Here is a 57671-nt window from a genome sequence, read left to right as displayed (position 1 = left end):
CTTCTTTTGGAGCCATTCTACCTGCATGGAAAATTTGCAAAATCGCTCTTGCTCCCTCTCCCTTAATCGTATCTGCCAATCGCTTCAGGCTAGGAATCATCTCATCTGAATCGGCACTTATTTCATTTTGAAACCCTTTTCCGTCTCGAGTAACATACGCAACGGCTGTAATAACCGCCCCTACTCCACCGGAACGAACTTTGTAATAGACAAGCTCATCATCTGTCACCTTACCTTCTTCATCAGACGCAAAATTGGTCATCGGTGCCATCATCACTCTGTTTTTCAATGTTACCCCTCGTTTAAATGTGTAATCCTTGAAAATAGAAGTATATTGGTTGTTCATTTCTAGTTCCTCCTCTAATCATCTACAACGTTTGTTCTATCATAGGAGGTTTATATCTTCATTTCAAATAGTTTGCTTACCGAAATAAAATAGTCATTTTACAATTAATATACAAAAAATTCTAAAAAATTAGTGTAAAATGATCTGACATGGTTTATAATAGGCAATACATCATTAATTCAACGCTTTTAAGCACTAAAGATTCAGTAGGGGGAGAGAAGATGAAAAAGAGAAAAATCTTATCAATCGCATCAACAACTGCTTGTTTACTATGGTTAACAGCCTGTGGGGGCTCAGATGAAGTCTCATCCGAAGCGGAAGCGGCCGAGGCCCCTGCATCAGATGAGGTGATTACCTTGAAGGTCGGTCATATCGCACCGCCTGAGGAAGCATACGCATTAGGCTTTGATGCTTACGCTGAGGCTGTAGAAGAAGCAACGGACGGCCGTGTACAATTTGAAATATTCGGCAACGGTGCTTTAGGCGGAGAACGCGAACTATTAGAAGGTGTTCAATTGGCAAATTTGGATATGAGTGTGATCACAACGGGGGTTGTCACTAACTTTGTCCCAGAAGTAACGGCTATTGAATTTCCATTCTTATTCAGAGACCTTGATCATGCATACCAAACATTAGATAGCGACATTGGCCAGGAATTATTAGATACAATGAGCAATGCCGGCCTAAAAGGAATTTCGTTCTGGGAAAATGGACAGCGCCATTTTGCGAATAACCAGCAGCCTGTTAAAACGCCTGATGATTTAAAAGGCTTAAAAATGCGTACAATCGAAAGCGACCTATTACTAGATACATATAGTGCGCTAGGAACGAATGCGACACCAATGGCCTTCCCGGAAGTGTACGGCGGCCTTCAGCAAGGTGTTATTGATGGATCTGACTTCTCATACGGTGTCATCTCAAGTACGAATGTCTATGAGCAAGTTGATCACTTTACAGAAGCAGGGCTTTACTATGCTTCTGCTACATTACTGATGAATGATGACTTATATGAGTCATTACCAGCAGACATTCAAGAAACCTTGGTTACTCTTGGAAAAGAATTCGCTGCGACTCAAAGAGAGATTTCACAAACTCTCGAAGAAGAACAGAAGCAGCAATTGCTAGACAACGGGGTTGAAATTATTTCAGCAGAAGAACTAGACCTAGACGCCTTCCGCGAGCAGGTTCAGCCAGTATACGAAAAATACGAAGAACAATACGGAGATATTTTAGAGCGAATCGCCAACGTAGAATAAGAGAAACGCCTCACCGGCTTGGTGAGGCGTTTTTTGTTGGGCGGGGATGCTGTATTGAAGCTGAGTGCTGAGGCGAAGCTGTGTAGCGAAGCGGCGCAATTATTGACAGTACTAGAAGATTACAATTGTGCTCAATATGAACGCAAATCGTCTGTACAATGACGCAATTACCTGACATCAGCGCAATTATCCTCTCAACTGACGCATATAACAGCAGAAGCCACGTATATCCGTTGGGAAAAGATATAATAAAGACAGAGAAAAATACAATTAAAAAACTCCTCGCCTGCCTAGCGAGGAGTTTTGCTCATTAAATCTAATCTTCTATCACTCTTGCCACATCTGCACCGCACTTTTTACACTTGCCAGTGAGCACGATGCCGAATTTATCAGTTTCTATTCCGTAATCTACAATTCTTGTGACACCACAATTTCGGCAAAATACATTTTCTAACAACTGTTGTTGAAAGTCTTTAGGAATCTTTGCCCACTTTTGTGCCGCTTTAAAGTCAACGATTGTCATTTAATCACCTTACCCTCTACATAACAGAGATTCGTTTACCCAAAAATATTCTGCATAAACTGGCGTACAACGTCAGCTCCGCCAATTACTGTGCCTAACGTACTTCCAAGATTAGTAAGGACAACGACTAACAGAATACGAGTCACATTATTGCTCCAGAATCCTTTTACCGAATAGACATCATCCGATAGACTCTCAAAGTCCGCTACTTTTGGCTTTCTGATATACGCCTCAACAAGGCCTGCAAACCAGCCAGCAGCTAGCAACGGATATAATGAGGTCAGTGGAGCTAGTATGAGTGCGGTTAAAATCGTTAACGGATGACCAAACGCAATCGCTGCTCCAATCGCTGCAAACGCACTATTCCACAGAACCCAGCTCAAGGTTAAATCTGCACCTACGGAAGGGTTTGTATAAAAAGCATACCCAATCATTCCAAGAATTAGAATTGGAATCATCCAGCCAATAATGGACGGGGCAATCGATTTTTTTGGACGTTCATTTAATCGATCTAAGTCATGATCTTGTTTAATTTGTTCTTTAATTCCAGGAACGTGAGCAGCCCCCAACACGGCTACCACCTTATCTCCCGGTGCTTCTTTAATTTTTTGTGCCAGATATTGGTCGCGCTCGTCAATTAATGGCTTCTTTAACCGCGGGAATGAGACCGTCAAATCATGAAGCATCGTATTTAACATATCTTCAGTCTTTAAACGTTCAAGCTCTTCTTCTGAAATCTCTTCATTATTAAATACGCTGTAAACAATAGACATCAGAAGTTTCGCACGTCCCCATAAACCGACTCCGTGCCAAATTCTAGAGAAGGTGATTTGGATGTTACGGTCAGCAAGTACGAGTTCTGCTCCAGTCTCTTTTGCTGATTCCATTCCTTGTATCATTTCTTGACCAGGCTTAATATCAAACTGCTTAGCCATACGTTTTTGAAAGGAGGAAATAAATAGGTTCATCAGTAAAAGAGTTGCTTTCTTTTCCTTAATAACCTTGAAAATGTCCATGTCCTTCCACTTGTTACCGGCAGTGATGGATTGATAGCGCTGCTCATCCAATTCTACACAAACTGAATCAGGCTGCTCCGCCTCAATCACTTGCTTCACTTCTTCTGCACTCTGCTTCGATACGTGAGCCGTTCCTATTAAAATAAGTTCTTTTCCATTTAAATGAATCCTTGTAATATTCTGATCGGACATATGTACCTTCCTTTATTAACATTTCTGCCAATGTACTATTCATTTATTATCTCAGATTCATGAGATAACTACAATAAGCGAGTGGTGAGAGTTCCTATGGTAAGCCACTTTCATATGAACATTTTAAGAATAATGACTAAAAAAACAAACTCTGTCCACAAATATTCCGATAGTATTATAAGATGACATCATGTAAATTAAGGATATAGTACTTAATTCATCCTATAAATGAGGTGGTTTTATTGCACAGACCTCGATTTCGCATAAATAACAATGGACTCACCTTAATAGAAGTGCTTGCATCCATGGTGATCCTTAGCATCGTCATTATTAGTTTTATGACCTTTTTCTCACAATCTATGATGTTTTCAAGCAAAGTTGAGGACAGGTTAACGGCCGTTAACCTGGCTGAGAAGGTGCTGGCTGAGGTTCGGACGGCAAAGTCTATTGAATTAGGAGAATATGATACATCAGACGAAGGAAATCACTATTTTCAAATAAACAATAAATATTATTACATTCAAGCTGAAGAAGTACCGGATCAAACTCATTTAAATTTAATCCCCTTCTATGTAGATGTGTCAATCTCAGAGGATTTTAATGAAAAAGACACCACCAGACTTTACGGCTATATTGAGAATAATTAAGGAGGATTTACAGGTGAATTATATAAAAAATCAACATGGCTATGCCTTGTTAGTCGTCCTGCTTATTATCACTGTCATCGGCATTTTTGCCCCCATTCTAGTGAACAATGTTTTATCTAGTTCCAAACAATTTAGTATCGTTGAAGAACAAATGCAGCATGAGAAATTGGCGAATATGGCTTATATCTATATTGATAGAACGTTTGAAGAAACTGCAAAAGAGTACGTTGCTTATCTTTCATCCCTCGACGAAGGTGAAGACCCTCAATCCCCTGAATCGTTTTTCACTTCACGAGTTCAGGTAGAGTATTCAAACCAATATGATAAACAAGCATACAAAATAAATCTTGATAACGTGCTTAACACTCAATTTACTTTTAACATTATAACCCAAGTTAATTCTGAAGAAGCTGCCAGTGGTACCTATACCATCAACATTAACGACTACTTCAACTAACAAAGCAGGTGATTACATTGCTTTTTAAAATTATAAAAAACGATCGGGGAATCACCCTGCTCGAAGTGTTAGCTGTCCTCACTCTGCTAGGGATAGTTGGCGCAGTAACTTTTAATCTTCTTACAACATCAGTTACTCATACAAACAAAACACAGTCTCATATTGACCTCAGGCAAGAGGCTAATATCATCCTCTCTCACTTAAGACAGAAACATAGCAACGATACGCCTTATGAGTTAAATGCAGATGATCTAATAGGACGAAGTGATGTTCATTTTGAACAGGTCTACATCAATGGACAATCACTTTTTGACGGCCCGCTCTCCCCTAATATAGAGGAACATTTATATGTCGCGTTTACGTTAAATGACGAGCAAAACCAAACGTTTGAGGTCGATACCATTATTGAAAAAAGATATGCCAGTAATATAGATCCGATTGATCTGCCTCCTCCTAATGGGAAGACCTGTTCTATTTATTCAGGTTCGACTAATTATTGGGATACAATTCGAGCATCATTAGAACTGCCTGACCCCATTCCAGCTAATACAACGATTCTGATTGAAGGAAATTTAATCATTCCGAATGGAAAAGAATTAGTAGGAGTAAGCAAGGATAATGTCTCCATTTATATTACGGGTAATTTAACGGTACAACACGGCGGAAAAGTATCAGGTGCCACCTTACATGTTCAAGGTGACTTTGATCACCAATCTGGCGGTCATATTCGTGATACTTCCATCGTTCATGTCAGCGGTACACATCAACTAGCACCAGGAAACAGTTCACAAGGGGATATATTTGTTTTTACAGCTGGTGATGAGGGGTTTATTCCTTATCTAGATCCTGATTGTGGAGCACCTTCAAATCCAGATAATCCTAGCAATCCAGATTCCGAGGAACCTCCACCGCCTAACGATAGTGCTTTTACTGATAAGGAATCCTTTGATTCAATTTCATTTAACCCAGAGGATTATCCTGAGAAAAAGTTTTCGAAACAACAATGTGAGTACACCGGAAATGCAAAATTATCAAACTCTAATTTTGCAGGAAATTTCGATTGGGCTCCTTGTACACATACCTACATTAATGGCGGTGTGTTCTTCTCAAACGGACTAGGATACAATGGTGAGTATAAACTTACAGTAAACAATAACTTTTTCGTACAGCAAAACAGCTGGGGTCTTAACAGCGGCGGAGAGATTACGGTTAAAGGTAACGGTGTCTTCTTTAATAATCTTCCACAAAATGGAGCTAATGTTATTGTACAACAAAATTTCTTTGTCAAAGGAAGTACGCATTTAAACACTCAATCCAAACTTACAATTGGAGGAAGTGCTCGATTTGACGGAAATTTAGTATTGGACAATACAAGTCAATTGTCTGTATCTCACCACCTTTTTGGCCCGCCACGAGTCACTCTAAATGGTGGATCTTCTATTCTTGTGGAAGGTAACGCCTATTTTAATGAAAATACTGTTTTTACAACAAATAATGGTTCAACGATCAAAGTAAAAGGACATGTCCAAATTGGCAATAAAGTTTACACAAGCAACTTCACATACAGCAATGTTCATTTTATAGTAGGATAAATTAAATAAAAAGCGGAGCTCATAGGGAGATTTCACCTTATGCGCTCCGCTTTTTTCTACCCTCTATCCCCAAAATAACGTCCGTACACAAACGTCATTACAGCGAATAGTCCAAAGCTGATAATTAATACCGTTCCTCCGACAATATAGAAAATGAGGCTGAACGTTTCTGGTGCCCAGTCAGGCTTGAAGTAGTGCATCCACATGCCGAATGTTAAGCCAAAGCTGCCGATCAGTGCGGTCCATACATGGGCTTTCGCTAGTTTAGAATGCTTTGGAATAGCAAATACGGCATAGAAGATGGCAAAAGCAAATAGCGAAAGCCAGCCGACCAGCAAAATGTGGGCATGGATAGCTCTAAATAACATTGAACCTGCTCCTGCCATATGACTTCCTAAAAATGTTCCAATTAACGCATAAAGCGCTGAGAATCTTAATAATACTTTTGTTTTATTCATTTTGACACCTCTTTTGTTTGTTCTTTCTTAGCCTCAGCAGGCCACCAGTTCCATTGTTTTAGCAAGGTTACAGTCGATGGTACGAGCATACCTCGTACTAAAAAGGCATCAAGCAAGATTCCTATTGAGACAATAAATCCAAACATAAATAACTCTAAGATCGGCTGTGTCATTAATACACCGAACGTTGCTGCTAGTATTAATCCTGCTGATGAGATCACACCACCTGTTAATGCTACACCGCGTTTTGTCGCTTCTCTTATACCAAAACTTCGGTTTTCTTCTCGAATTCGTGAAATGAGCATGATGTTGTAATCAACCCCGAGAGCTACTAAGAAAACAAAAGCATAGAGCGGAATTCGGTAACTCATTCCTTCAAAACCAAACACATTCTCAAAGAAGAACCAGCTTAATCCTAAGGCAGAAGCATAGGAAAGCAGGATGGTTGCCATCATATAGATCGGTGCAACCAGCGATCTCGTGTGGAAGATAAGCATCACAAAAATAACGAGTGTGACAGTTACTACAATAACGAACGTATCCCAATTGCTCAGTGCACGAATGTCTGCAGATTTAGCTGTTTCGCCGCCGATATACAGTTCATACTCTGAACCAAGTCCGCTATCAGCCAACAGCTCCTCTTTCCTGTCGACTAGTTCATCTGCAATATCGAGTGATGCCTGATCGTAAGGATTCATGCTTAAAATTACATCAAACTTCAACGCTTCACCCGTTTCGTTTAACACATTTCCACCATGTTCACTACCTTCTCTAATCTGCTCTCTATCCGGAAGTGAGGTGGAATCTATTCCATCTAGACTGAGAAGTTGTTCGTTTAATATTTCAATAGAATCAAGCTCTGAATCTGTTAGTGTAAATCCATCCTCTGCCTCTATTAATATAGAGACCGGTGCCAACTCACCTGGAGGAAAGCTTTCTTCTAATTGTTCAAACCCTAAACGGGACTTCATATCCTCAGGAAAGGATTGAATAATGTTAAATGAATACTGAGTATTAAACACATTTGACGCATTTATTAGCAGAAAGATGAGCACTAGTCCACCTGCTATGACCGGTTTTTTAGTGACAAAAGATCCAATCGCAGACCAGAAACGATTTTTCTCCAATGTCTCCTCTCCCACTTTCGGAATAAACGGCCAGAACGAGCGGCGTCCGACAATCGTGAATAGAGCTGGAATTAGTGTTAATCCAGCAATCAGTACAATCGCAATTGTAATTGCAAAAACGAGCGCAAAGTTTTGATAGGGACCGTACTGAGCTAGTAATAACACCAGCATTGCAGCAAATACTGTTCCTCCGCTAAAGAAGATCGGCTCGGCCACTTCTCTAACTGCCGCATCCATGGCTTCATGTTTGTTTTCTCGCTTACGCAGCTCTTCTCGGAAACGTGAGAAGACAAATAAGCTGTAGTCTGTCGTAGCCCCAAATAAGAGGATCATCACAATGGATAATGATTGTGATTCAATCGTCAAGGCCCCAGAGGCAGCAAGTATACCGAGCACTCGGTCAACTACCTGATACACAAACGCAACTGCCACTAACGGAATAACAGCGAGCAACGGCGAGCGGTAGATAACAATAAGTAAAACGAGCACTAATGCAATCGTAGAAAATAATAAAACGAGATCAGCATTTGAGAAAATAGCAATCGTATCTGAAGCAATTCCCGCTGGTCCAGTGATCATCAATGTCCCATTTTCAAGAACCTTTGAGCTGTACTTTTCTATAGCTATGACAGTCTCACTGATTTCATCCATTGCAAGTTGGTCGGCAAGCATTAAAGGCAAGACAAGGGTTGTACCGTCTTCCGATAAAAACATTTCCTTTGCATGACTTGGAAACTGGTGAAATGGAATTAAAGACTCTAAACGTTCTTCTGGAATTTCTTCTCCTATCCATTCACTTACTTGATCCACCTCAGTTAAGGTTGATTCATCCCATCCGGCACCATTTTGAAATACGAGCAGTCCAAGCATTCCTGTATCTTCAGGGAAATAGTGGTTAATTTTTTCCTTAGCAATAACCGACTGTGCTTCTTTTGGCAGATCATTTTCCCCTGTATTTACCGTATAATCATTGGCAGAAGGGGCCATGCCGAGGGCTCCTGCTATGATGAACCAAGCTAGTAAAATGATCCATACCCCTTTACGGTTTGAGGCAAATGCAGCGATTGTTTTCATCTATACTCCTCTTTTCTATTAAACGTATTTGTCATAGGGTAATTTCTAAAAGAGAATAACATTTCTATATGAACACAATATGAACAAATGGGATCATAATGCGTTAACTTCTATTTATTCATAACCTTTAATGTAAAATAAAAATGCTCGGACCCATTTAATTGGATCCAAGCACGTATAAAGCCACATTAATATACTGCTGATTATCTGGCATTATTCTAATAACATTCGGGTATATGGGTGAAGAATGTTCTCCACCTCTTTCGGATTAAATAGGTCAACCATTTCTCCCTTATACATTACAGCCACTCTATCACAAAACTCCCTAATAAAATCATAGTCATGTGAGATAAATAAATATGAAACCTTTTCTTGAAGTTGTAGTTCCTTTAATCGATTTATAATAAATTGTTGCGCCTCCTTGTCTAAGCTCGCAACGGATTCATCAAATATGATAAGGGATGGCTTGGCTGCAAGCGCTCTTGCTATGCACACCCTTTGTTTTTGACCACCGCTTAATTGGTTAGGGAAAAGATTCCACAAGCTCTCATCTAGACCAACCATTTTTAGGAGACTATTACATGATTCGTCCCAATTTAACCGATCATTTCGGTAAAAATTCCGGACAGGCTCTTGAATAATTTGGAATACGTTCATATTAGGGTGCAGCACGGAGTTTGAATCTTGAATAACTAGTTGAATCTGCTGGTATAATTGAAAGGTCTTAATAGTTTCTATTGGTTTACTTCGGAATCGAATCTCACCACTTGTCGTTTTTTCCAATTTCATAATTAACTTTGCTAATGTACTTTTACCACTTCCGCTTTCACCAATGATCCCCATACATTCTCCCTCTTTTAATTGAAACGAAACGTCTTTTACTGCTTCGAAAGTTAGGGAGTCCTTCCAAAAAACCTTATTCGTAGAACGTTTTTTATACCTTTTTGTAATTTGATGCAACTCTAGTAAAATCATACATGCCTCTTTTTCCTTCAAAAGTTATTATTCTATCTGAGTATGTCATGATGTTATTCTGATCATGAGAAATCAATAAAATTGTCATTGAGAGAGCACGTTGTAGATGCTTGAAAAGTCTCATCACTCTATTTCGGTTCACAACGTCTAAAGCGGTTGTCGGTTCGTCTAAAATGAGAACCGTCGGCTTAAGACTTAATATCATTGCTAACATCACACGTTGCCTCATTCCTCCGCTCAATTCAAAAGGATAAGCTCGTAAGATTTGGTCAGGTTTGGAAAAACCCACCTCCTCTAATAGAAATTTTATTTGAGAGGATCGTTCAGTTTTTGAACACTTTCTATTTTGCTTAATCATTTCTTCCATCTGCTTTTTTATCGGCCGTATAGGGTTAAGTCCATTTAACGATTCTTGAATCAATAAGGATATTTCTTGACGACGCAGCCGCATAAATCGCACCTTGTCATAATTAACAATATTTTCACCTTTATATAGAATGTTTCCAGAGGTTATAGCTAAACTCTTTTCAAGCAACCCTACTATAGCTTGTGCAGTCAAACTTTTCCCACAACCGCTCTGACCTACAAGAGCAACCATTTCTCCTTTATTAATCTGAAATGAGACGTCTTGAATAAGTGGTTGAAACCCACTTGGTTGACTAATTGAAATTTCTAAGTGCTCAACTCTCAACAAGCTCATACCATTTACACCTCTTTTGCAGTAGAGTTTTGAAATTGGTTACTGACTAGCTGACTTAAATACACAAAAAATACGATTGCTAGGCCTGGAAACAACATAACATGAGGAGCAACTTGGAAATAACCTGTTGCATCCTGGAGCATGACACCCCATTCAGGCATGGGAGGCTGGGCACCCACACCAAGAAAGGACAAACCTGATATGAGCAGGACAATTCTACCTACATCAAGGGCAGCATAAACAAGAACCATAGGAAAAATATGAGGTAAAATGTACATACTCAAAATTCGTATATGAGAATTACCAGCAATTCGTGCATACGCAATATAGTCCTCTTTGCTGGCTTTAATTACAAAACTGCGAAATAGTCTTACATAATCTGTCCATCGTACAATAACTATAGCTATAATCATATTAATGAAGCTTGGCCCAAGCATACCGACGATTGCTAATGTTAGTACAAAGTCAGGAATGGCATACATACCATCGATAACCCTCATAAACAAGTTATCAGTAGACCCTCGTAAATAACCCGTTATTAGAGAAAGAGGCAAGCTAATCATTACCGTGATGACCATAATGATAGAAGCAGCAAACACCGTTACTCGAATTCCATAGATAATTCTTGAAAATATACAACGACCTAGATGGTCCGTACCAAATAGATAAGTAAAACCAGGAGGCGCTAGACGGTTATCTAAATTTATAAATAATGGGTCATGCGGGACAATCCATGGAGCTAAAAGACCAACGATGACTAGGGAAAGCAGTCCAATAATACTTAGCTTTTTTTTCATTTTTTTGTTAGACAGTCTCTCCCCCTCCTAATACCGCATTCTTGGGTCAATGATAAAGTAAACTAAATCAACGATGATATGAATACTCATAAACAAAATTGTGGCAAAAACTACGTAACCTTGAATCACTGGATAATCACGCATATTGATAGCCTCTATAATATATCGTCCAAGACCAGGCCAGCTAAAGATTGTTTCTATGATAATGCTGCCGCTAAGCATAAAGGCGAAACTTGTTCCAAGCATTGTGATTAGCGGCATTGCTGCATGTTTAAACACATGAAAGACAAGGATGCGCGCCTGTGAAATTCCCGCTGCTTGTAAGGCTTTGACAAAATGCTGATTCATCATTTCAAGCATGTTTTTTCTTAGCACCCTCGCATACACTACACCTATTCCAATTCCAAGCGATAAAGCTGGCAAGATAATATGACCCATGTTTCCCCTTCCCATAGTAGGGAACCATCCAAGCTTTACTGAGAATAGATATATCATTAGAAAAGCCAGCCAAAAAGTAGGAATTGCCGCACCCAACAACGCCAAACTTTGCCCCACTCGATTAATCAAACCATTTGAATAAATAGCACTTAGTAATCCAAAACTTATGGTAGTGAACACCATTACAATTAATCCAGCTATGGCTAGCTCTATAGTTGCAGGCAGACGCGCTAATAGCTCTGTTACCACAGCTTCATTAGAAATATAAGATGTTCCCCATTGCCAGGTGAAGACTCCAACAATCCATTGTCTATATTGCATCCATATCGAATCCGTAAGACCAAGGTCATCGCGAAGTGCCTCTAAAGCATTTTCAGAAACAGCCATATCATTTGCAGATAGCAACATATAAGCAGGATCCCCGGGAGTAAAACGCAGCAATAAGAAAGTAATGGTTGCTACTGTAGTTACAACTAAAAATAACTGAAATAAACGCTCGCTTAAAAACCAAATAACTCTCATCTACTCTACTATTCCACCTTAATACCGGGACGGATGTAATAGTATTCAATCGGGTGAGGATTAAAACCAGACACATTCGAGCGCGCCCCAAAAACAGTCTCCGGATACACGATGAATGATTGAGGCAGATCTTCGTTAATCATATTTTGCATTTCTAACGCAAGAGTGTTTCTTTTATCCTGATCACTAGTACGATTAATCTCTTCTATTAATTCATCGATAGCTGCTGATTGATAATTACTTACATTAGAAGGACTGTTGGAATGATAAAAAATGTTAAGAAAATACTGAGGATCACCTGTATGTGCGGTTAACATACTGTACATGGCCATATCCCAATGCTCTGTCTTTAATGCTTCATCAATATTTTCAACTTGCTTTAAATGAACAAGGATACCCTCTTGGTGGAGCGTATTTTGAATGATCTCGGCCATCACTGTCAATTCTGGACGTTGTGGAAAAGTTAACATCGTTATTTCAAATGGTTCTCCTCCCTTCATCCAATTGCCTGTCTCTTCCCGCACCCAACCGGCTTCTTTCAATATAGAAGGCAACGAGAGGCGTTCCTCAGAAGAGTTTATAGAGCCAAAGGGAAGTACATCTGCAAAAGGACTGTTAGCTACGGCACCTTTACCCATCATTACGGATTGAACGATCTCTTCTTTAAGGATGCTGCTATCAATAGCTTGTCGATGGAGAGGCTCTTCAAATATTGGTGAATTAAAATTGTAAAGCATCATATGGGTACGTAATGAAGAAGCTGTCAATATCTCTATGTTCTTATCTCTTTCAATAACTGGGATATTATCAATTGGTATATCTGTTGCAGCATCTACTTCCCCTGCTTGCAATGCCATTAGACGTGTGTTTCCATCTGATATAAATCGAATAGTTATTTCATCGATTAATGAGGGCTCTCCCCAATATTCTTTAAACCGTTCCACAAGAAGGAATTCATCTTTTTGAAATTGTTTCACGGTAAACGCCCCTGTAAGTACTGGAGAATTAATATTGTCATCAATTACCGATACATCCGCTATGATTGTACTGGGGTCAGCTAGATGAGCAATTAATGCTGCATTTGGTTCTTTTGTAACCAATTTTAAAGAATGATCATCTAGTACCTCAATCAAATCTAGTTGCAGGAGATCTTTTGCCCTCTGATTCATTTCGAGCGATCTTTCTAATGATGCTTTAACTCTTTCGGCATTCATTTTTGTCCCATTATGAAATAAAACGTTTTCTTGCAAATATAATATAAACGTTTGACTATCTTCTTGCTCCCAATTCTTTGCAAGCCATGGCGAAGGTTCAAGGTTTTCGTCTAACATGATAAGGGTCTCTGCGATACCCGCTCGCATGACTTCCCACCCTTCGCTTCCGTGTGGATCTAAATTTGCAGGGCTCCAGGTAAATGCTACGTTAAACGTTTTAGATTCCGATTCTTCTATACTCTCTAATGCATTTTGTTGAACAGTGGTGTTACAGGCTGAAAGAAAAGTAAGAATAATAAAAACTAATAGCCATTTGAAATGTTTTTCCATAAACTTCCCTCCTTTTTTCATAAAAAAAAGCGCATCTGACATAAATAATTAGAGGTCAGAAACGCTTTTGCAGAAAATAGTATGCTACTAATTCCATGTAATCGTAATCTAACCACCTCCCTAATCTCCCGTAGGTCTAGCAGTGATGTTAAAATAGGCAGGTTTCCTGACTTAGGAATCTTTCCAAACTCCCCTAGTATAATTCTAGTGGATGGATGGAGAGAGGCTTTACTAAATTCACCAAATCCTTTACAGTGGCGGGTCCGTGTCGGCTTTTAACCGACTTCCCTTTTAACTTCTTTGAGTATATTAAACTCTAAAAGCACCTATTCTCTTCACTATTAAATTTCGTCCAAAAAAATCTTACCATTATTTTGTCGATATGGAAAGATATTATCCTAATTGATCCACAGATTTAATGGCAGAGTCAAAAGACCAATCCTATTTAGGTTGATCTTTTACCCAATAATTTCAGAACGAACTTTTCATCTAAATTGACTCGTACCCTCCTTTTTTTCCATGCTTTTAGGCAAGTTAAAGGTAAACGTCGTACCTATACCAACCTCACTTTTCACTTGAATGGACGACTGATGAAGGTCAATGATCGATTTTACGATGGAGAGACCAACTCCTGTCCCCGTTTTTTTGGAACGAGCTTTATCTGTTTTGTAAAATCTCTCCCAAATGTAGGTAAGGTCTTCTTCTTTAATGCCCTCACCTAAATCTTCAATGCTCACTTTCACCTGTTCAGCTTCTTGTAATAAGTGAACATAAACAGGCTTTTTTGGGGGTGAATGATGAATCGCATTCTCTATTAGATTAATCAACACCTGTTCAATTCGGTCTTTATCTGCAAATACATACACATCTCCCGCTTCTTCCTCAAGCTCGATAAAAAGGTCTGAAGCTTGAAGCTGCGGTTCCATTTTTGCGGCGATCAGACGAACCTGTTCACTCAAATTATACGTTGTCGGCTTAATCGTAATATGACCATGCTGAAGCTGTGACACATCTAATAAATCATTTACCAGCTTGCTCAAGCGTTCCGTTTCATTTTTCATGATCGTATAATAATGGTTTTTTCGTTGATCGGCAATCGTTCCATCAAGGAGTGCAGTTAGAAACCCTTTAATCGATGTAAGCGGCGACCTTAAGTCATGAGACACATTGGTGATAAAGTCTGTCCGCATCTGCTCAATATTTTCAAGCTCTTTGGCCATATAATTGAAGGTTGAGCCTAACTGGCCGATTTCATCCTTAGAATTGACCCGTACATGCTGAGAAAAATCTCCTTTAGCAAGTTGAAGAGCAATTCGATTCATCTCCCTTAGCGGAGCAGTCAGCCTTCTTGAGATAAACCATAGGATAAATCCTGTGAGCGCCATCGTGATCGTGAAGGTTAAACCAATCATGATCAGCACCTGTTTGTACTGATGATCTAATTCATAGTAGACCATGACCATCACATGAGGCGTGCCCGCAGTGACATCAATCGGCTCAGCTATAGTATAAACAAGCCGGTTATCCACCCTCATTCCCTCAGCTAGTTCCGCGCCCCGAAGCACGTCTTCAACCATCGATCGATCAACCTGAAGATTTGGGGCTTGGTCATAGCTCGATTGGTAAACTCGCTCTGCACCTGAATTGTAGATATAAATGCTGTTATTCATTTGGCTTAAACTTATGTCGAGTGAGGCATCAAGAAGCTCCTCGCTCCAACCTTCGCTGTCAGCAAGCTCAAAATGTGCTTCAATCTTCTCTTTTGAATACGCAAACCCTTCTTTAAAATCATCATACATATTCACATGAAAAAGGTAGAGAAAGATAGAATTAAATAAAAAGAATGAAATCAAAATAATAACAAAATAAGTGCCGAACAACTTTGTAAAAATATTCTGATGTCTACTCATGTTGCTTCTCCAAAAACTTGTACCCTACTCCGCGAATTGTTTTGATCGTCCATTTTGCATCCGCCTCTGTCAACTTCTCGCGTATCCGTTTAATATGAACATCAATTGTTCGTGGATCACCTTCAAATGCGTAACCCCAAATCTGATCAAGCAGCTGCTGTCGAGTAAACACCTGATTGGGGTAACTGGCCAAATAATAGAGTAAGTCCAGCTCTTTAGGCGGCATCGTAATCTCCTTATCACCTGCAGCTGCCTTATACTCCTTCTTATCAACCACAAGACCTAAGAGGGAGACGACTTGATCTTCATCATTTAGAAGATCAGCTCTTCTCATAACTGCCTTCATTCTAGCCACCAGTTCATTAGGGTCAAAAGGCTTCACAACATAGTCATCTGCCCCGATATCAAGACCCTTTATCTTATCTTGGCTTTCTCCTTTCCCTGTCAACATAATGATCGGTATTTTTCTATTATCCCATCTAATTTCTTTGCATAACTCCCACCCGTCTATTTTAGGCAGCATAATATCAAGAAAGATAAAGTCAGGATAGGTTTCGTAATAGGCTTCAAGCCCAGCTTCTCCGTCATAGGCCACTTGCGTCAAATAGCCCAGCTTCTCCATATATAACTGTATTAACTCTGCAATATGAGGATCGTCCTCTATAATTAATACGCTTAACGTCTTTTGTTTCATCTTCTTCCCTCTATTTTAGTTAGAATACGTGCTCCTTCTATTATAAAGAAGGTTTATGAACGCAAGATGAACAATTTACATACTTTCAGTCGCAGCCTGCCTCCTCATCTGCTGGAATTTAGGCTTAGTCGCTCTATACCAATGCAGGCACAGGATAAAAATAATGATCACATCTACAGCATCCCCGCCGTAATACATCAACATTCCCCCAGCTTCCGCTTGCGCTCTTAGAACACCTTCTGGAGGATTGGCATAAATATATTTTGATAGAATGCCATGTCCTGCTAATGCTAGGACTAGGACAACAGCACGGTATAGGTAGCTTCTTATATGCGGCATTGGGTCAATATAAATCATAGAGAGGGTAAATAAATATCCTGCTAAAAAGACATGGAAATGAATCAAAATATGAAGAATGACATACTCATGCATAAGCGTATAAAGCTCTGTGGTGTAGAGAATCCAAAGTCCTCCTATATTTAATATAGAAGCGACAATAGGGTCAGTATAAAACGCAGCTAATTTTGATTTTAAAATGGTTGTTACTTTTCTAGCAGCATGTGTAGGGAGAGTCCGTAAAAACAGAGTCATCGGAGCCGCAAGAACCATGAATAGCGGGGCTAGCATACCTAAGAATAAGTGGCCAGCCATATGCCAAACAAAATCCCCATGTGCAAGTTGAGCTAGTGGTCCTAAGACAGAAACTGTTGCTAAAACCGTACCCGCAATCCATAATACAACTCGATAAACGGGCCATTTTTTATGCGTGCGATTTGAAATGATGACAGCAGTTAAATAGGCTGCCAACAAAATGATAAAGGGAGTGGCTAAAATCCACTCAGCCATCACAAACGTGGTCTCGTCCATTGCGTGTTGATGATGGTGATGATGTCCTTCCATCCCTTACTCCCCCTTTTCCTGGCTTATATGACTAGAACGTTTTACTAAAATAAGTCCAATAATAATCATGATTATCGCCCCTATATTCCAAACCAAGTCATATACAATGACATTTTCTACATAGCGAATTTGGTGAATCCGCATTATTTTATGCTGAACAATTCCGTCATACAGCTGAAACGCTCCGGCACCAAGAAACACACCGCCCCACCACCGCTTACTATTTACAGCATAACGCCGTCTGAGATCAGCAAATAAAAACAATCCGCCAATTGTAGCAAACCAACTAAACGCATGGAATAACCCGTCAGAGATCAAACCGATATCTGTTGTTGATAAATCATAGAAATGATGCCAGCGTAAAAGCTGATGAAAGACCATCTCATCCACAAAAGCAATGAGTCCAATTCCAAATAAAATCCCAGACCAGAGATTACGCCGAGAATAATTATTCTCACCAATATTGTTTCTAGTATTTGGTGTCTCCATAGGTGCCTCCTTTTTAACTATCAATTATTCTATCATTACACTCTCTATGTATTTATTTCCATATACCTCATTATTAAACAAACAACTTTTCAGTGCACACGTAACAGCCCTTTATCTAGGATGATAAAGGGCTGTTGTAACCTGCTTATTCACTCTTTTTTGGCACAAGTCTTTTCTGCTTCGATTGCTCAGCCAGGATCGCACTCAGTACTTTTTGAATACGTCCTGTAAGCTCGGTAGCGTATTGAGGATTCGCTAAATTTCTTTCTTCCAGCGGGTCTTGCGTAAGATTGTACAATTCAAATTCATCAGGGACATGTTTTCTTTCTTGGTCGCCATCTGCTCGAGGGATGTCAAAGTATCTAGCATATTTCCAAACTTCTTTCTTACTCCCTTTGCCGCTAGGAAGTATTGCGATCACTGCTTCAATATGGTTCGGCTGCAGAACAGATTGATAAGGTTCTCCTCTAGCAGTTGTTTGGTTCAGCCCTTTTGTCACATCATCATCTGTCATAAAATAGATCGGCTCATCCGCCTCATGAAACTCATCAGAGCCTTTGATTAACTTGCTTAAATCTCTACCAACCAATGGACGCACTTCCGTATGATTCTTTGAAAGCTTAGCTTGCACTTTTTCTACCTTTACCCCTGCTAAACCGAGTAATGTAGGCAGCACATCCACATGACTCGTCAGCATATCAGTCTCAAGAGGAGTGTTAAAAAGCTGCGGATTATGGATGATGAGCGGCACGTGGATCGATTCTTCGTACATGTTATACCACTTTTGATGCAACCCGCCATGTGCCCCTAACAGCTCTCCATGATCTGAAGTGAACAGCACAATCGTATCTTCACAAAAACTAGATTGCTGCAGCACTTTAAGGACCTTTTCCATTTCTTGATCTGCTTTCTTTTGCAAGCTGTAATAGAGCTGTCTGTAAAAATTATTATCTATAATCGGCTGAAGCGCTCTCGGATACGTATAACGATAGCTCTCCTGCGCACGCGGTTTTGTCGATAAGGATTCTTCTACAGTAGGAGCAGGCGGAATAAATGGCAAGGTCTGGTCTACCTCAAAATGATAATTCGGCTGTACAGCAGTGAGCACGCCGTATAAGGCAATATCGTGAGGATTAACAAGGGAACACATCACAAACCACGGCTTGTGCTCCTCTTCTTTCTGACTCTTCTTATCTAATGCTTCGAGCAGCTTTACTGTATCTTCTGCATACACTTGGTCCCGGCCGCTCATACCAGTTGCGGCAGAAGAAGCCGAATTCCGCGGGTCCGTTCCATGAGGCTCAGGCCCAATCCAGCCAGAGAAGCCAAACGCATCCAGCCTGTTTGCTTGTTTATACATTTTTACCTTGTCTTTTTCAGGGACGCCTGTGTCTAGGTTATAGCTTGAGTACGCATCATGGGTTCCAGGGATGAAAATATCTTCATCTGACGCATGCCATTTTCCCTTCCAAAATGTTTCGTAGCCCGCAGTGCGAAAATAATGACCCATTGTCGGTACGGTATTCGCATCAAGCCAAAAAACATCTGGATCAAAAACTCCTTTAGCCACTCCTGTCGTTTGGGTGACTCCATGAAGGGAAGGATATTGTCCTGTATATAAAGTGGTCCGGCTTGGAGAACAGGCGGTGCTTGCCGCATAATGATTAGTAAATACCATCCCATTTTTCTTAAGCATCTGCTGAGCGCATAAATTCTCTTTACACCACTTCTTTACTTCGTTTGTTTCATACACTGCAGGATACCGCTGCTGGTCCACCATCAAGATAAGAATATTCGGTTTCTTCTTCTTGTTGCTCATGTCATCGCCCCCTGCCTGTTCTCTATTTGAAAGTTGATCTTTTTAAAGTCGATTTTTAAAAAGTCGATTTTCAAAAAGTCGATTTTCAAAAATAGAATCTTATAAAATAGACCTTTATAAAACTATATGCTCTATTGAAGGGAGGCAGTCTTACTTTCTTTTAGCAGACAAATAAGCTACCCTATTTTAGTAATAGGATAGCTTTTGGTAGTTGTTTTTAGAAGTGATGCAATTTAAACCTGAATGAATATAATTGTGCTAAACATCGACGCAATTAACATTTGAATAGGCGCAATAAAAGCAGATCGACGCAATTGCCTCTTCAACCGACGCATTTACCAGATGAATGCGCGCAATACCTTCTTTAACTACCGCATAAACAGCTCAAAAACAGACAATTGCAACTCGCCACATCTCTACCCAGCATAGAACACTATTCTGCAACAAGCATCCTGCTATTTAAACCAGCCCTTCTCTTTAAACCTAGAGATAGCTTCAATTCGATTTCCGACATCAAGCTTATCTAATATAACAGAAATATAATTACGCACCGTTCCATTCGTCAAATAAAGCTCACTGGCAATCTCATTTGTGCTTTTCCCTTCAGCGATCAGCTCCATTACCTGCTTCTCACGGTTTGTTAGCGGGTTTTTGTTGTCATACGCAAGGTCGATTAATTCAGGGGCATAAATACGTCTGCCATCCATAATAATACGAATGGAACTAGCTAACTCTTCACTCGGACTGTCCTTAAGAAGATAGCCGCTGACTTCTGCATTACGAGCACGTTCAAAATAACCAGCGCGGGCGAATGTCGTTAAAATAATGATATTACAAGGGTGATTGACAAGTTCTTCTGCGACATCTAGTCCGCTTTTTACCGGCATTTCAATATCCATAATACAAATATCAGGATTATGCTCTTGTACTAAAGCGAGCGCCTCTTCTCCGTTTCTCGCTTTTCCCACGACTTCCATGTCCTCTTCTAAGTCCAAGAGCGAACTAAGCGCTCCAAGCAGCATCCGCTGATCTTCGGCGATTACAATACGAATCAAGTCAATCCCCCCTAATCGATTGTTTAATGACATTTGGCACGCGAATATCAAGAGTCGTCCCGTCCACTGCAGTGATCTCAAGGCTTCCATTGACGAATTCAAGCCGTTCTCTTATACCTAATAGTCCAGTACCATCATTAGATTCTTCCTTATCATTGATGCCAATCCCATTATCTTGTACAGTAATTTGCAGCTCTTCCGGAAGTTCTTTAATAACAACTTTACAAGATGTCGCTTCACTATGTTTAATCACATTCGTGACGGCTTCTTTCAAGCACATGGTTACCACATTTTCTACTAGTAAGGGCGTGTTTGAAAGCTTCGCGTTTCCTTCAAAAATGAATTCCATTTCTGCAGCCTTTAAGATCTGCTGCAAATGAACAATTTCATCTTCTAATTTAGTCCCGCGCATATCGGAGACCATCTCACGGACTTCTTTTAAAGCCGTTCTTGCGGTTTGATTAATATCACTTATTTCTACTTTAGCAGATTCTGGGTTTATATCAATTAACTTCCGAGCCAAATCACTTTTTAAGCCGATTAATGACAGTTTCTGGCCAAGCGTATCATGAAGATCCCTTGCAATCCTCTGGCGTTCTTCCATCACAATTAATTGAGAGATTCGTTTATTCGCATCTTCTAACTGTCCTTCTAGCTTCTCACGCTTATTACGGTTATACGTATTAAACGGCAGTAAAATGACACCTATGACAGAAATGATGATAAACGGAAACTGAGCGAGAAATAATTCTTGCTGAGTAAAGAAGCTCAAGATGACAGCAATAATCGTCGTGACTAAATGAACGACATAAAGAGTAATAAAACCGCCCTTGCTTTGAATGTTCCCGATAAAAAAAGCTAAGAAAATAGCAAAATACACATAGCCGTAAAACAACGTCATCCCAATACTTATGGCCATTTCTACACTGACCCACAGGTAGACAAGCCCTCCCTTAGTGATAAAGGATAGACGATATGATACAAAAAATAGAACGATCATTAAAATTCCAAAGATGATTTCCCAAAGAGATGAAGATCTAAAAATAAAGTAAAAGGGCAGGAGACAAAAAATAATCCATACATACACACTAAGTCCCGTATTTTTCGGGAAAATATTATACCAATTTTGCAAAATAGAGCTCCTCTCTTTTTTTCTCTATCATACAATATTCAGCTTGCCATTGCCTTCGGTCAACAAAATGTTTCCAGTAAAATATGAAGAAAAACCATCCAATCGTCAAATTGAATGGTTGTGGAAATTATTTTGCACGTGAAAGCTTTGTCGAGTCTTTCTTAAGCTCAACATTGCCACGAGGCTTTGATAAAAGGTGAGCCACTTCCTTGAAGCTTACAAATGTTTTTCTTTGCTGGTCATATAAACGAAAACGAATGGACTGCAAACTTGAGCCTACTGTAATCGTCGTTGCCTGCTGCAATGGCGGTGTTGACTCATGTACTTTTTCTAAGTTGTAATTCGGTACTCTTGGGCTTAAGTGATGGACATGGTGATACCCGATATTCCCGGTTACCCACTGCAGTACTCTTGGAAGCTTATAATACGAGCTGCCGTCAATTGCTGCCTTCACATAATCCCAGTCACCTTCATCTTCAAAGTAGGAATCTTCAAATTGATGCTGGACATAAAATAACCAAATGCCTAATGAGCCTGACACGAATAAAATCGGTGCCTGCACAAGCAAAAATGCCTGCCAGCCAATTAACCAAATGATGAGCGAATAAATAGCAACAACTGAAATATTCGTCACATGTGTATTGATTCTTTCTTTTTTTCTAGCGTCCTTGCGGTTCATTCGATTCGTTATTAGGAACAGATAAAGCGGTCCCAGACCAAACATCACAAGCGGGTTGCGGTAAAGTCTGTATTGAAGTCTCTCCCTAAACGAGGCTGAGACATATTCATCAACCGTCATAATCCATACATCACCTGTGCCGCGCTTATCTAAGTTACTGCTTGTTGCGTGGTGGATTGAATGCTCGCGCTTCCATTTTTCATATGGAAACATCGTAATAATCCCCGTAATCGTACCAACTATGTTATTTAACTTTTTGTTTTTAAAAAATGATCCGTGGCAACAATCATGAAAAATAATAAAGATGCGCACAACAAACCCTGCTGCGACAACAGCAAAGGCAAAGGTCAACCAAACCGATACAGAAAGGCTTTGATAGGCTAAAAACCACAATAGAAAGAAAGGTGGAACCGTGTTCAATAATTGTCTTACACTTGATTTCGTATCGGACTTTTCAAATGGTGCAATACTTTTTTTGAGTGTTGATAAATTTTGCTGAGCCATAACTTCCCCCTTGAAAAACGGTATTTATTCACGTACTTGGGAATTGAATACTTTCATCATATAAGATGACCATTTTTAGGAGAAGTCATGAACGTCAAAAAAAAGATATGACAAGTGTCATATCTGTCTTGAAAAAAAGTGTATTTATTACGTAAACCACTTATGCCACATGCCATCATTTCTGCCTCTTGCAAAGCAGTCGATTCGATTTAAGCCCCATGACACAGCACTTGGCGAGGATCGGATCCCTCCTTGCGGTGAGCCAAGATTCTCCCACTCATTCCACCTGCGGCCGTCCCACCATTTATGCCACATCCGATTGTTACGTCCCCTGACAAAGCAGTCGATTCGATTTTGTGCCCAAGATGACACTCCGACAGAGCCTTCAAACCCTCCTTGCGGCGAGCCAAGATTCTCCCACTCATTCCACCTGCGGCCGTCCCACCATTTATGCCACATCTGATTATTACGCCCCCTGACAAAGCAGTCGATCCTGTTTGCTCCCCATGAGACAGCTGACGGAGATCCATTCAATCCGCCTCGCGGTGCGCCGAGGTTTTCCCAGCCGCTCCACCTTGAGCCGTCCCACCATTTATGCCATAAATTATTATCTCTTCCTTGTACAAAACAATCGAGACGATTTGACTGCCACGAAGCTACACCCGGCTTCCCAACAAACCCTGGTCTTGGAGCACCAAGATCTTCCCACCTGCTCCACCCTGCACCGTCCCACCACTTATGCCACATGGTGTTTCTTCCAGCTCGCACAAACGTATCAATACGATTCGGTCCCCATGAGACAGCAGCTGGCGAGCTTCTTAATCCTCCTTGCGGCGAACCAAGATCTTCCCATCTGCTCCATTCAGCGCCGTCCCACCACTTATGCCACATTTGATTGTTTCTGCTGCGCACGAACGAATCAATTCTGTTTGCCTGCCAAGAAGCTGAAGCAGGCGACCCTATGAAGCCTCGTCCTGGCGCGCCAAGATCCTCCCAGCCGCTCCATCCTTGACGCCAATCATAGGTATTGCTTTCATACTCGCCATTAAATATAGCTGGGTTCTGCTGCCCAAGGGCAAATGGATTGTACTGCTGTTCGGGCCAGTACGATTGGCTCGCGTCCCACTGATAAGATGTGTAGGGATCATATTGCTGTTGGCCCCATTGATACGGCTGATAAGAATAACCTTGACTTTGAAATGGCTGCATTAGGTACGGATTGTATGACTGCTGAGAAAAAAATGGATACTCTGTCCCCTGCCACTGATAGCCATTAAACGGGTTATTTCTATACAAATTTCCTTGCCAATTCGGATGATTATAATAAACCACCTGATCCACCCTCCTCCGATTATTTACACTTTTTCAGATTATGAGGAGAAGAGGATGTACAATGACAAAAATAGCTCTGCAGAGGAAAATATTTACCTTCCATTATCAGTCCGATTGATGATATACTGTTCTAGCGATGAGCTAATTTGCATAAGACGAGATTGACGCGCCTTCTAGGCAAGGCACTATGTGGAGTGCTGTCTCTCGCCGCAATACGCACAAAAGACGCCTTTATTTATAAAGGCGTCTTTTTCTTGTTATATACATTACGTTCCGCAAAACGTTTGATATGGCTGACCTGATTGAGGCGCCAATGAACAGTATTCTTCCTGTTCAACTAAGTACGCATAAGGATCTTTTAAGGCATGCAAAAGCTTCTCCATTACTTTGTAATCTCCATTTTCAGCTGCATGTAGAGCTTCTTCTACCCGGTGATTACGAGGAATGACCGCTGGATTGACTTCTTTCATCAGTTTGACGGATGCTTCTTTAGATTCATCCTGTCTTTCTCTTCTTGCCATCCACTGCTCTTGCCACTGAGTAAATTCAGCAGCTTTACTCAACTCGCTTTTCCCGAGCTCATTTAATGTCAATGCTCTAAATGTATTCGTAAAGTCAGCACCAGATTTCTGCATCATGCCCAAAAGACTCTCAATCAGCGCTTCATCCTCTTGTTCGTCATTAAAGAGTCCAAGCTTTGATCTCATTCCTTTAAGCCAGTACTTCTTATATAAAGGGCTAAATCCAGAGATCGCATCCTGTGCCTTTTCGACTGCACGCTCTTGATCATCATCTAGTAAAGGTACTAGAGCTTCGGCAAAACGGGCTAAATTCCATCCTGCAATATACGGCTGATTTCCATACGCATAGCGGCCTTGTATATCAATCGAACTGAATACCGTTTTAGGATCATACGTATCCATAAACGCACAAGGACCATAGTCAATGGTTTCTCCGCAAATAGACATATTATCTGTGTTCATAACCCCGTGGATAAAGCCTGCCATCTGCCATTTGGAAACCAGCTCAGCTTGACGATTAATGACTCGATTCAACAGGGAGAAATATGGATTAGCATCGTTCCTAGCATCAGGATAATGCCGGTCTATTGTATAATCAGCAAGCTTCTCCACTCCCTCAACACCGCCAAAGCGGAGAGCATATTCAAACGTTCCAACCCGAATATGACTAGAGGCGACACGCGTCATAATGGCCCCGATCTCTTCTCTCTCACGGTACACCGGCTCCCCTGTCGTCACTACAGCGAGGCTTCTCGTTGTAGCGATGTTCAAACCATGCATAGCTTCACTTATGATATATTCTCTCAGCATCGGACCAAGAGCAGCACGACCATCTCCGCCACGGGAAAATGGCGTTCTCCCTGAGCCTTTAAGCTGAATATCATATGTCTGCCCAGTTGGTGTCTTTTGCTCTCCAAACAACAACGCACGTCCATCTCCAAGCATTGTAAAATGTCCAAATTGGTGCCCCGCATACGCTTGGGCAATAGGATGCGCCCCCTTTGGAACGCTGTTGCCAGCTAATATATTTATTCCAGTATCACTTTGAAGCTCGCTTTTATCTAAGCCAAGCATCTGTATGACTTCTTCATTCAATACAACCAGCTTAGGGTCCCTGACAGGATTCGGTTCTATCTCTTTATAAAACATATCTGGCAGTTTCGCATAACTATTCTCTAAATCCCATTCTCGTTTTGAATTCTCATTTTGTTGTGGCATAAAGAACTCCTTTATTTGAAGGTTTAGTTAGTCAGAATGTCTCTTCTTTTACCTTACTATACCCTAAGTTTTTTAACGAAACACGTTAAAAAACTCTATATACCTCTTTTGAACGCACAAAAAAGGACAGACATTCTGCCCTTTACTTAATATTGTCCGTACCCCAAATGGCTACATTTTGATTTTGAAGCTCAAAGCCATTCCCTTGCCAGCCTAACGTATTTAACACATAGCCAAGACCATCTGCATTATATCTTCCGGCAATCTTTTGATAAGCGAGCAGCTCATACACACCATTTGAATCGAAATCAACAGGGTACAGCCCGCTCAATGGGTTCACAAAGCCGCTTATCGGACTAATCAGCTGACCATTCTGATCATAAATTTCATCTAAATACTCGCTGTCCCTAGTCGAGATATCAATCATGTATTTCAAATTGTTCTTTTGACTGATTACTTCTACTTTATAATAATCTTGATATGTGACTTCATACTGATACTCATCATTATAAACATTAAAGTCAAACATCAGCTGAGCCATGTTATCTAAGTATGAATAAATATAATGATACATAATGGCCCCGCTGCCGCCTGTGTTAATGCTTATCATAATATCATCTACACCATTACCGCTAAAATCCCCTAAAAACAAGGTCGGATCGTAACCCGTATTGTCACTAAGCGCGACACTGGAGATGTAGCCTGTATTCCCTTCTTGCACAACTAAGGTGATGTTTTGTACAAAAGGACTATCTGGTGTTTGTATTCCTGTTAAGTAAACTTGATCTAGCACCCCGTCTCCGGTCACATCCCCTTGTGCATAAGCAACCACTTGCGGCTGGCCATTTGAAACCCTTGTATAATACATCGCATACCCCTCACTCTCTAGACTCCTATCCTTATCCTATGGGCAAAATGCAAGTTTGCTACATTACATGGAGTGATTGCATAATCGATTTTCGAACAGGGCACCATAAACCACTCTACTTCACTAAAAAAACGGTGAAAACCCTGTTAAATAGAAAGCCTGGCATTTGTTCCGCCAGTGAGTTGTGATACAATATTCTCTATTAAACGATGTATAATGGAAAAACATTCTATACACAATTCAATCTAAGAAAAGGCGTGAAAAATATGGAACATACTTCTTCCAATTTTATTCGAAACATCATAAAAGAAGACTTAGAGTCCGGCAAACGCACCCATGTGACGACTCGTTTCCCACCAGAACCTAACGGCTATTTACATATCGGACATGCAAAATCAATCGTTATTAACTTTGACCTTGCAGATGAATTTAACGGAAAAACCAATCTGCGCTTTGATGACACGAACCCTCTTAAAGAGGATTCTGAATATGTTCATGCTATCAAAGAAGATGTAAAATGGCTTGGCTATGACTGGGACGGCCTCTTTTTCGCTTCAAATTACTTCCAAGAGATGTATGAAAAAGCAGTGCTTCTTATTAAAAAAGGTAAAGCTTATGTAGATGATCTCTCAGCAGATGAAATCCGTGAATACCGCGGCACACTTACTGAGCCTGGTAAAGACAGCCCTTACCGTGACCGCTCTATTGAGGAAAACCTCGATTTATTTGAGCGTATGCGTAAAGGTGAATTTGGCAACGGAGAGAAAGTGTTACGAGCGAAGATTGATATGAGCTCTCCTAACATTAACTTAAGAGACCCGGTAATTTATCGTATTTCACATACGACACACCATAACACAGGCGACGAGTGGTGCATTTACCCAATGTATGCTTTTGCTCACCCGCTTGAAGATGCGATTGAAGATGTGACACATTCAATCTGTACGACGGAGTTTGAAGATCAACGCCCGCTGTATGACTGGATTGTCCGTGAATGTGAAACAGAAAGCGTTCCGCAACAAATTGAATTCGGCCGCTTAAATATTACGAATGCTGTGATGAGTAAACGTAAGTTAAAGCAGCTTGTAGACGAAGGTTTTGTAGACGGATGGGATGACCCTCGCATGCCGACGGTTTCTGGTCTTAGAAGAAGAGGTTATACACCTGAAGCGATCCGCACATTTGTACGGGAAACGGGTGTCTCAAAAGGATCAGGTGCTGTCGACTCACAAATGCTTGATTACTTTGTACGTGAAGACTTAAAAATGAAGGCTCCTCGCACAATGGGAATCCTGCGTCCATTAAAAGTTGTGATTACGAACTATCCAGAAGGACAAGTAGAAATGCTTGAGGCGGAAATCAATCCAGAAAATCCTGAAATGGGCACAAGACAAATCCCATTCTCAAGAGAAATTTATATCGAGCAAGAAGATTTCATGGAGAACCCTCCTAAGAAATACTTCCGCCTCTTCCCAGGCAACGAGGTTCGTCTAAAGCATGCGTACTTCATTAAATGTGAAGACGTGATTAAAGATGAGGATGGTAATGTTGTTGAAATTCACTGTACGTATGACCCTGAAACAAAGAGTGGGTCAGGCTTCACCGGCCGTAAAGTAAAAGGAACCCTTCACTGGGTCGAAGCAACTCAAGCTGTACCAGCAGAGTTCCGCCTATATGAGCCGCTATTACTAAATGAAGATCCTGAAGAGCAGGAAGAAGATGCAACTGAGCCAGCTGCAGAAAAGACATTCCTAGACCAAGTGAATCCAAACTCTCTAGAAGTGTTAAAAGGCTTCGTTGAACCGAACATGAAAGAAGTCAGCCCGCAAGACAAGTTCCAATTCTTCAGACATGGCTACTTCAACGTCGATCCAAAAGAAACAGCAAAAGACAACCCAGTATTTAACTTGATTGTCTCATTGAAGAGTTCATTTAAGCTTTAAAACAAGTTAGAAGCTGCTCCCGCCATATGCGGGAGCAGCTTCTTTTGTTTGTGTGGTAAAGAGAGTGACGTCGGGTGAAGCGACGCAATTACTCTGGGAATGAATGTAATTGTGCTGAACACTGACGCATATAGCGTTTGAAGCGGCGCATTTAAAGGAGATTGACGCAATTCAGCTCGCAACCAACGCAATCGTACGGAAGATGAGCGCAATCACCTCTCACACCGGCGCATAAATGGTCCTAAAGTATACAATTAAACGCTCACCCAGACGCCTGCCTCACTCTCCTCGCCTACTTCTAAGATTCCTCTCCGTCTAATACAATGATTTTTTCCGGAGTTGTTTGCGCTGGAATACTCTTTGTGGTGAATGAGTAAAAGACAAGCAGATCTTGCCCTTCCAGGTCTTCAACCCCCACATCTTTCCCTGTGAGACTTGATAGCTCCGTCTCTTCACTTACATTCAATTTCAACGACAACGTTTCATCAACTAACTCGTCATTAAAGGTCCCGACTGCCGCACTCCCAATTAGGTCCGTTTCAACAATAATAACTTCTGGGTTGTACTGCGGCGGATAAATAAGGGGCATTGGCTTATTCGCATAAGTGTAAGCTGTTATCTCTTCACCTGGCTCAAGCTCTGTAACGTCCCCCGTATTGTCAAATACCACAGTGTCAGAGGAAACAATGATGTAGCTTGTTTCATCCTGCCCTTCATTAATCAAATAGTATAAGGTTCCATCACGTTCTTCTACGCTTTCAATCATCCCGGTTACACGTATAAACGCTGGCTCCACCTGCTCTTCTTCTTTTGATCCACTATTTATAAATGATGTTGTTGCAACAGCTGTACCGCCAATCAATAAGACAGCTAGAGCAAGAATAATTATTTTAGTCATTTTCATCTAAGCATCTCCTTAATTTCATGTTACCAATAAGACGGTCATTAGAGAGAATAGGTTACATATGGTTCCATTTAAACTAAAGTCACATAATACATATGAAACCGGTCATCATATAAATGTGGAGGTGTTTATATGAAAGATCGACATATATTAAATATACTAACCCTGCTTGGTCTAGTGACAACTATTTTTGTTTTATTAAGAAGAAAAGGCGATTCAAAGGACTGGTTTCTTATTTTCTTTATTAAGACGCTCGTTTCTACCTTAATCGATGGCCCTGTTATCAAGAGAAAATATGTAAAGTACCCAAATCGTTATTTCCCAAAATTATTTGATTCTAACATTGTATTTTTATATATCTTATTCCCGTTATCATGTGTGATCTATAACCAATTCACCTATAAAATGAAGCCGCTCTTATCTATTTTGAGCGTTTTCCTTTTTAGCGGCCCGATGACATTGTTAGAGGATTGGCTTGAGCAGCATACAAATTTAGTTGAGTATCATAAGGGGTGGAACAGCCTGTATACGTTCTCTGTTCTTACAATGACTTTTTGGTTAGTAAAGAGCAGCATAGGTTTGATTCGTATTCTAGATAAGAAGATAAATCCTTCCTCATTATCTGATGCCGGGTCGAGAATAGAATAGGTTGTAGAAATGAAGAAGAACGATTTCCTTGATGAAAATCGTTCTTTTTATACGTTGGCAGAATTGTTCAACGTTGAATTTAGAAATAAGCTCTCGAACAAACTAATGCCTATTCCCTTTCTTCCACCTTCACACCAAACCCTAACCACCGTCCATCGATGTCCTCTACCACAAACTCTTTATTTTGATAATCCGTGTGTTGCAAGGGCCGTACGATTTTTACGCCGGATTGCTTGAACTCTTTTTCCAGCGTTTCTTGATTCGTTGTGATGAAATAGGCATCATAGCCGTAACCATACAGCGTTCGATTCGGAATGACCTTTTGCCCATTCGTTTTCGTTAAGATGATCTCTGTTGAGTCGCGATACAGACAAATATGCGGCTCACTGGCGTCCAGATAATGTACAGCTTTAAATCCCATTTTCTGCTCATAGTAGTTGGCTGTTTTGATGATATTTGGTGTCGGGAACACGCAGTGTGATCGTAATAATAATTCTTTCAAGCTTTCTCCTCTCACGTTAACCCTTTTGGGGATGGTTATAGGTAAACACACTTATAAAATAGCCTTCTTCTTGAAAGTCACCTATATAAGACATCCCATTTCTCAGATAAAATTGCTTTAACTTTTCGTTTCCTGCCCAACAATCTAGATAGAGGGCCGTATTCAACTTCTTAACCAGCTTATATGCGAAACTCAATACAACAGCCCCTGCATTCTTTCCTTGATACTCAGGTATGATAGCTAATTGGTAAAGGTATTTATTTAGACCTTTCAACGATAAATCATTGATCTGTTCAATATCCTTTATACAAAAGGTCCCTATGATTTCTTTTTCTTCGGTTGTTACGACATATGAATGGTGATGTCTAGCTTGCTCTAACAGCAGCTCCCTATCAAAGGGGTACTCCCATTGGTTAATTCCTCTCTTAATTAAGTCTTTGGTTACCTTATTTAAGAGCCCTGACACTCTTTCAACATCCTCTATCCTAATTTCCCGAATTAACAACTGTTCGTCCATAAATTACCATCTCCTCTTATTTAACAACCCTCCATATCGTCCATCTATCTTTTTCAACAATCTGACCTTCAGATGGCAATGCTCTATCAATAAACTGAATAAGATGCTGTAATTCGTTATCATCTAACTCATGTAAAATACTTCTCCCTACTCTCTCCTTAAGGTCCTGTAGTAATTGATTTTTATGATTATATACTTTTCTGATCTCCCACAGCTTTCTTTCCTCGATTTCTTTAAAGCCAGCCGCTTTTAGATGGTGAATGACTGTTTGGCTAGTATGTCGGCGGCTCGTTTCTTTGTCAATTAATCTAGGGAACAGCTTAAAGAAATATCCTCTTATATGTTCGTCGCTTCCTTCTACTAAACAATCTTCTGGTGTACGGTCTTGGATGATGTAACATCCTTCTTCCTTTAAAACTCGATGCCCTTCTTTAAAGCAGGAGGCAAGATCTTGGAGATGGTGAATCAATGCTCTCTCCAGCAATAAATCGATACTTTCCCCTTCTACTCCAGTGTCAAAAGCATGACCATGTGTAAATGAAATTCTCGGGTAGCCCTTGCAATTTTCCTTTGCCCCTTCAAGCATGGCGTGAGAAAAATCTACTCCTATGATTGAATCTACGCCCATATCAGAAAGAGCCTTGGAGTAAATGCCCCCACCGCACCCAACATCCAGTGCAGTCGATATGCGATCGAAAGGTACTAATTTCTGTATCGTCTCACTCCATATAGAATGAACATTTCTTGTGGTATAGCTTTGTTGGTTTTCCTTACTGTGAAAATCAATTCCCATTCCGTATCCCCCATTCTTTTTATGACTCAAGTAAAATTTTACCATAGGTTACTTCCATCATTCCCCTTTCTCATCACATTTTGCTATACTTTTAAGGAAGGTGTGGTGATTTGAATGTTTAAGATTTTTTTAATAGAAGATGATGCTTCTCTTTTTAAAGAGATCAAAGAGCGGCTTACCGCTTGGGAGTATGAAGTGTATGGGGTGCGGGACTTTCAAAAAGTGATGGAGAGCTTTGCAGAGGTTCAACCCGATTTAGTGATCATTGATATCCAGCTTCCGAAATATGACGGATTTCATTGGTGCCGAATGATTCGAGAGCACTCTAATGTACCGATTATCTTTTTATCTTCACGTGATCACCCTACTGATATGGTGATGTCGATGAATTTAGGCGCTGATGATTTTGTTCAAAAGCCATTTCATTTTGAAGTATTAATTGCAAAAATTCAAGCGATCCTGCGCCGTGTTTATAACTATAGTACGGCCGCACCCGATTTAAAGACATGGATGGGTGCAACGATTGATCTTGAGAGAAACCGGATCTCTAATGATCATGGAATGATTGAGCTTACTAAAAATGAAATATTTATCTTAAAACTGCTTGTTGAGCGCAAGAATAAAATCGTCAGCCGAGAGGAGTTAATTAACCTTTTATGGGACGATCAGCGCTTCATTAGCGATAATACGTTAACTGTGAATGTAAACAGGCTTCGTAAAAAGTTAGCTGAAATTGGCCTCGGAGCAGGAATTGAGACAAAAGTCAGTCAAGGATATATGGCGATAGAGAGGTGAGATAATGATCAGGACATTCATTAAGGAGAGAATCAGCTGGATCTTTTTGATTGTACTTTTGCAGCTGCTTGGTTTATTTATGGCTTATCTAGATCCCTCTCTCTCGCTGGAGTCAATGCTTTATTACATGTTTCTCTCACTCGTGATTTCAAGCCTCTTTGTCATTATTCGGTATTTTAGAGAAACAGCTTTTTTTAAGGAGCTTGATGCTCGTGATTCTACAACTGATATAACCACTCTACCTCAGCCAAACAGTCCTTTTGAAGCGCTCGTTTATGACCAGATCACCTCTCCGGTTGAACAATTAGAAAAAGAAGCCTCTATAAATCAATTATTGCTTGAACAAGAGAAAGATGAGCTGCTTTCTTGGATCCATGAGGTGAAAACACCTTTAACTGCTTTGCGATTAATTATTGATCGCACGAATGATCCAACATTAAAATCAGAGCTTATGCATGAATGGTTGCGAATTCACTTTTTGCTCGATCAACAACTGCATCAAAAGCGTATTCCTTTTATTGAAAATGATTTGTTTATTGAAAAAGTTGATCTTGAGCCGCTGCTTTACAGCGAGATTCACACGTTGCGTTCGTGGTGTGTAAAGAAAGGAATTGGCTTTGACGTTGAATTAGCTTCATCAGAAGTACTCACTGATGCGAAATGGCTGGCCTTTATTCTACGCCAGCTCTTAACAAATGCCGTAAAATACAGCGAAGAAGGCTCAGAAATTATGATCCAATCCTCTGTACAAAAAGGACAAACGACCCTAACTGTAGCAGATAACGGCCGCGGAATCGACCCAAGGGATCTTTCAAGAATTTTTGATAAAGGTTTTACCTCTACTAATCAGCATCAAGATCAGCATGCAACTGGTATGGGTTTATACTTAGCAAAAAAGGCTGCCGCTCCGCTTGGCATCCATATTTCCGTTCAATCAACTGTTGGCAGCGGGACAACCTTTACCCTCACCTTTTCACAAGAAAATCAATTTCTCCAGATTCAAGGCGTGTGACAAAAATGTCACTCGCTTTTGCCTTTTTGTTAGGAGAATCAAAGGACTCTTAGTGCAAGAGTTTATACAATTAGGGTATCTTAATAGATGGAGGAATTTTGTTATGAATATACTTGAAGCTAGAAAAATTCATAAAAGCTATGGAAATAAATTCACAAAACAAGAGGTATTAAAAGGAATTGATATTAGCATTGAAAAGGGAGAATTCCTAACAATTATGGGGGCATCAGGCTCAGGCAAAACCACTCTTTTAAATGTCTTGTCAACGATTGACCGCCTAAGCCACGGTTCGCTGATAATTAATGGTGAGGAACTAACGAAAAGCAAAGAAAAAACACTGGCAGAATTTCGAAAGCATCATTTAGGCTTCATCTTTCAAGATTATAATTTGTTAGATACATTAACAGTTAAAGAAAATATCATGCTGCCACTCTCCATTACGAATACTGCCAAAAAAGCTGCACTCGAGAAATTCGAAACAGTGGCAGCAGAGCTAGGTATTGCGGAAATTGCCGATAAATATCCTAATGAGATATCAGGAGGGCAAAAGCAGCGAACGTCTGCTGCGCGCGCGTTTATTCACGAGCCAAGCATTATTTTCGCCGATGAGCCGACAGGTGCTCTTGATTCTAAAGCAGCGTCAGACCTATTAGGTAAATTAAGCAGCTTAAACGAAAAAAGAAAAGCAACGATTGTCATGGTGACACATGATCCAGTGGCAGCGAGCTACAGCAGCCGTGTCATTTTTATAAAAGACGGCCAAATCTACACCCAGTTAAATAAAGGAGAAGAGAGCCGCAACACCTTCTTAAAAGATATTATGAAGACGCAAGGAGTTTTAGGCGGGGTGCACTATGAGCATTAATCATTTAATTCTCCGCAGCTTTAAGAAGAATGTGAAAAGCTATTATTTATATGTATTTGCCCTGATGTTTAGTGCGGCTCTATACTTTGCTTTTGTTACTTTGCAGTATGATCCTGCAATGGACGAGGCATCTGGGTCACTTAGAGGATTAGCAGCCATACAGACTGCATCCGTGCTTCTTATTGCGATCGTAACTGTGTTTTTAATCTATGCAAATAACTTATTTATTAAGAGACGCAGTAAAGAAATTGGGTTGTTTCAGCTGATTGGGATGACGAAGAACCGTATCTTCATGATTCTAAGTGCTGAAAATTTAATGCTTTATTTCGGGTCCTTAGTAATCGGGATCTTTATCGGTTTTGCCGCTTCAAAATTAGTCGCGATGATTTTATTTAAAATAACGGGTGTGGAAGCTGTTGCCTCTCTTTACTTTTCAGGAAATGCATTTATTCAAACACTGCTCGTGTTCGGAGGCATCTACCTTTTCATTATGCTGATGAACTATCTGTATATCAAACATCAAAGCATCCTGTCTCTTTTTCAAGTAAAGAGTAAAACCGAAAGCCAAGTAAGAAAGATTTCGATCCTTGAAATCTTGATGGGAATTTTAGGTATCACATTGATAGCCACTGGTTATTACGTATCTGCTAGGCTTTTTGATGGAAGCTTCGTCTCTACGAACTATTTATTTTTTGCGATGATCTTTATTTTGGCTTCCGTTATTATCGGGACTTATTTTCTCTACAAAGGTTCTGTCCGGTTTATTGCCAACCTCATTAGAAAAAGTAAGGGTGGATACTTAAATATTAACGAAGTCATGTCGCTATCGTCGATTATGTTCCGCATGAAATCAAATGCGATGCTGCTTACCATTATCACAACGGTATCTGCCTTAGCGATTGGCCTCCTATCATTAAGCTATATTTCGTATTATTCTGCTGAAAGAACAGCAGAGAGCACAGCTCCTGACGACTTTGCATTTATCACCACAGAGAATGCAGAAATGTTCGGTGAAGTGTTACAAGATAGCGGAATTGGTTACAGTGAAAAAGTAATTGATGTCATTCAAGTGGAAGTTGATGTAGAACAGATTGTAGGAAGAGATATGGAGAACTTTCAATTTGAGTCTAATAAAATGAGGATGGCTGTCATTAGTGATCATCAGGTGAGGGAGACCAATGTAAGCGATGGTGATACGACATTCGCAGGATTTAGTGATGCGATGCAAACGCTGTTAAACTTACAGGATTCAGGCACACTTACCTTTCACGGCCTTACGACAACTATTGAACAAGAATATCTAGGGTTAGCAAAAGAAAACGTGTTGCCACTCTATTTTACGAGCGGGTTAACTACCGCCATCGTGGATGAGTCGATCTATACCCAGCTTGCTGCAGATTTGGACCCAGACATTCAACTTGAATCCTCAACTTATATTGGCTTCACATTAGATGATAGAGCGACTGTAGCAGTTGCTGATGAATTGTTTAACAGCATGCCATTCAAAGATGAGTTTGGCAATAGCTCTCATTACACGGAAGAACGTATCCAAAAACAGAATATGGGCCTTCTCATGTTCATTGTTGGATTCCTTGGTCTTACCTTCTTAATTACTTCAGGCTGTATTCTTTATTTTAAACAGGTGGAAGAAGGCGACGAGGAGCAACCAAATTACAAGATCCTGCGCAAGCTAGGCTTTACCGAAAAAGACCTGCTAAAAGGTATACTCGGAAAACAGCTCTTTAATTTCGGAATCCCTCTCATTGTAGGACTTGTTCACAGCTACTTTGCTGTCCAATCAGGCTGGTTCTTCTTTGGCACCGAGCTTTGGACCCCAATGCTTATTGTTATGGGATTATATGCAGCACTCTACTCGATCTTCGGGATCTTATCAGTACTTTATTATAAGAAAGTGATTAAGTTGGCGTTGTAATAAGAAAGCTCCAGGAATAGGTCCTGGAGCTTTTACATATTAACGGCTAAATACGAATGACCCTGTTATAAATAGGAGGATGATGACGATAATAAGGATACCTGTGCCTTTCCAGCCCAAGCTGTTAACCAAATCGACCATGCTTCCGCTGCTTGCTCGATTGAAGCCATCACTCATAGAATTTGTTCTATTTCTTTTTAACTCTTCTTGCCTTAATCTTTCCCTTCGTCTTTCTGGAGATTCTTTATTCTCACTCATATGAACACCTCCAGATTTTTAAGTAAGATAGCTCTTAATCTATTCTTCCGTTTCCCAATTCATTCTGTCAAAAGCATAACCCAAACTAATTCCTATTACATTTTCCTCATCATGTATAAATGATAAGTCCAAATTATTTTGATGGTTTGTTTATTGATTTTCTCGAACCTGTTTATACTCTCTCTTTTCAACAAATAACAAAATAAATGTTGCCGCAGGGCCTAATACAAGGGAGAGCAGAAACCAGTTGAGCCCTGTTCGATTTTTCCCTTGTGCCAGTGCTGCATTAATCAAGGCCAGTGTACCCCAGCCTACAACATATTGATTATCCATCAGACGCTCCTATCATTTTATTCTTTTTCCATAAGTTAAAATACTTTTGTCCAAGCTCTTAATGCTAGCCCTTAGCTTGTAAGGACATGAGCCACCCCTCGCAAAGTCCAAATGGCAAGGATTAGAGACATAATAAAAACTACCAAAGTCCCTGCAAGTACTCCAACTGAGGATTGGAAAGGTAAATAAACCCACACTTTCTCAAAGAGTTTAAAATACACTATGAAGAAGTTTGCTAAAAGCAAATATTCTACAACCTTTTTCAACCAACTCACCCCACTCAATAATTATAATGGCTTCTTATAATGCGAGGTGTCGCCATGAAGATAGATAGTCGACTTGTCACCATCGAACTCAACTTTACACAGGCATGCAGGGTGCAGGTAAGGTGGATCCCATATATTTGATAACGGCCTTCCTTCAAAATAAGCCATTAATACTTTTACAACGACGGTATGAGTTACGATTAAGAGAGGTGAGTCAGAATAATGATTTCTATGGATTTGCTTCAGTTTGTCTATTACTCTGTCTTGAACCTCCAAAAATGATTCTCCCGTTGTTGGCTGAAAAAGATGAGGGGTATGCCAAAAGGATTGAAACTCGTGAGGTTCACTCTTCAGTAAATCACTTTGACGCTTCCCTTCCCACTCTCCCAAATACATTTCTCTTAATTGATCCACCTTTACAATCGGTGATTTTTGTTGACGTGAAATAATTTCTGTCGTTCTCACTGCTCTTTGGCTGGAGCTAGTGTAAATACCATCAAACTCAACCTCTTTGAGAGCTTCGTGCAGCCAATCAGCTTGTAATTCTCCCAGTTGAGTTAAAGGAGAATCGTGATGACCTTGCAATCGCTTTTCCACATTCCATTCGGTTTCACCGTGCCTTACTATGTATAAGGTTGTTTTGCCCACTCTAAAGCCTCCCTCATTTTCTACCTCGTTACCCCCATATACCACCAAGGTAATTATTCAGACCACGTATACGTCGTACAACTCCAATGCTTTGTTCCTGACTTCTTCTTCCCCTTCCACCCTTGCCTTTGTAATTCCTTAGAGATAAACCTATTAAAAAAACCATGTCCAACGATTGCCACGGATTGAGATTCCTTAGCATAGGTAATTAATTGTTCTGTCGCTTTTTCTGCTCTCCCTTTTGCCTCACTTACTGATTCGCAAGCATTTGAATATCCTCCAAACCATAAAAGCCTTAGAAATACAGCCCAAGTGCTTGGCTTTAATCTAATAGACAGATGCTTCGCGTGTAGAGTTGGCAGCTCTGTTTCGCGAAACAAAGAATGGGAGATCGTTTTTCCTTCTGGGTGGAGGATCGCTGCTGAGTCAATTGATCTTTTTAAGTCACTGGTGATTAAAACATCGGCCGAGGTGATTTTCAGGAGTGTTTCGGGTGGATAATTCGCTTGTCTATGTACCCCGCTAGCATTATAGTTATCTACCCAACTTTCAAACTCTGCACAGGTTACTCTCTTCTTTTCATTAAATTGTGATTTGCCATGTCTGATCAATGAGATCTCCATCATTTCTTTACACAGTCTTCTGCTTCAAATAGAAATAACTGCTGACGACCGCACCTACAAGAATAGAAATGACTACCATCAAGCCTACATATTGTTTATAGAAAATCATTTCAACAGGGACAAAAAGGACAAATCCGGTAATTAAAATAAGTAAGGATACAAACATCGCCCGATCGATCTTTAATTTGATATGTAAGTGCTCACTGCCTATCTTTTTAGTCATTACTGTCAGGACAATGACTGAAGAAAGTGCAATGATTGTTGAGATTATCATAAACAAATTAAAATTTGTTGGGTCACTAGCTAACCATTGGTCGAGCCATTGGAAAACAGACACGTTCCATCATCCTTTCTAATACTAAATACAACAAACAACACCTTACTATTTTAACATAAATATCCAATAAATAACTGACTATTCTTCTACCTTTTCCATAAAAAAGAGCCTTTTCATTTGAAAGACTCTTTCTGCTTTTTATTCACTTGAATGTGACTTTCTACTCTTCCTTCATTTCCTCAAAATTCGTTGCCTCAAATTGATTAAGCCATTCGCGAACTTCATCTGTTGACTTAGTGTTCATTAGTTCATTTCTTAATTGACCCGCACCTCTAAATCCTTTGACATAGATCTTGAAAAAGCGATGAAGGGCTTTGAACGGACGCACCTCTAAATGTGAATATTTATCATAGAGATCTAGATGCAATCTTAAGAGATCAAGTAACTCCTTACTGCTATGGTCTTTCGGCTCCTTTTCAAAGGCAAATGGATTATGGAAAATACCACGGCCAATCATCACTCCATCAACCCCATATTGCTCCACAAGCTTTAACCCGGTTTGACGGTCAGGGATATCTCCATTGATTGTTAAAAGCGTATGTGGTGCCACTTCGTCACGCAGTTTTTTAATCTCTGGGATCAACTCCCAATGAGCATCTACTTTACTCATTTCATTTCTTGTACGCAGATGAATAGAAAGGTTCACAATATCTTGCTTAAGAATGTGAGTCAGCCAGTCCTGCCATTCGTCTACCTCAGCGAAGCCAATCCTTGTTTTTACACTTACAGGCAATCCCCCTGCTTTTGCTGCCTGGATTAGTTCAGCTGCAACTTCAGGACGGCGAATCAGACCGCTTCCCTTCCCATTCTGTACCACATTAGGAACTGGACAGCCCATATTGATATCCAGACCTTTAAAGCCAAGTTCCGCCATTCCAATACTCATTTGACGAAAATATTCAGGCTTGTCCCCCCATATATGAGCGACAATCGGCTGTTCATCCTCTGTAAAAGTTAAACGCCCACGAACACTTTTCATCCCGTCCGGGTGACAATAACTTTCACTGTTTGTAAACTCTGTGAAAAACACATCAGGTCTAGCCGCTTCACTTACAACATGGCGAAAAACAACGTCTGTTACTTCTTCCATTGGTGCCAATATGAAGAACGGACGCGGTAAACCAGCCCAAAAATTATCTTTTTTATTTATAGTTAAATCTTTATTAGTATTAAGATCCATTTTTACTTCACATCCATATCTATAATCAAATTCTCTCATGATGGAATATCAGACCTGCCCGTTATCCAAAAATAAAAGGAGAATGTCCCAGGTTCTTTTAAATTTATACCATGCTTATGCATGTTTTATCAAACAGAAAAAGGAATGTTCAAGTTATTACCAGTCTTGTATTTTTATGTTCATCAATCCATTACTTCTATATGATGATAAACAAGGAAAAAGAAATTTCCTTTCCTTTAGAAAACTGAGTTTCTTTCAGTAAAAAAGGAGTGACCTCAGCACTCCATCTGTAACTTTATGTTATATCATTACAGTAAATTACTTCTTTTGTCGAAACAAATCAATCGACTTATATCCTTGAGATAAGATATCAACCATTTGGAGGTGGCGTTTATCACGAGTTTTTTGTTGCTTAGCAGAAAAGATGTAGCGAGCCCACTCCCTTTGGTAACCTGGAGTTAGGTTCTGATAAAACTTAAGTTCATTTGGATGCATGGTTAATAGCTTTTCTACCTCTTTAATATTCTCCTCATAATCTGCAACACACTGACTTGCAGAGGATGATTTTTTAAGTCGCTTCTTTTCATACGTTAATCCCACCACTGTGACGTGATCCATACTTACCATTCGCGAAAATTTCAAATCACTATTTTTCACATATCCATCTTCCCCTACTTTCAATGCGGGAAAAATTTCATCTCTATGAACAAACGTACTATATCTCTTGTTTCCTTTTTTCGGATAAGCAAATAATAAATATCCTTTATCTATTAAGTTTTGCTCATTAAGTATTTTTTGAGTTTGATTTACTATTTCTTCAATGGTTTCAACAAAGATGAAGATAGCATCGTGCTTTCCTGATACTTCCGAATTAAATCCCTCTAAACAAGTCATAATCATTTGGTTGAAGTAGCACGGTCATATTTTGATATTTATCCAGTTTTAACTTATCAATAATGTCCATGTTCTTCTCCTTTTTATATAGACGTTTCAAATTTAAGTTAGATTACTTAGTTATTATATCCACTATGAACCAGTTTGTACTATCCTAATACTTATATCATTAACCCTGCATAAAAAAGATGAACCAATACTATCTGGTTCACCTCCTAATCCTTATGCACCTAGTATTTAAAATGCAAATTGTTAAAACCCTTATCCCCAAATCTCTTTCGAAATGTCTACTATATATTTAAGTTTCGTCCACTGCTCGTCCTCTGTTAAAGTGTTTCCATGATGAGTTGAGGCAAAGCCACATTGAGGACTAATACATAATTGTTCTAGTGGCACATATTTTGTAGCCTCTTCAACACGAGCTTTAATCGTTTCCTTGTCTTCTAATTGACCATGTTTTGATGTGAACACACCTAGCACTACTTGCGGACCGCCAGTTGGAATGTATTCCAACGGACCAAAGTCACCAGAACGGTCATCATCATATTCGAGGAAAAATCCGTTTACCTTTTCTTTTGCAAATAAGGTTGGAGCAATTTGTGCATAACTCCCTTCAAAGGCCCATTTAGACCGGTAGTTTCCACGGCAAAGATGTGTGGTGATGATTAAATCTTCCGGTTTGTCTTCTAATACTCCGTTTGCAACACGTAGAGCTAAGTCTATTAATTCCTCACGTGAATACCCGCTGTCATTAAACGGAATTTCTGATGCGTTCAGTCCAGCAATATAAACATCATCTAATTGTAAATACCGACATCCGGCTTCATAAAAGGCTTTAATTGCCTCGCGATAGGTTTGAATAATATCCTTTGTATATTCTTCGATATCTGGATAAATGTCTACATTGCGGATGCCTGCGTTAAACATTTGGTTTGGACTTGGTATAGTTAATTTTGCGACAGCACGTCCCCCCACCACTTCTTTAAATTCGATAAAGTCTTTAATATGAGGATGGTTTGGGTTAAATGAGACTTTTCCAGTAACACGTACATCATATCTTTCTGTCTCCTCCCCTTTGAAGGCAAATCCGTAGTCTGGTACGTATCCTTCTACGCCATTCAAATGCTCAAGGAAATCAGTATGCCAAAATCTACGGCGGAACTCTCCATCTGTTACAGCTTGGAGTCCTACTTTGATTTGCTTGTCAACGATCCTTTTAATTTCTTCTGTTTCAATTTGATGGAGTTCTTGAGCGGTAATCTTGTCACTTTGGAAATCTTTTCTTGCAGTATGTATTCTTTCTGGTCTTAATAGGCTTCCCACATGATCAGCTCTAAATGGTGCTCGAACAATAGTTTTATTCATGAATATTCTCCCACTTCCTAAAAGATTTAATATTCTCAATGCTTGATGTAGGATAAGTGTAGCATGGGGAGATTATTATAATGTAAGACATTAAATCTATTCCTTGTTATAGCTTGAAGCTATAACTGCTGTAATTCTTCCTCAATGGTTTCCTTTAAATATTGAATATAGATCCTGCCTAACGTACTCGTTGTCAAATGTTTATGAGTAATATAACCGACATGTATCTGTTCTTCTACTCTTAACGGAACAGCAATAATATCTTTGCTATTTAACTTATGACTGATCACACCAGTGGAAATGGTATAGCCATTTAATCCTATCAGCAAGTTAAATAAAGTGGCACGATCACTCACCCGTATATTTTTTTGCCTCGAAAGCGTGCTTAGAATCTCCTCTGAAAAATAAAAAGAATTATAGTCCCCCTGCTCATAAGAAAGGTAAGGATAAGGAAACAAGTCATCTAATGTAACAAAGTCCTTTTCAGACAGTGGATTGGTGGAACTAATGAAAACATGAGGCTTTGCGATAAACAGCTCATGAAACGTTAAATTTCCTTCTCTCAAAAACTTTTGAACCACATTTCGATTAAAATCATTCAGGTATAAAATACCGATTTCACTGCGGAGATTCTTCACATCATCAATAATTTCATAGGTTCTTGTTTCTCGTAAAGTGAACTCATACTCCTCTCGCTCATACTCTTTAAGCAGTCTCACAAAAGCACTAACTGCAAAGGCATAATGCTGGGCAGACACAGAGAAACTTTGTTGCTTTGAGGAAGTTTTAGTATAGCGGTTTTCTAAAAGTGCTGCTTGCTCTGCCACCTGCCTTGCATAACCTAAGAATTCCGAGCCCTCATGAGTAACGACAATTCCCTTATTGGTTCGTGAAAAAATCGTGATTCCGATTTCTTCTTCCAGCTCTTTTAGTGCATTTGAAAGACTGGGTTGGCTAATAAAAAGCTTCTGTGCAGCCTTGTTAATGGAACGACATCTTGCTACTTCAATTACGTATTTTAGTTGTTGTAATGTCATCTTTAATCCTTTCTGTTTCTGTTATCTAATAGAATCTAGCTAGTCATTCCTTACCTACTCATATACCAATTGTGATATTTATTTCTTCTATTAATTAAGTCAAACAAGCAACCACTTCACTTTATGGCTGCATCCATTTCTTTAGCGTTTTCAAGCAAAGTTAATGAATAGTTCCCAACTTGCCCTTTTTCGTATAAATTTGTAATTGAAGTAGAATATTGCACGATGCTTCCTCTAAATGATAAGCCTCTCTCAGGTACTTTTACATCAAATGTCCCTTGATATAGTAACGTTGCTATATCATGATACTCTTCACTCGTAACGTGAAAGACAACTGAAATTTCATGGATATTATTTACTTTCCTTTCTTTGAAACTCTGCACCTTAATCACAGTCTGATTTAATATTATTTCTTTCGCCATAAAATCATCTCCATTTCCTTTGCAACGAGCTTATTCAAATTCAATTACCTCCAGAAGTTTTTCTACGTAGGCCATCGCTTTTAAATGTCTTCTATTTCGTATACCTAGCAGAGTTAGTACCTCAGAAGCAAGATTTCGACATGCCTCTGTCCCCTCCGTTCTCTCGAATCTGTCCTTCATCCTTGCATTTTCATCCGTATAAAATCGGTGATTAATCGCTTTAAGCAGGCTTATTTTAGCCAATTGAAGACCATCAAATGTACGGTAGCCGCTATCCGAATCTCGGATAGCTCGTATATACCCTTCTTTATCCCAATATCTGATGGCTGTTCGGGAAACATTCATTCTTTCAGCTGCTTCCCCTAACGACCAGAGACAAGAATTTTTCTCCGAGTACTCAATTAGTTTAACTGCTTCCATTACAAACTTTTTTTCTTCTCCCCTACGAATCAGCTCGTCGTTAAGAGTCCAAAGAGCTTCATCGATTTTCATACCCCTTATGCTTTCCATAACCTTCACTGCTACATCCATCCCAAACCCATCAGAAAGTGATTTTACACACGAAAAATAGATAAGATGAACACTGGAGTAAATACGGTACCCACTTGCTGTTCGTTTTGGTGAAGGGACAAGTCCTTTAGCTTCGTAGTTACGCAGTGTGTTTGTACTTACGTTTAATTTCGCCGCAATGTCGGCAGGTTTAAGTATCTCCATTACATGATCTCCTTCAATTTCATTGCAAAGTTTGACCTCTAAACCTAACTAGACTTCCTTATTTATTATAACAAACTTTGAAATTTGCTTTAAGGTTGTACGATAAGGAAGAATCAAAAAGAAGGGGGATTAATCTATGACTTTATTGAGGCAGAACATGACCATAACTGAACTTGAGAAAACGTTGAATGAAGAAGTTGAAGCTAACTGGGGGAGAATCCTTGAAGACAACCATGAGGAATTTGAAACCTTATTCCCAGAGTATGAAGATGCTACCTACGGTATTTACGCAGAAAAATTGCTGGGACCTATCTGGCGGCAAGTGGAAGATTCAGGTTTCTATTCTGCAGCCGAAGTGAAAGCGGATGATTTTGTGATTGCTGGTTTCCTTCTGTTCCGCCAATCTCTTGAAAAAGAACAATGGGGCACACCAGCGAACGAAAAGAGAGTATTTTGGCTTACGATAAAAAATAGTCAGCATAAGGAGATCGGTACACTTCTTATGGAGATGTCACATTCCCATGTACGCTTCTCCATTCCTGCCCCGCCGAAGTTTTTTGCTCTTCAAACAACAAATGGACGTGAGATCAGGTCACAGATCCGTTCTATCTATGACAAATAAAGTGAGACAAAGCAGAAGGGTCAACAATTATAGAGAGAAGCCGTTTCACAAGCTTCTCTCAATGTTTATACTTAAAAACAAGAAATACCTATTTTTCCTTAATAGAGATCCATATCTCACTTTTTTGGTCTTTGCTAGCTAGTATTTCTGGTCCTTCTGCCAATTCATATAAGGATGAAGGTAGCCACTCTGAGTATATGCGTTGCCACTGTTCTTCAACATGCTCCCAGTTCCCATCAATTTCAAAGACTGCCCACAATAAGCTAGGTACTTCTAAAACAGAGTATTTTTCTAGCGGCTCTTTTGATGTAGCGGCTCCAATATATTGATTAAAAGTTGCCTTTCCTTCCTTACTTTCAGAGTAATTTACTGATACATGAACGACACCATAAGGTTCTATATTCGAACTAGCTTCTAATTCTTTCATTTCATTATCACTAATAGCTGATATCATACTTTCGTACGTGGGTGTTAGAATCTCATTAACCATCATAACTTCATACTTAACACCAACCACGTTAAACCCTTCTTTTTCAACAATACGATAATTCATTTCAGTTCCTCCTTTTATTGATAATTGAAAGGTCATGGGTGGATATGCTTTTAATTGCCTACCGTTTTTTCTTGCTTCTGATGGTGTGATGCCATGTACATTGAGAAACGCTCTAGTAAAAGAGTCCGGTGAGTTGTACCCATATTTCATCGCAACATCAATTACTTTTACGTTATGATTTTGAAATTCTAATGCAGCTAATGTTAGTCTTCTGCGACGTATATATTCTGATAACGATATCCGTGCAAGGAAAGAAAACATTCTTTTAAAATGATATTCAGAACAGTGAGCTAACCTTGCCACCACCTTAAAGTCTATCTCACGAGTAAGGTTTTCCTCGATATACTTCATTGCAGTATTCATGTCGTGAAGCAAATCCATTTATATGCCCCCTTTCATCAATAGAATAGCAGGAATTTAATCTAGACATCCGACATTCTGTGCACGATTTTGAAGGATAAAATTTTTATTCGTAATAATTTATCATTCGCTTATACGAAGTAGTCTTGTCTTTATAAAACGTAATTTTCTTACCGTAGATCCTTTTTAATTTGAGCAACCAATATACATTACAATCTAATTCATTGTTACAGAATAGGAATCCATTATGAAAAACGATTGCCTTAAAAGCAATCGTTTCTCTAATAGTGCCCTCCTATCCCCCCTATCTTGGTACAAGGTTGAAAATAATAAATTGTAACCTACCCCGTTAGTTATAAATAGGCGGCATTTGCTGCTGTTCATTTTTTAGGGAAACGTGGAGTTCTTGGTCGTCATTAATGGAAGCGAAAAAGACACGATTGACTTGTGCAACCCTTCTTTTTTGCAATTCAGTAATTAACCATTGTTGATTTAAGACCTCCATAACTATTCACCTATTCCTATTTGTAGTACATAAGCAGAAGAACTACTGTCTTAGTTTCATGATAGTTATCCCCAATAGGAGGTGCAGTTTTTACTTTCGCATTCTTATGACCAATTATGTTAATCAATGACTCTTATCAGCAATACACAGTTGGATTCTTCTTTACATTAAAGTATGATCTACCTCATCTACTGTATCACTTTTAAGAGAACCCCCTCATGCTATAGACCAAAATAACCTACAATCTCAAAAAAGAGCCCAGCTTGGGCTCTTTTAATTAATTCTTTACTTCTAGTACCGCAACAGTTTCTACATGTGTTGAATGAGGGAACATATCTACCGGCTGGACTTCCTTCGTCTTATATCCTCCGTCTTCTAACACTCGCAAATCTCGTGCTAGGGTTGCTGGATTACAGGAGACATATACAACGCGTTTTGGCTTCATGTTTAAAATTGTTTCTAGGAGCTTTTCATCACAGCCTTTGCGCGGCGGGTCGACGACGATGACATCTGGACGGATGCCTTGTGCATACCACCATGGCATGACGTTTTCTGCTTCACCTACTGCAAAGTCTACATTCGTAAAGCCGTTAATCTCAGCATTTTTCTTAGCATCAGAAATCGCCTCTGGGACTATTTCCACGCCGTAGACATGCTTTGCTTTTTGAGCGAGGAACAGTGAAATCGTTCCGATGCCGCAATAGGCGTCTATCACAGTTTCGTCACCTTTTAAATCTGCGTATTCTAACGCTTTATCATACAGCACTTTCGTTTGATCCGGGTTGACTTGGTAGAATGAGCGGGCAGATATCGCAAAGCGGATATCCCCGATTGAATCATAAATGTATTCGTCTCCCCATAAGACAATCGTTTGATCACCGAAGATGACATTCGTGCGTTTTGGATTAATGTTTTGTACGATCGATTTCACGTTTGGAATCGACCCTCTAATTTCTTCAATGATGTTCTTTTTATTTGGCAGCTCCTTGCCTCTAGTGACAAGCACAACCATGATGTCTCCAGTTTGTTTCCCGTAGCGTGCAACGACGTGGCGGAGCGTTCCTTTATGCTTGTCCTCATCATAGCCGCGAATGCCGTATTTCTTCGCGATTTCTTTCACTTTACTTACCACATCATCATTTTCCTGATGTTGAATTAAGCATTCATCCATATCAATGATGCGGTGGCTGCGCTCTTGATAGAAGCCAGCGATCAGTCCGCCTTCCTCTTCTCCTACCGGCACTTGCGCTTTATTGCGGTAGCGCCATGGATCGTTCATGCCGAGTGTTGGGTGAACTGGGATGTCTGTCATTTGCCCGATTCGCGCGAGTACATCTTTCACTTGCTTTTGTTTATACATAAGCTGCGCCTCGTAGCTCATATGCTGCAGCTGACAGCCTCCGCATTGGTGGTAGATTGGGCATGGCGGTTCTGTGCGGTGCTGGCTTTCTTCAATCGTCTCCATCACTCGTGCGAAGCCGTAGCCTTTTTTCACTTTTACTACTTTAGCTTTAATCTTCTCCCCTGGCAGCGCCTTTGGAATAAACAACGCATAACCGTCTACTTTCGCGACACCTGCTCCGTCATGGGTGAGATCTTCTATTTGAACCTCAATGATTTGATTTTTATCAACTGGTAATTGTTGTTTGCTCATAATATAGCCGTCCTTTTCACTTTTCTTCCTTTTGTGATTGTAGCATGGTTTGATTGGATTACGAAATGGAAGTTCTGCGCGGATGTGAATTTCCATATTCTTGATGCATTTGTTCGAAAAAATGAGGCTTGTGTTCGAATTAATTGAAAACTTGATTGAAAAATTCTCCACTTTGTTCGAAATAATTCTCTTTGCATTCGAATTACCTCTATAACCACATCCCGACAACATAAAAAAGCTGCAGGGATCCCGCAGCCTTCACATATTACGTACGTTTTTTACGATTTTTCGGTGTAAGCATCTGAAAATGTTGATAGAGGTTCACGAATTCCGCTGGAAGGACGCCGCCGTATTCACCGTCTAGGTTCAGCTGCATGTCACTTTCCACTTGTACTTTAATGCGGTTTGCCTGTACATACATTACTTTTGGATGATTGAGGTGCTCTCCGCGCATCGCCAGCGTTGTCAGGTGCAGAAATTCTGGGAAAGAGATTTTTTTAACCACAATAAAGTCAAACATCCCGTCCTGCAGAGATGCATTTGGTGCGAGACGCTCAAACCCTCCGACAGAATTCGTATTGGAAACGAGAAACATCATAATTTCTCCTTCAAACAGCTTTCCGTCATATTCAATCTTAACGTGAGTTGGTGCAATTTGCGGCAGCTTTTCGAGCCCTTTAATGTAGTAGGCAAGCTGGCCGACCATTGTCTTCATCTTACTAGGCACTTCATATGTGAGTTCAGTCAGTGTTCCGCCAGCTGCGATATTAATAAAATATTTATCATTCACTCGCCCAATATCAATTGGTTCAATATGGCCGTCACAGAGCACGTCGCATGCTTTTTCAATTTCTTTTGGAATATGAAGAGCACGAGCAAAGTCATTGGTCGTCCCTGCTGGAATCAGACCGATCATTGGACGCTCATCTAATTCGGCCAATCCATTTACCACTTCAAATATTGTCCCGTCTCCACCTGCTGCAATGACGAGATCAGCTCCCCGTTCAGCCGCGAGCTTAGCTGCTCTTTTGGCACAACCCTCTCCTGTTGTGGCATGAGCAGACGTTTCATACCCTGCCTTCTCTAAACGTTCTAGAACATAGGCTAAATTTTTACGAATCTGTTCACGTCCAGACGTCGGGTTGTAGATAAGACGTGCTTTTTTCATTGAGATCCCCTACTTTAATTAAATTAACTTTACTCAAATCCACTATTTGTCAGCTTATTTATGCTTGTATTGTAACCTAATTAAGAAGAAAAGGACAATTAATATTGCTTACCTACATTGTATGAAAAAATATCAGTTCCATGACAAGCACCTTAACTATCTTCTATTGTTTATTTTTCTTAATGATATACACCCAGCCAACGATAATTAACAATCCGACTAAAATATAGCCGTAAATCATTCATCCACTTCCTCTCAGAAAAAAGCGAGCGGCTAACCGCACAGGTTCTCCACTCGCTTTATGCTTGTCCCCGTTGCAGGAGATTAACGTTTTGATTTAACGCTCTGATTAGCGCTTTTTAATTTGTTCTAATAAGATCTTGTTGACCATTTGCGGGTTGGCTTTTCCTTTTGAGGCTTTCATAATTTGGCCGACTAGGAATCCGATCGCGCGTTCTTTTCCGTTTTTGAAATCTTCAACGGATTGATCGTTGTTATCAAGAACTTCAGTTACCATCTTAAGAAGCTCGCCTTCATCAGAGATTTGAACAAGACCTTTGTCTTTAACGATCTGTTCAGGATCTCCGCCTTTTTCGATTAAATCCTTGAAGACTTTCTTCGCTATCTTAGATGAAATGGTGCCTTTCTCGATCAACTGAATCATTTTCGCAAGACCTTCTGGAGTTAGAGCTACGTCTCCAAGCTCTTTCTGCTCGGCATTTAAGTACTCATTTACTGAGCCCATCAACCAGTTTGAAGCAAGCTTCGCGTCTCCACCTTGTTCAACCGTTGCTTCAAAGAAATCTGCCATTTCTTTCGTCACGGTTAAGACACCAGCATCATATTCAGGCAATCCAAGTTCTTCGACATAGCGCTTCTTTCTCGCATCAGGAAGCTCTGGAATTTCAGCACTGATGCGCTCTTTCCACTCATCATCAATGAAAAGCGGAATCAAGTCAGGCTCTGGGAAGTAACGATAGTCATCTGATCCTTCCTTCACACGCATTAGAAGCGTTTTTCCTGTTGCTTCGTCAAAGCGGCGTGTTTCCTGCTCGATGATGCCTCCTGAGAGCAGCACTTGCTCTTGACGCTTTTCTTCATACTCCAGCCCTTTGCGTACAAAGTTAAAGGAGTTTAAGTTTTTCAGCTCTGCTTTAGTTCCGAACTTTTCTTGTCCTACCGGGCGCAGAGAGATATTGGCGTCACAACGCAGAGAACCCTCTTCCATTTTACAATCAGATACGCTTGTATATTGAATAATGGACTTCAGCTTTTCTAAGTACGCATATGCTTCTTCTGGGGTGCGGATGTCCGGCTCAGATACAATTTCAATTAAAGGTGTTCCTTGACGGTTATAGTCACAAAGCGAATAGCTGCCCGAGTGAGTCAGCTTACCAGCATCTTCTTCTAAGTGCAGTCTCGTAATTCCGATACGCTTTGTTTTGCCGTCTACTTCGATATCAATATATCCGTTCTCCCCAATCGGCTTATCAAATTGTGAAATCTGATAGGCTTTCGGATTATCTGGGTAGAAGTAGTTTTTACGGTCAAATTTCGTATCCGTTGCCACTTCACAATTCAGGGCCATTGCTGCTTTCATCGCATACTCTACTGCGCGTTTATTTAACACAGGCAGCACGCCAGGATAGCCTAGGTCGATAACACTTGTATTTGTGTTAGGTTCTGAACCGAAGTGGTTCGGGCTTGATGAGAAAATTTTTGATTCTGTTTTTAATTCTACGTGTACTTCAAGACCAATTATTGTTTCAAAATTCATCGCTGATCTCACCCCTTACAATGTTGGTTTCTTTGTATGATAGTCCGTTGCTTGTTCAAACACATGCGCCACACGGTAGATTGTGCTCTCATCAAAGTGCTTTCCAATAATTTGAAGGCCCAAAGGAAGACCGTTTTGGAAGCCACAAGGCACAGAGATACCAGGTACACCTGCTAAGTTTACTGGGATCGTTAAAATATCGTTGGCATACATCGTTAATGGATCGTCTGTTTTCTCACCGATCTTGAAAGCAGGCGTCGGTGTTGTCGGCCCAATAATAACATCATAATTTTCAAATATTTTATCAAAGTCCTGCTTGATTAACGTACGAACCTGCTGAGCTTTTTTGTAGTAAGCATCATAGTATCCAGAGCTTAGAGCAAAGGTTCCAAGCATGATACGGCGCTTCACCTCGTTACCGAAGCCTTCTGCTCGTGTTTGTTTATACATTTCAATTAAGTTATCGGCATTATCGGTACGGTAGCCATAACGTACCCCGTCAAAACGAGAAAGGTTCGCTGACGCCTCTGATGAAGAGAGTAAGTAATACGTTGCAAGAGCGTATTTAGAGTGCGGAAGGGATACCTCTTCCCATGTTGCACCTTGGGCTTCAAGAACTTTCAAGGAATCAAGAACAGACTGCTTGACGTTTTCATCTACGCCCTCGCCTAAATACTCTTTAGGCACAGCAATTTTAAGCCCTTTAACATCTCCTGTAAGAGCTGATAAAAAGTCAGGTACATCAACTGGAGCAGATGTGCCGTCCATTGGATCGACACCTGATATTGCTTGCAGTAAGTAGGCATTATCTTCAACATTACGAGTGACAGGACCGATTTGATCAAGTGATGAAGCGAATGCTACTAATCCAAATCGTGAAACTCGTCCATATGTAGGCTTTAATCCAACGACTCCGCAATAGGCTGCCGGCTGACGAATCGAACCGCCCGTATCAGAACCTAGTGTAAAAGGAACTTCGCCTGCTGCTACAGCTGCAGCGGAACCACCGCTTGACCCGCCTGGTACGTAGTCAAGATTCCATGGATTTTTCGTTTCTTTATAAGCTGAGTTCTCTGTTGATGAGCCCATTGCAAATTCATCCATGTTTAACTTACCGATCGTTACAGACTGCGCGTCTCTTAGCTTCTGAACAACCGTTGCATCATAGATTGGATCAAAATTTTCCAATATACGGCTTGAGCAAGTCGTACGTAAATCTCTTGTGACGATATTATCCTTAACCCCGATCGGCATACCGAATAATAAACCACGAGATGTTTCCGTTCCTAGTGCCTCATCGAGCTCTTTTGCATAGGCACGAGCTTTTTCCTCATCTAACGCTAAAAAAGCACCTACTTTGTCATCGACTTGGGCAATACGCTTGTACGACTCGTCAACAAGCTCTGAAACTTTGACTTCTTTATTGTGAAGCATCGTATGTAAATCTTTCATTTTATGATCAAATAATGACATGAAGCGAACCCTCCCTGCTAATCCATAATAGACGGCACTCTAATGTGGCCATCTTCATGATCTGGTGCATTTTTAAGTACATCTTTAATTGGCAATCCTTCAGCTGGCTTATCTTCGCGTAATACATTCTTCATATCAAGAACGTGAGAAGTAGGTTCTACTCCTGTTGTATCGAGTTCATTCAGCTGTTCTGCAAATGTGATAATAGCATCAAGCTGTCCTTGAAACATTTCCGCTTCTTCTTCAGTAATCGCGAGCCTTGCTAGGTTAGCAACGTGCTTTACTTCATCCGTTGAGATTCGTGACATCTCAATCACCTCCACTAAGTTTTCGTGCATGTAGACAATATTCATAATGATACCAAATTACATACCTATAGGCAACAGAGCCCAATAGTATCAATGCCTCTTTATTACTTTAAAGGAGCTTCATATACTATATTTAGATAATAAAAAAGAGGGCTGATCTGCATTGGATCAACCCTCTCGTCATTCTACTATTTTAATTCTTCATTTACTTGATCAAATTCAGCTTGAATCTCTTCAGATGGCTCTTTATCAAGGATACTGAAGACCATTGCTGCAACCCACGCAAAAATGAAACCTGGGATGATTTCATATAGACCTAGGATTGGGAACTGATCAGCACTTAAGCCAAACCAGCGATCAAGTTCTGCCCAAACGATAACAGTCACACCACCGACAATCATACCGGCAAGTGCTCCGTTACGCGTCATACGTTTCCAGAACAATGCAAGAAGCAGAACCGGACCGAATGCAGCACCGAAACCAGCCCACGCATATCCTACCAGCTCAAGAACAGAGCTTTCAGGATTGTAAGCTAATGCAATCGCGATTAAAGCAATCACAACGACCCCGATACGGCCGACCCAAACTAACTCCGTTTGAGATGCATCTTTACGTAGGAAGCCTTTATAGACATCCTCAGCAAGCGCACTTGATGATACAAGCAGCTGTGAGTCAATCGTTGACATAATTGCAGATAGAATCGCTGCAAGCAGGAATCCAGAAACCCATGGATTAAATAGAATTTGCGTAAATAAGATAAACACCGTCTCATGAGCTCCTTCTCCGATCGCTGCACCAGCAGGACCATTAACAGAGAAGTATGCAATACCGATAAATCCAGTGAAAATTGCACCAAATAGTGCAAGTACCATCCATGTCATCCCTACAAAACGAGCTTTAGGAATCTCATCGACGGATTTAACCGCCATAAAGCGAGTTACAATATGAGGCTGGCCAAAGTAACCAAGTCCCCAAGCAAGAAGTGATAGAATCGAGATGATTCCAACTCCTGTAAAGGCATCAAGATAAGATGGATCAATGGCACCTACCGCATTAACTGTTTCATTCCAGCCGCCCATCTCAGAAATAGCGACAATCGGAACAATGACTAATGCTAAGAACATTAAGATCCCTTGGAAAAAGTCTGTCCAGCTGACTGCTAAGAAACCACCAAGGAATGTGTAAGAAATAATAACAATGGCACCAATCCAAAGTGCTTGAGTATACGTCATTCCAAATGATGATTCAAATAACAATGCCCCTCCTACAAGTCCTGAAGAAGTGTAGAAAGCGAAGAATACTAAAATAACGAGTGCTGAAATAATACGAAGCGACTTAGAGTTATCTTTAAAACGATGCTCTAAGAAATCTGGTAGAGTAATGGAATCATTCGCAACCATTGTGTACTTACGAAGACGTGCCGCCATAAACTGCCAATTTAAATATGCACCAACTGCTAAACCAACCGCGAGCCATATTTCACTCATACCACCAACATACATAGCGCCCGGTAGACCTAGTAATAGCCAACTACTCATATCAGATGCCCCCGCACTAAGTGCAGCAACACTTCCGCCTAATCGACGACCACCTAAAACATAATCTGATAAATTGCTTGTCATTTTGTATGCTATTAAACCAATAACGAGCATACCAACTAAATACACGATAAATGTAATAATCGTAGCTAATTCCACCGTTATCCTCTCCTTCTATTCAGTAACGAAACCAATGAAAACAAAATTAATAATGGCATGGGGATATACAAAAGCAACCAAGTAGCTGTTGTTAATCCGTAATCCATCCAATCACCTCCATTCTAATAAATAGCATTTATACAATGAATATGCATTTATTATTTTGTTCATGCCCCGTCTGCTGACAATCCGCAAAGGTCATACCAGCATTTCCGAAAGCAATCATAACACAATATCCTATTCAGAACATTCAGTTCTTTATTTTTAAAATCTCCAAATGTATAAATATACAATATTACCGTTTATGTAACCGTTTTATCCACTATATAGACATATATATTCATGAAAATAAATGATCATTAATTTCTTTATTAGGATAAAGGACTTATAGTATTTCCCATTATCCTACAGAAGCTGTCAATTATAATTCGAGGCTGTAGCTTATTTTTCCTCTTTTATCAGGCTTTATTCCGCAGGTTTTTCATATCTAAAACCTTTGCTTAATAAAAAAAGCTATAAAAAAGACCCGCCTTTTAAAAGGCAGGCCTAAATCACTTATCTGGATCCTTTAATATACGGTTTACCAATCGCTTTTGGTCCTTCAGCACGTCCAACAAATCCAGCAAGAGCTAAGATCGTTAACACGTAAGGCGCAATCAATAAGAATACTGGCGGAACATCAGATAGTAAAGGAATTTGCTGACCAGTAATACTTAAAGCTTGAGCAAGACCAAAGAATAACGCCGCTCCAAGTGCTCCAAGCGGATTCCACTTACCAAAGATTAAAGCTGCCAACGCCATAAAGCCTTGTCCAACGATGGTCGTTCCTGAGAAGTTACCTGTAACCGTTAAAGCAAATACTGCTCCTCCAAGTCCTGCAAATGCACCACTTAGCATAACACCGATATAACGCATACGATTGACATTAATCCCCATCGTGTCAGCTGCCATCGGGTGCTCACCTACAGAACGTAAGCGAAGACCGAATGGTGTGTAGAAAATAACGAAATACACAATGACCGCTAAAAGAATCGCGACATACGAAGTCATATATGCACTCGAGAAGAATAGTGGTCCAATAAACGGAATATCACTTAAAAGCGGGACATCCATTCTGTAAATACGGTTAGAAATATAATCCGTTTGTCCTTTGTTATAAAGAAGTCGAACAATAAATACCGTTAACCCTACAGCAAGGAAGTTCAGTGCAACCCCGCTGACAATCTGGTCCGCACGGAATGTAATGGATGCAACTGCATGAAATAATGAGAAAAGCGACCCAATTAAAATCGAAATAACTAAGGCAAGGAGAATAACGACTGGGCCGCCCATTCCCATCCCTTCTAACGTTAACGTCGTAATAATGGCTGTGAAAGCCCCCATCACCATCAGCCCTTCAAGACCGATGTTTACAACACCCGCACGCTCACTGAATAGTCCACCTAATGCAGTTAAAATAAGCGGGGCTGCTGCAAAAATGGCAGCTGGTATTACAAGCCCAAGAATTTGCATGATATCCATTAGATGTCCTCCTTCTTCACACGGTTCATGACCCAGCGAATGATGTAACTTGATGCCACAAAGAAAATAATTAAGGCAATAACAATTTCAACTAACTCTGTTGGTACACCAGCCTGTGATTGCATGTTTAAGGCACCAATTTTTAATCCACCGAACAAGAAGGAAGCAAGTACTACACCAATTGCTGTATTTGCACCAAGAAGGGCAACAGCGATTCCGTCAAACCCTAAGCCTGAGAAGCCGGATAAGATACTCATGTAGCCGTATGTTCCAAGTCCTTCCATAGCTCCAGCCACACCAGCGAACCCACCGCTGATCAGCATGGATAAAATAATATTGCGTTGAACATTCATCCCCGCATATTGGGAGGCATGTTGGTTAAGTCCAACCGCACGCAGTTCGTATCCTTTTGTAGTTCTCCATAAAATAAACCACATGATCACACACGCTAAGATCGCAACAACGAATCCCCAGTGCAAACGCGAGAAGTCTGTTAGTGATTGTAAAAATGGAGAGGAAAGAGAAGCAGACTGATTAATCGACTCAGTTCTCTCACCCGGTACAATTAAATAAGAACGAATAATAGCATTCGCTGTATAAAGCGCAATATAGTTCATCATGATTGTAACAATAACTTCATGCACTTGAAATTTAGCTTTAAGCAAACCTGGAATAAAGCCCCAAAGTGCACCAGCAAGCGCCCCAGCTAAAATCGCCATTGGCAGGTGAAGCACCGCCGGCAGATCAAAAGCAATCCCTACATAGACAGATGCCAGCCATCCGACAATCAGCTGACCTTCAACTCCTATATTTAGTAATCCAGTTCTAAAGGCAAATGCTACTGCTAAACCTGCCAGAATGAGCGGTGTCATCATACGAATCGTTTCACCAAGATAATACGTATCGCTGAAGATCCCTCTAACTAGTGCTGAGTAGCCCGTAATAGGATTGTAACCACTTACTAACATAATGATTGCCCCAATAAAAATACCTAGAAAAACGGCAATCAAAGGGACAGACCATGACAATAACCTTCCTTTAGGAAGCAACTTCGACATCACTGTGCTTCACCCGCTTTCTCTTTCTTCCCGCCTGCCATAAGCAGCCCGAGCTCTTTCTCATTTGTTTTATCTGCATCAACAATCGCGACGATCTGCCCTTCATACATAACCGCAATACGGTCACTCACATTTAGGACTTCATCTAACTCAAGTGACATTAATAAGACTCCACGTCCCTTATCGCGTTCTGAGATCAGC

The 57671-nt window shown here is 40.2% G+C and carries 57 protein-coding genes, 1 pseudogene and 1 riboswitch (2 of these 59 cut by a window edge); of the genes and pseudogenes, 11 read left to right on the top strand and 47 right to left on the bottom strand.

Annotated features, from left to right (window positions below):
- Nucleotides 1-346, bottom strand: partial view of an NADH-dependent flavin oxidoreductase gene (locus tag A33I_RS18215; protein ID WP_022629753.1) — the 5' end (the start) only. 779 nt of this gene lie to the left of the window's left edge; only the first 346 of its 1125 coding nucleotides appear in the window; its start codon is at nucleotides 344-346; its stop codon lies beyond the left edge, outside the window.
- Nucleotides 347-567: 221 nt separating this feature from the next.
- Here A33I_RS18215 and dctP point away from each other — a divergent pair, with 221 nt between their 5' ends.
- A complete protein-coding gene (gene dctP / locus A33I_RS18210; RefSeq protein WP_022629752.1) occupies nucleotides 568-1602 on the top strand; it encodes a TRAP transporter substrate-binding protein DctP in 1035 nt (344 codons plus the stop codon).
- 316 nt (nucleotides 1603-1918) lie between these two features.
- On the opposite strand, the gene A33I_RS18205 is transcribed toward dctP, so the two are convergent.
- Nucleotides 1919-2125: a hypothetical protein gene (locus A33I_RS18205; protein ID WP_022629751.1), complete on the bottom strand. Its 207-nt coding sequence runs from the start codon at nucleotides 2123-2125 to the stop codon at nucleotides 1919-1921.
- 35 nt (nucleotides 2126-2160) lie between these two features.
- Nucleotides 2161-3333 carry a TraB/GumN family protein gene (locus A33I_RS18200; protein ID WP_022629750.1) on the bottom strand — a complete coding sequence of 391 codons (1173 nt, stop codon included), beginning with the start codon at nucleotides 3331-3333 and terminating at the stop codon, nucleotides 2161-2163.
- Nucleotides 3334-3575: 242 nt separating this feature from the next.
- On the opposite strand from A33I_RS18200, the gene A33I_RS18195 reads away from it, so the two are divergent.
- The 3 genes from A33I_RS18195 to A33I_RS18185 are packed head-to-tail and all read left to right on the top strand — an operon-like array spanning nucleotide 3576 to nucleotide 6029.
- A complete protein-coding gene (locus tag A33I_RS18195; protein ID WP_022629749.1) occupies nucleotides 3576-3980 on the top strand; it encodes a prepilin-type N-terminal cleavage/methylation domain-containing protein in 405 nt (134 codons plus the stop codon).
- Between the two features lie 13 nt (nucleotides 3981-3993).
- Nucleotides 3994-4437 (top strand): type II secretion system protein, encoded by a 444-nt coding sequence (locus tag A33I_RS18190; protein ID WP_022629748.1) that lies wholly within the window; start codon nucleotides 3994-3996, stop codon nucleotides 4435-4437.
- Between the two features lie 17 nt (nucleotides 4438-4454).
- Nucleotides 4455-6029, top strand: a complete 1575-nt coding sequence (locus A33I_RS18185; RefSeq protein WP_022629747.1) for a type II secretion system protein — start codon at nucleotides 4455-4457, stop codon at nucleotides 6027-6029.
- A 56-nt stretch (nucleotides 6030-6085) separates the two neighbouring features.
- Here the strand turns inward: A33I_RS18185 and A33I_RS18180 are convergent, their stop codons facing one another.
- The 18 genes from A33I_RS18180 to A33I_RS18095 form a co-directional block, all read right to left on the bottom strand.
- Nucleotides 6086-6487, bottom strand: coding sequence for a hypothetical protein (locus tag A33I_RS18180; protein ID WP_022629746.1), 402 nt, complete (start codon nucleotides 6485-6487; stop codon nucleotides 6086-6088).
- Nucleotides 6484-8688, bottom strand: a complete 2205-nt coding sequence (locus A33I_RS18175; protein ID WP_022629745.1) for an MMPL family transporter — start codon at nucleotides 8686-8688, stop codon at nucleotides 6484-6486. Before A33I_RS18175 ends, A33I_RS18180 begins: the two co-directional genes overlap by 4 nt.
- A gap of 213 nt (nucleotides 8689-8901) precedes the next feature.
- Nucleotides 8902-9663, bottom strand: coding sequence for an ABC transporter ATP-binding protein (locus A33I_RS18170; RefSeq protein WP_022629744.1), 762 nt, complete (start codon nucleotides 9661-9663; stop codon nucleotides 8902-8904).
- Nucleotides 9623-10363: an ATP-binding cassette domain-containing protein gene (locus tag A33I_RS18165; protein WP_022629743.1), complete on the bottom strand. Its 741-nt coding sequence runs from the start codon at nucleotides 10361-10363 to the stop codon at nucleotides 9623-9625. Before A33I_RS18165 ends, A33I_RS18170 begins: the two co-directional genes overlap by 41 nt.
- 5 nt (nucleotides 10364-10368) lie before the next feature.
- The gene (locus A33I_RS18160) at nucleotides 10369-11160 is read right to left on the bottom strand and encodes an ABC transporter permease (protein ID WP_022629742.1); all 792 of its coding nucleotides are present in this window, start codon (nucleotides 11158-11160) and stop codon (nucleotides 10369-10371) included.
- Nucleotides 11161-11187: 27 nt separating this feature from the next.
- Nucleotides 11188-12120: a nickel ABC transporter permease gene (nikB, locus tag A33I_RS18155; protein ID WP_022629741.1), complete on the bottom strand. Its 933-nt coding sequence runs from the start codon at nucleotides 12118-12120 to the stop codon at nucleotides 11188-11190.
- Between the two features lie 8 nt (nucleotides 12121-12128).
- Nucleotides 12129-13664 (bottom strand): ABC transporter substrate-binding protein, encoded by a 1536-nt coding sequence (locus tag A33I_RS18150; protein ID WP_022629740.1) that lies wholly within the window; start codon nucleotides 13662-13664, stop codon nucleotides 12129-12131.
- Between the two features lie 139 nt (nucleotides 13665-13803).
- A riboswitch (cobalamin riboswitch) is annotated at nucleotides 13804-14009 on the bottom strand.
- Nucleotides 14010-14149: 140 nt separating this feature from the next.
- Entirely contained in the window at nucleotides 14150-15574 is a 1425-nt protein-coding gene (locus A33I_RS18145) for a sensor histidine kinase (RefSeq protein ID WP_022629739.1), read from the bottom strand.
- Nucleotides 15567-16268, bottom strand: a complete 702-nt coding sequence (locus A33I_RS18140) for a response regulator transcription factor (protein WP_022629738.1) — start codon at nucleotides 16266-16268, stop codon at nucleotides 15567-15569. The genes A33I_RS18145 and A33I_RS18140 overlap by 8 nt, the downstream gene beginning before the upstream one ends.
- 75 nt (nucleotides 16269-16343) lie before the next feature.
- Entirely contained in the window at nucleotides 16344-17168 is an 825-nt protein-coding gene (locus tag A33I_RS18135) for a cytochrome c oxidase assembly protein (RefSeq protein WP_022629737.1), read from the bottom strand.
- A gap of 3 nt (nucleotides 17169-17171) precedes the next feature.
- On the bottom strand, nucleotides 17172-17657 hold the full coding sequence (locus A33I_RS18130) for a DUF2243 domain-containing protein (RefSeq protein WP_022629736.1): 486 nt from the start codon (nucleotides 17655-17657) through the stop codon (nucleotides 17172-17174).
- Nucleotides 17658-17802: 145 nt separating this feature from the next.
- Nucleotides 17803-19476, bottom strand: coding sequence for a sulfatase family protein (locus A33I_RS18125; protein ID WP_022629735.1), 1674 nt, complete (start codon nucleotides 19474-19476; stop codon nucleotides 17803-17805).
- Between the two features lie 455 nt (nucleotides 19477-19931).
- Nucleotides 19932-20531: a response regulator transcription factor gene (locus A33I_RS18120; protein WP_022629734.1), complete on the bottom strand. Its 600-nt coding sequence runs from the start codon at nucleotides 20529-20531 to the stop codon at nucleotides 19932-19934.
- Nucleotide 20532: 1 nt separating this feature from the next.
- A complete protein-coding gene (locus A33I_RS18115) occupies nucleotides 20533-21663 on the bottom strand; it encodes a sensor histidine kinase (RefSeq protein WP_022629733.1) in 1131 nt (376 codons plus the stop codon).
- A gap of 127 nt (nucleotides 21664-21790) precedes the next feature.
- Nucleotides 21791-22846, bottom strand: a complete 1056-nt coding sequence (gene desA / locus A33I_RS18110; protein WP_022629732.1) for a Delta(5) desaturase DesA — start codon at nucleotides 22844-22846, stop codon at nucleotides 21791-21793.
- Nucleotides 22847-22993: 147 nt separating this feature from the next.
- A complete protein-coding gene (locus A33I_RS18105) occupies nucleotides 22994-24178 on the bottom strand; it encodes a PLL family lectin (RefSeq protein WP_022629731.1) in 1185 nt (394 codons plus the stop codon).
- Nucleotides 24179-24444: 266 nt separating this feature from the next.
- Nucleotides 24445-25917, bottom strand: a complete 1473-nt coding sequence (locus tag A33I_RS18100; RefSeq protein WP_022629730.1) for a protein adenylyltransferase SelO — start codon at nucleotides 25915-25917, stop codon at nucleotides 24445-24447.
- Between the two features lie 142 nt (nucleotides 25918-26059).
- Nucleotides 26060-26785 (bottom strand): hypothetical protein, encoded by a 726-nt coding sequence (locus A33I_RS18095; RefSeq protein ID WP_022629729.1) that lies wholly within the window; start codon nucleotides 26783-26785, stop codon nucleotides 26060-26062.
- 266 nt (nucleotides 26786-27051) lie between these two features.
- Between A33I_RS18095 and A33I_RS18090 the strand changes: the two genes are divergently transcribed.
- Nucleotides 27052-28728, top strand: coding sequence for a glutamine--tRNA ligase/YqeY domain fusion protein (locus tag A33I_RS18090; protein ID WP_022629728.1), 1677 nt, complete (start codon nucleotides 27052-27054; stop codon nucleotides 28726-28728).
- A 298-nt stretch (nucleotides 28729-29026) separates the two neighbouring features.
- On the opposite strand, the gene A33I_RS18085 is transcribed toward A33I_RS18090, so the two are convergent.
- A complete protein-coding gene (locus tag A33I_RS18085) occupies nucleotides 29027-29632 on the bottom strand; it encodes a hypothetical protein (protein WP_022629727.1) in 606 nt (201 codons plus the stop codon).
- Nucleotides 29633-29764: 132 nt separating this feature from the next.
- On the opposite strand from A33I_RS18085, the gene A33I_RS18080 reads away from it, so the two are divergent.
- Nucleotides 29765-30280, top strand: a complete 516-nt coding sequence (locus tag A33I_RS18080; RefSeq protein WP_022629726.1) for a CBO0543 family protein — start codon at nucleotides 29765-29767, stop codon at nucleotides 30278-30280.
- A 109-nt stretch (nucleotides 30281-30389) separates the two neighbouring features.
- Here A33I_RS18080 and A33I_RS18075 read toward each other — a convergent pair whose 3' ends face one another.
- Genes A33I_RS18075 through A33I_RS18065 form a run of 3 tightly spaced genes read right to left on the bottom strand, consistent with a single transcriptional unit; the run spans nucleotide 30390 to nucleotide 32092 of the window.
- Nucleotides 30390-30782 (bottom strand): VOC family protein, encoded by a 393-nt coding sequence (locus A33I_RS18075; protein ID WP_022629725.1) that lies wholly within the window; start codon nucleotides 30780-30782, stop codon nucleotides 30390-30392.
- A gap of 16 nt (nucleotides 30783-30798) precedes the next feature.
- Nucleotides 30799-31299, bottom strand: coding sequence for a GNAT family N-acetyltransferase (locus A33I_RS18070; RefSeq protein ID WP_022629724.1), 501 nt, complete (start codon nucleotides 31297-31299; stop codon nucleotides 30799-30801).
- Nucleotides 31300-31315: 16 nt separating this feature from the next.
- Nucleotides 31316-32092, bottom strand: a complete 777-nt coding sequence (locus tag A33I_RS18065) for a class I SAM-dependent methyltransferase (RefSeq protein WP_022629723.1) — start codon at nucleotides 32090-32092, stop codon at nucleotides 31316-31318.
- 114 nt (nucleotides 32093-32206) lie between these two features.
- Here A33I_RS18065 and A33I_RS18060 point away from each other — a divergent pair, with 114 nt between their 5' ends.
- The 4 genes from A33I_RS18060 to A33I_RS18045 all read left to right on the top strand — a co-directional run bounded on the left by A33I_RS18060 (nucleotide 32207) and on the right by A33I_RS18045 (nucleotide 36697).
- Nucleotides 32207-32887 carry a response regulator transcription factor gene (locus tag A33I_RS18060; protein WP_022629722.1) on the top strand — a complete coding sequence of 227 codons (681 nt, stop codon included), beginning with the start codon at nucleotides 32207-32209 and terminating at the stop codon, nucleotides 32885-32887.
- A gap of 4 nt (nucleotides 32888-32891) precedes the next feature.
- On the top strand, nucleotides 32892-33899 hold the full coding sequence (locus A33I_RS18055; protein ID WP_022629721.1) for a sensor histidine kinase: 1008 nt from the start codon (nucleotides 32892-32894) through the stop codon (nucleotides 33897-33899).
- Nucleotides 33900-34002: 103 nt separating this feature from the next.
- Nucleotides 34003-34764: an ABC transporter ATP-binding protein gene (locus A33I_RS18050; protein ID WP_022629720.1), complete on the top strand. Its 762-nt coding sequence runs from the start codon at nucleotides 34003-34005 to the stop codon at nucleotides 34762-34764.
- The gene (locus A33I_RS18045) at nucleotides 34754-36697 is read left to right on the top strand and encodes an FtsX-like permease family protein (RefSeq protein ID WP_022629719.1); all 1944 of its coding nucleotides are present in this window, start codon (nucleotides 34754-34756) and stop codon (nucleotides 36695-36697) included. Before A33I_RS18050 ends, A33I_RS18045 begins: the two co-directional genes overlap by 11 nt.
- A gap of 39 nt (nucleotides 36698-36736) precedes the next feature.
- Here A33I_RS18045 and A33I_RS18040 read toward each other — a convergent pair whose 3' ends face one another.
- The 11 genes and pseudogenes from A33I_RS18040 to A33I_RS17985 all read right to left on the bottom strand — a co-directional run bounded on the left by A33I_RS18040 (nucleotide 36737) and on the right by A33I_RS17985 (nucleotide 44774).
- Nucleotides 36737-36955: a DUF6366 family protein gene (locus A33I_RS18040; RefSeq protein ID WP_022629718.1), complete on the bottom strand. Its 219-nt coding sequence runs from the start codon at nucleotides 36953-36955 to the stop codon at nucleotides 36737-36739.
- Nucleotides 36956-37105: 150 nt separating this feature from the next.
- Nucleotides 37106-37288, bottom strand: a complete 183-nt coding sequence (locus tag A33I_RS18035; protein ID WP_022629717.1) for a hypothetical protein — start codon at nucleotides 37286-37288, stop codon at nucleotides 37106-37108.
- Between the two features lie 287 nt (nucleotides 37289-37575).
- Nucleotides 37576-38202 carry a histidine phosphatase family protein gene (locus A33I_RS18025; RefSeq protein WP_022629715.1) on the bottom strand — a complete coding sequence of 209 codons (627 nt, stop codon included), beginning with the start codon at nucleotides 38200-38202 and terminating at the stop codon, nucleotides 37576-37578.
- 53 nt (nucleotides 38203-38255) lie between these two features.
- Nucleotides 38256-38813 (bottom strand): histidine phosphatase family protein, encoded by a 558-nt coding sequence (locus A33I_RS18020; protein ID WP_022629714.1) that lies wholly within the window; start codon nucleotides 38811-38813, stop codon nucleotides 38256-38258.
- A gap of 19 nt (nucleotides 38814-38832) precedes the next feature.
- Nucleotides 38833-39162: a hypothetical protein gene (locus A33I_RS18015; protein WP_022629713.1), complete on the bottom strand. Its 330-nt coding sequence runs from the start codon at nucleotides 39160-39162 to the stop codon at nucleotides 38833-38835.
- Nucleotides 39163-39322: 160 nt separating this feature from the next.
- A complete protein-coding gene (locus A33I_RS18010; protein WP_022629712.1) occupies nucleotides 39323-40342 on the bottom strand; it encodes a tRNA dihydrouridine synthase in 1020 nt (339 codons plus the stop codon).
- Between the two features lie 318 nt (nucleotides 40343-40660).
- Nucleotides 40661-41306 (bottom strand): annotated as a pseudogene (locus A33I_RS18005) (YdeI/OmpD-associated family protein).
- A 191-nt stretch (nucleotides 41307-41497) separates the two neighbouring features.
- Nucleotides 41498-42601: a 5-methyltetrahydropteroyltriglutamate--homocysteine S-methyltransferase gene (locus A33I_RS18000; RefSeq protein WP_022629710.1), complete on the bottom strand. Its 1104-nt coding sequence runs from the start codon at nucleotides 42599-42601 to the stop codon at nucleotides 41498-41500.
- Nucleotides 42602-42720: 119 nt separating this feature from the next.
- Nucleotides 42721-43638, bottom strand: a complete 918-nt coding sequence (locus A33I_RS17995) for a LysR family transcriptional regulator (RefSeq protein WP_022629709.1) — start codon at nucleotides 43636-43638, stop codon at nucleotides 42721-42723.
- Between the two features lie 116 nt (nucleotides 43639-43754).
- The gene (locus tag A33I_RS17990) at nucleotides 43755-44060 is read right to left on the bottom strand and encodes a DUF3219 family protein (RefSeq protein WP_022629708.1); all 306 of its coding nucleotides are present in this window, start codon (nucleotides 44058-44060) and stop codon (nucleotides 43755-43757) included.
- Nucleotides 44061-44090: 30 nt separating this feature from the next.
- Nucleotides 44091-44774 (bottom strand): MerR family DNA-binding transcriptional regulator, encoded by a 684-nt coding sequence (locus A33I_RS17985; protein WP_022629707.1) that lies wholly within the window; start codon nucleotides 44772-44774, stop codon nucleotides 44091-44093.
- 136 nt (nucleotides 44775-44910) lie between these two features.
- Between A33I_RS17985 and A33I_RS17980 the strand changes: the two genes are divergently transcribed.
- Nucleotides 44911-45396 (top strand): DUF6022 family protein, encoded by a 486-nt coding sequence (locus A33I_RS17980; protein WP_022629706.1) that lies wholly within the window; start codon nucleotides 44911-44913, stop codon nucleotides 45394-45396.
- Between the two features lie 88 nt (nucleotides 45397-45484).
- On the opposite strand, the gene A33I_RS17975 is transcribed toward A33I_RS17980, so the two are convergent.
- From A33I_RS17975 to A33I_RS17925, 11 genes are all read right to left on the bottom strand, one after another.
- On the bottom strand, nucleotides 45485-46330 hold the full coding sequence (locus A33I_RS17975) for an AraC family transcriptional regulator (protein WP_022629705.1): 846 nt from the start codon (nucleotides 46328-46330) through the stop codon (nucleotides 45485-45487).
- Between the two features lie 328 nt (nucleotides 46331-46658).
- Nucleotides 46659-46814, bottom strand: coding sequence for a hypothetical protein (locus A33I_RS20980; RefSeq protein ID WP_022629704.1), 156 nt, complete (start codon nucleotides 46812-46814; stop codon nucleotides 46659-46661).
- 277 nt (nucleotides 46815-47091) lie between these two features.
- Nucleotides 47092-48468 (bottom strand): 23S rRNA (uracil(1939)-C(5))-methyltransferase RlmD, encoded by a 1377-nt coding sequence (rlmD, locus tag A33I_RS17970; RefSeq protein WP_022629703.1) that lies wholly within the window; start codon nucleotides 48466-48468, stop codon nucleotides 47092-47094.
- 265 nt (nucleotides 48469-48733) lie between these two features.
- Nucleotides 48734-49636 (bottom strand): diacylglycerol kinase, encoded by a 903-nt coding sequence (locus A33I_RS17960; protein WP_022629701.1) that lies wholly within the window; start codon nucleotides 49634-49636, stop codon nucleotides 48734-48736.
- A 349-nt stretch (nucleotides 49637-49985) separates the two neighbouring features.
- Entirely contained in the window at nucleotides 49986-51413 is a 1428-nt protein-coding gene (gatB, locus tag A33I_RS17955; protein WP_022629700.1) for an Asp-tRNA(Asn)/Glu-tRNA(Gln) amidotransferase subunit GatB, read from the bottom strand.
- A gap of 15 nt (nucleotides 51414-51428) precedes the next feature.
- Complete coding sequence (gene gatA, locus A33I_RS17950; RefSeq protein ID WP_022629699.1) at nucleotides 51429-52886, bottom strand: Asp-tRNA(Asn)/Glu-tRNA(Gln) amidotransferase subunit GatA; 1458 nt, start codon at nucleotides 52884-52886, stop codon at nucleotides 51429-51431.
- 17 nt (nucleotides 52887-52903) lie between these two features.
- Nucleotides 52904-53194: an Asp-tRNA(Asn)/Glu-tRNA(Gln) amidotransferase subunit GatC gene (gene gatC / locus A33I_RS17945; RefSeq protein WP_012957400.1), complete on the bottom strand. Its 291-nt coding sequence runs from the start codon at nucleotides 53192-53194 to the stop codon at nucleotides 52904-52906.
- Between the two features lie 188 nt (nucleotides 53195-53382).
- Nucleotides 53383-54891, bottom strand: a complete 1509-nt coding sequence (gene putP, locus A33I_RS17940) for a sodium/proline symporter PutP (RefSeq protein ID WP_022629698.1) — start codon at nucleotides 54889-54891, stop codon at nucleotides 53383-53385.
- Between the two features lie 555 nt (nucleotides 54892-55446).
- On the bottom strand, nucleotides 55447-56412 hold the full coding sequence (locus tag A33I_RS17935; protein ID WP_012957398.1) for an ABC transporter permease: 966 nt from the start codon (nucleotides 56410-56412) through the stop codon (nucleotides 55447-55449).
- Nucleotides 56412-57470, bottom strand: coding sequence for an ABC transporter permease (locus tag A33I_RS17930; RefSeq protein ID WP_022629697.1), 1059 nt, complete (start codon nucleotides 57468-57470; stop codon nucleotides 56412-56414). Before A33I_RS17930 ends, A33I_RS17935 begins: the two co-directional genes overlap by 1 nt.
- Nucleotides 57470-57671: the end of an ABC transporter ATP-binding protein gene (locus tag A33I_RS17925; protein ID WP_022629696.1), read on the bottom strand. 1328 nt of this gene lie beyond the right edge of the window; 202 of the gene's 1530 nt are visible here — the last part of the coding sequence; the start codon falls outside the window, past its right edge — the gene reads right to left on this strand; its stop codon occupies nucleotides 57470-57472. Before A33I_RS17925 ends, A33I_RS17930 begins: the two co-directional genes overlap by 1 nt.

Source organism: Alkalihalophilus marmarensis DSM 21297, from assembly GCF_000474275.2.
Classification (GTDB): domain Bacteria; phylum Bacillota; class Bacilli; order Bacillales; family Bacillaceae_D; genus Alkalihalophilus; species Alkalihalophilus marmarensis.
Note: the sequence above shows the minus strand (reverse complement) of the source record. Positions and strands in the feature narration are given on the sequence as shown.

Coding starts and splice junctions, on each gene's coding strand:
- A33I_RS18010 (WP_022629712.1), bottom strand. CDS start 40,342: ATGGATCTTAATACTAATAAAGATTTAACTATAAATAAAAAAGATAAT.
- A33I_RS18205 (WP_022629751.1), bottom strand. CDS start 2,125: ATGACAATCGTTGACTTTAAAGCGGCACAAAAGTGGGCAAAGATTCCT.
- A33I_RS18000 (WP_022629710.1), bottom strand. CDS start 42,601: ATGAATAAAACTATTGTTCGAGCACCATTTAGAGCTGATCATGTGGGA.
- dctP (WP_022629752.1), top strand. CDS start 568: ATGAAAAAGAGAAAAATCTTATCAATCGCATCAACAACTGCTTGTTTA.
- gatB (WP_022629700.1), bottom strand. CDS start 51,413: ATGAATTTTGAAACAATAATTGGTCTTGAAGTACACGTAGAATTAAAA.
- A33I_RS18080 (WP_022629726.1), top strand. CDS start 29,765: ATGAAAGATCGACATATATTAAATATACTAACCCTGCTTGGTCTAGTG.
- A33I_RS18045 (WP_022629719.1), top strand. CDS start 34,754: ATGAGCATTAATCATTTAATTCTCCGCAGCTTTAAGAAGAATGTGAAA.
- A33I_RS18085 (WP_022629727.1), bottom strand. CDS start 29,632: ATGAAAATGACTAAAATAATTATTCTTGCTCTAGCTGTCTTATTGATT.
- A33I_RS18090 (WP_022629728.1), top strand. CDS start 27,052: ATGGAACATACTTCTTCCAATTTTATTCGAAACATCATAAAAGAAGAC.
- A33I_RS18125 (WP_022629735.1), bottom strand. CDS start 19,476: ATGAGCAACAAGAAGAAGAAACCGAATATTCTTATCTTGATGGTGGAC.
- A33I_RS18175 (WP_022629745.1), bottom strand. CDS start 8,688: ATGAAAACAATCGCTGCATTTGCCTCAAACCGTAAAGGGGTATGGATC.
- A33I_RS18130 (WP_022629736.1), bottom strand. CDS start 17,657: ATGGAGACACCAAATACTAGAAACAATATTGGTGAGAATAATTATTCT.
- A33I_RS17975 (WP_022629705.1), bottom strand. CDS start 46,330: ATGGATTTGCTTCACGACATGAATACTGCAATGAAGTATATCGAGGAA.
- A33I_RS18170 (WP_022629744.1), bottom strand. CDS start 9,663: ATGATTTTACTAGAGTTGCATCAAATTACAAAAAGGTATAAAAAACGT.
- A33I_RS18050 (WP_022629720.1), top strand. CDS start 34,003: ATGAATATACTTGAAGCTAGAAAAATTCATAAAAGCTATGGAAATAAA.
- rlmD (WP_022629703.1), bottom strand. CDS start 48,468: ATGAGCAAACAACAATTACCAGTTGATAAAAATCAAATCATTGAGGTT.
- A33I_RS17990 (WP_022629708.1), bottom strand. CDS start 44,060: ATGGCGAAAGAAATAATATTAAATCAGACTGTGATTAAGGTGCAGAGT.
- A33I_RS18135 (WP_022629737.1), bottom strand. CDS start 17,168: ATGGAAGGACATCATCACCATCATCAACACGCAATGGACGAGACCACG.
- A33I_RS20980 (WP_022629704.1), bottom strand. CDS start 46,814: ATGGAGGTCTTAAATCAACAATGGTTAATTACTGAATTGCAAAAAAGA.
- A33I_RS18165 (WP_022629743.1), bottom strand. CDS start 10,363: ATGAGCTTGTTGAGAGTTGAGCACTTAGAAATTTCAATTAGTCAACCA.
- A33I_RS17960 (WP_022629701.1), bottom strand. CDS start 49,636: ATGAAAAAAGCACGTCTTATCTACAACCCGACGTCTGGACGTGAACAG.
- A33I_RS18070 (WP_022629724.1), bottom strand. CDS start 31,299: ATGGACGAACAGTTGTTAATTCGGGAAATTAGGATAGAGGATGTTGAA.
- A33I_RS18200 (WP_022629750.1), bottom strand. CDS start 3,333: ATGTCCGATCAGAATATTACAAGGATTCATTTAAATGGAAAAGAACTT.
- A33I_RS18040 (WP_022629718.1), bottom strand. CDS start 36,955: ATGAGTGAGAATAAAGAATCTCCAGAAAGACGAAGGGAAAGATTAAGG.
- A33I_RS18065 (WP_022629723.1), bottom strand. CDS start 32,092: ATGGGAATTGATTTTCACAGTAAGGAAAACCAACAAAGCTATACCACA.
- A33I_RS18055 (WP_022629721.1), top strand. CDS start 32,892: ATGATCAGGACATTCATTAAGGAGAGAATCAGCTGGATCTTTTTGATT.
- nikB (WP_022629741.1), bottom strand. CDS start 12,120: ATGAGAGTTATTTGGTTTTTAAGCGAGCGTTTATTTCAGTTATTTTTA.
- A33I_RS17985 (WP_022629707.1), bottom strand. CDS start 44,774: ATGGAGATACTTAAACCTGCCGACATTGCGGCGAAATTAAACGTAAGT.
- A33I_RS17935 (WP_012957398.1), bottom strand. CDS start 56,412: ATGGATATCATGCAAATTCTTGGGCTTGTAATACCAGCTGCCATTTTT.
- gatC (WP_012957400.1), bottom strand. CDS start 53,194: ATGTCACGAATCTCAACGGATGAAGTAAAGCACGTTGCTAACCTAGCA.
- A33I_RS18180 (WP_022629746.1), bottom strand. CDS start 6,487: ATGAATAAAACAAAAGTATTATTAAGATTCTCAGCGCTTTATGCGTTA.
- A33I_RS18060 (WP_022629722.1), top strand. CDS start 32,207: ATGTTTAAGATTTTTTTAATAGAAGATGATGCTTCTCTTTTTAAAGAG.
- A33I_RS18140 (WP_022629738.1), bottom strand. CDS start 16,268: ATGAAACAAAAGACGTTAAGCGTATTAATTATAGAGGACGATCCTCAT.
- A33I_RS18150 (WP_022629740.1), bottom strand. CDS start 13,664: ATGGAAAAACATTTCAAATGGCTATTAGTTTTTATTATTCTTACTTTT.
- A33I_RS18145 (WP_022629739.1), bottom strand. CDS start 15,574: ATGAGTAGACATCAGAATATTTTTACAAAGTTGTTCGGCACTTATTTT.
- A33I_RS17995 (WP_022629709.1), bottom strand. CDS start 43,638: ATGACATTACAACAACTAAAATACGTAATTGAAGTAGCAAGATGTCGT.
- A33I_RS17980 (WP_022629706.1), top strand. CDS start 44,911: ATGACTTTATTGAGGCAGAACATGACCATAACTGAACTTGAGAAAACG.
- A33I_RS17930 (WP_022629697.1), bottom strand. CDS start 57,470: ATGTCGAAGTTGCTTCCTAAAGGAAGGTTATTGTCATGGTCTGTCCCT.
- A33I_RS18160 (WP_022629742.1), bottom strand. CDS start 11,160: ATGAAAAAAAAGCTAAGTATTATTGGACTGCTTTCCCTAGTCATCGTT.
- desA (WP_022629732.1), bottom strand. CDS start 22,846: ATGGCTCAGCAAAATTTATCAACACTCAAAAAAAGTATTGCACCATTT.
- A33I_RS18100 (WP_022629730.1), bottom strand. CDS start 25,917: ATGCCACAACAAAATGAGAATTCAAAACGAGAATGGGATTTAGAGAAT.
- A33I_RS18035 (WP_022629717.1), bottom strand. CDS start 37,288: ATGGATAATCAATATGTTGTAGGCTGGGGTACACTGGCCTTGATTAAT.
- gatA (WP_022629699.1), bottom strand. CDS start 52,886: ATGTCATTATTTGATCATAAAATGAAAGATTTACATACGATGCTTCAC.
- A33I_RS18095 (WP_022629729.1), bottom strand. CDS start 26,785: ATGTATTATACAAGGGTTTCAAATGGCCAGCCGCAAGTGGTTGCTTAT.